This window comes from Kribbella lupini, assembly GCF_039529595.1.
In the GTDB taxonomy this organism is placed as follows: Bacteria; Actinomycetota; Actinomycetes; order Propionibacteriales; family Kribbellaceae; genus Kribbella; species Kribbella lupini.
On the sequence record NZ_BAAANC010000002.1, the window covers coordinates 910,675 to 967,195 of the forward strand.

The 56,521-nt window shown below is 70.6% G+C and carries 54 protein-coding genes (2 of these 54 running past the window's edge); 32 read left to right on the top strand and 22 right to left on the bottom strand.

Going from position 1 to position 56,521, the window contains the following annotated elements:
* Positions 1-808, bottom strand: partial view of a DNA-3-methyladenine glycosylase family protein gene (locus ABD235_RS17555; protein WP_344175257.1) — the 5' portion only. The gene continues 155 nt to the left of window position 1, outside the view; 808 of the gene's 963 nt are visible here — the first part of the coding sequence; it begins with the start codon at positions 806-808; its stop codon lies off the left edge, out of view.
* Between the two features lie 49 nt (positions 809-857).
* Between ABD235_RS17555 and ABD235_RS17560 the strand changes: the two genes are divergently transcribed.
* Entirely contained in the window at positions 858-1,310 is a 453-nt protein-coding gene (locus ABD235_RS17560; protein ID WP_344175259.1) for a hypothetical protein, read from the top strand.
* Here the strand turns inward: ABD235_RS17560 and otsB are convergent.
* Genes otsB through napA form a run of 3 tightly spaced genes read right to left on the bottom strand, consistent with a single transcriptional unit; the run spans position 1,307 to position 3,045 of the window.
* On the bottom strand, positions 1,307-2,143 hold the full coding sequence (gene otsB, locus ABD235_RS17565; RefSeq protein ID WP_344175260.1) for a trehalose-phosphatase: 837 nt from the start codon (positions 2,141-2,143) through the stop codon (positions 1,307-1,309). The genes ABD235_RS17560 and otsB overlap by 4 nt on opposite strands.
* A complete protein-coding gene (locus ABD235_RS17570; protein WP_344175261.1) occupies positions 2,140-2,730 on the bottom strand; it encodes a LytR C-terminal domain-containing protein in 591 nt (196 codons plus the stop codon). The genes otsB and ABD235_RS17570 overlap by 4 nt, the downstream gene beginning before the upstream one ends.
* 3 nt (positions 2,731-2,733) lie before the next feature.
* On the bottom strand, positions 2,734-3,045 hold the full coding sequence (napA, locus tag ABD235_RS17575; RefSeq protein WP_344175262.1) for a nucleoid-associated protein NapA: 312 nt from the start codon (positions 3,043-3,045) through the stop codon (positions 2,734-2,736).
* A gap of 189 nt (positions 3,046-3,234) precedes the next feature.
* Here napA and ABD235_RS17580 point away from each other — a divergent pair, with 189 nt between their 5' ends.
* The 11 genes from ABD235_RS17580 (at position 3,235) to ABD235_RS17630 (ending at position 15,943) form a co-directional block, all read left to right on the top strand.
* The gene (locus ABD235_RS17580; RefSeq protein ID WP_344175263.1) at positions 3,235-4,668 is read left to right on the top strand and encodes an amidase; all 1,434 of its coding nucleotides are present in this window, start codon (positions 3,235-3,237) and stop codon (positions 4,666-4,668) included.
* Positions 4,659-5,657, top strand: a complete 999-nt coding sequence (locus tag ABD235_RS17585; protein WP_344175264.1) for a Gfo/Idh/MocA family protein — start codon at positions 4,659-4,661, stop codon at positions 5,655-5,657. Before ABD235_RS17580 ends, ABD235_RS17585 begins: the two co-directional genes overlap by 10 nt.
* Before the next feature lie 6 nt (positions 5,658-5,663).
* On the top strand, positions 5,664-7,061 hold the full coding sequence (locus ABD235_RS17590; RefSeq protein ID WP_344175265.1) for an alpha,alpha-trehalose-phosphate synthase (UDP-forming): 1,398 nt from the start codon (positions 5,664-5,666) through the stop codon (positions 7,059-7,061).
* Entirely contained in the window at positions 7,048-8,481 is a 1,434-nt protein-coding gene (locus tag ABD235_RS17595; protein WP_344175266.1) for an FGGY family carbohydrate kinase, read from the top strand. Before ABD235_RS17590 ends, ABD235_RS17595 begins: the two co-directional genes overlap by 14 nt.
* Positions 8,482-8,567: 86 nt before the next feature.
* Positions 8,568-9,452: an aminoglycoside phosphotransferase family protein gene (locus tag ABD235_RS17600; RefSeq protein WP_344175267.1), complete on the top strand. Its 885-nt coding sequence runs from the start codon at positions 8,568-8,570 to the stop codon at positions 9,450-9,452.
* Positions 9,449-9,775: a hypothetical protein gene (locus ABD235_RS17605; RefSeq protein WP_344175268.1), complete on the top strand. Its 327-nt coding sequence runs from the start codon at positions 9,449-9,451 to the stop codon at positions 9,773-9,775. Before ABD235_RS17600 ends, ABD235_RS17605 begins: the two co-directional genes overlap by 4 nt.
* Before the next feature lie 96 nt (positions 9,776-9,871).
* Positions 9,872-11,155: a sensor histidine kinase gene (locus ABD235_RS17610; RefSeq protein WP_344175269.1), complete on the top strand. Its 1,284-nt coding sequence runs from the start codon at positions 9,872-9,874 to the stop codon at positions 11,153-11,155.
* Entirely contained in the window at positions 11,058-11,738 is a 681-nt protein-coding gene (locus ABD235_RS17615) for a response regulator transcription factor (protein ID WP_344175270.1), read from the top strand. The genes ABD235_RS17610 and ABD235_RS17615 overlap by 98 nt, the downstream gene beginning before the upstream one ends.
* A gap of 81 nt (positions 11,739-11,819) precedes the next feature.
* On the top strand, positions 11,820-14,021 hold the full coding sequence (locus tag ABD235_RS17620; protein ID WP_344175271.1) for an MMPL family transporter: 2,202 nt from the start codon (positions 11,820-11,822) through the stop codon (positions 14,019-14,021).
* A gap of 56 nt (positions 14,022-14,077) precedes the next feature.
* Positions 14,078-14,500, top strand: coding sequence for an aspartate 1-decarboxylase (gene panD, locus ABD235_RS17625; protein WP_344178677.1), 423 nt, complete (start codon positions 14,078-14,080; stop codon positions 14,498-14,500).
* Positions 14,501-14,518: 18 nt separating this feature from the next.
* The gene (locus ABD235_RS17630; RefSeq protein ID WP_344175272.1) at positions 14,519-15,943 is read left to right on the top strand and encodes an aminopeptidase P family protein; all 1,425 of its coding nucleotides are present in this window, start codon (positions 14,519-14,521) and stop codon (positions 15,941-15,943) included.
* Positions 15,944-15,994: 51 nt separating this feature from the next.
* Here the strand turns inward: ABD235_RS17630 and ABD235_RS17635 are convergent, their stop codons facing one another.
* Complete coding sequence (locus ABD235_RS17635; protein ID WP_344175273.1) at positions 15,995-17,950, bottom strand: M13 family metallopeptidase; 1,956 nt, start codon at positions 17,948-17,950, stop codon at positions 15,995-15,997.
* Positions 17,951-18,140: 190 nt separating this feature from the next.
* On the opposite strand from ABD235_RS17635, the gene ABD235_RS17640 reads away from it, so the two are divergent.
* Complete coding sequence (locus ABD235_RS17640; RefSeq protein ID WP_344175274.1) at positions 18,141-19,094, top strand: SMP-30/gluconolactonase/LRE family protein; 954 nt, start codon at positions 18,141-18,143, stop codon at positions 19,092-19,094.
* On the opposite strand, the gene ABD235_RS17645 is transcribed toward ABD235_RS17640, so the two are convergent.
* Complete coding sequence (locus tag ABD235_RS17645) at positions 19,084-19,380, bottom strand: HU family DNA-binding protein (protein ID WP_344175275.1); 297 nt, start codon at positions 19,378-19,380, stop codon at positions 19,084-19,086. The two genes, ABD235_RS17640 and ABD235_RS17645, sit on opposite strands and share 11 nt — an antisense overlap.
* A 56-nt stretch (positions 19,381-19,436) precedes the next feature.
* Positions 19,437-20,246 carry a phytanoyl-CoA dioxygenase family protein gene (locus ABD235_RS17650; RefSeq protein ID WP_344175277.1) on the bottom strand — a complete coding sequence of 270 codons (810 nt, stop codon included), beginning with the start codon at positions 20,244-20,246 and terminating at the stop codon, positions 19,437-19,439.
* A gap of 72 nt (positions 20,247-20,318) precedes the next feature.
* On the opposite strand from ABD235_RS17650, the gene ABD235_RS17655 reads away from it, so the two are divergent.
* The 5 genes from ABD235_RS17655 (at position 20,319) to ABD235_RS17675 (ending at position 24,176) form a co-directional block, all read left to right on the top strand.
* Positions 20,319-21,149, top strand: a complete 831-nt coding sequence (locus ABD235_RS17655) for a helix-turn-helix domain-containing protein (protein ID WP_344175278.1) — start codon at positions 20,319-20,321, stop codon at positions 21,147-21,149.
* Positions 21,150-21,215: 66 nt separating this feature from the next.
* Positions 21,216-22,238: an LCP family protein gene (locus tag ABD235_RS17660; RefSeq protein WP_344175279.1), complete on the top strand. Its 1,023-nt coding sequence runs from the start codon at positions 21,216-21,218 to the stop codon at positions 22,236-22,238.
* A 17-nt stretch (positions 22,239-22,255) separates the two neighbouring features.
* Positions 22,256-22,768, top strand: a complete 513-nt coding sequence (locus tag ABD235_RS17665; protein WP_344175280.1) for a DUF1990 domain-containing protein — start codon at positions 22,256-22,258, stop codon at positions 22,766-22,768.
* Between the two features lie 59 nt (positions 22,769-22,827).
* A complete protein-coding gene (locus ABD235_RS17670; protein ID WP_344175282.1) occupies positions 22,828-23,271 on the top strand; it encodes a GNAT family N-acetyltransferase in 444 nt (147 codons plus the stop codon).
* 218 nt (positions 23,272-23,489) lie between these two features.
* Positions 23,490-24,176 (top strand): uracil-DNA glycosylase, encoded by a 687-nt coding sequence (locus tag ABD235_RS17675; RefSeq protein WP_344175284.1) that lies wholly within the window; start codon positions 23,490-23,492, stop codon positions 24,174-24,176.
* Here ABD235_RS17675 and ABD235_RS17680 read toward each other — a convergent pair.
* Complete coding sequence (locus tag ABD235_RS17680; protein WP_344175285.1) at positions 24,154-25,923, bottom strand: ABC transporter ATP-binding protein; 1,770 nt, start codon at positions 25,921-25,923, stop codon at positions 24,154-24,156. The two genes, ABD235_RS17675 and ABD235_RS17680, sit on opposite strands and share 23 nt — an antisense overlap.
* Positions 25,920-27,626 (bottom strand): ABC transporter transmembrane domain-containing protein, encoded by a 1,707-nt coding sequence (locus ABD235_RS17685; RefSeq protein WP_344175286.1) that lies wholly within the window; start codon positions 27,624-27,626, stop codon positions 25,920-25,922. The genes ABD235_RS17680 and ABD235_RS17685 overlap by 4 nt, the downstream gene beginning before the upstream one ends.
* Before the next feature lie 216 nt (positions 27,627-27,842).
* Here ABD235_RS17685 and ABD235_RS17690 point away from each other — a divergent pair, with 216 nt between their 5' ends.
* The 7 genes from ABD235_RS17690 to ABD235_RS17720 all read left to right on the top strand — a co-directional run bounded on the left by ABD235_RS17690 (position 27,843) and on the right by ABD235_RS17720 (position 36,067).
* Positions 27,843-29,042, top strand: a complete 1,200-nt coding sequence (locus ABD235_RS17690) for an ROK family transcriptional regulator (RefSeq protein WP_344175287.1) — start codon at positions 27,843-27,845, stop codon at positions 29,040-29,042.
* Between the two features lie 87 nt (positions 29,043-29,129).
* On the top strand, positions 29,130-30,470 hold the full coding sequence (locus ABD235_RS17695; RefSeq protein WP_344175288.1) for an ABC transporter substrate-binding protein: 1,341 nt from the start codon (positions 29,130-29,132) through the stop codon (positions 30,468-30,470).
* Complete coding sequence (locus ABD235_RS17700; protein WP_344175289.1) at positions 30,470-31,435, top strand: carbohydrate ABC transporter permease; 966 nt, start codon at positions 30,470-30,472, stop codon at positions 31,433-31,435. The genes ABD235_RS17695 and ABD235_RS17700 overlap by 1 nt, the downstream gene beginning before the upstream one ends.
* Before the next feature lie 22 nt (positions 31,436-31,457).
* Positions 31,458-32,348, top strand: a complete 891-nt coding sequence (locus ABD235_RS17705) for a carbohydrate ABC transporter permease (RefSeq protein WP_344175290.1) — start codon at positions 31,458-31,460, stop codon at positions 32,346-32,348.
* Entirely contained in the window at positions 32,345-33,598 is a 1,254-nt protein-coding gene (locus ABD235_RS17710) for a 6-phospho-beta-glucosidase (RefSeq protein ID WP_344175291.1), read from the top strand. The genes ABD235_RS17705 and ABD235_RS17710 overlap by 4 nt, the downstream gene beginning before the upstream one ends.
* Complete coding sequence (locus ABD235_RS17715; RefSeq protein ID WP_344175292.1) at positions 33,589-34,749, top strand: N-acetylglucosamine kinase; 1,161 nt, start codon at positions 33,589-33,591, stop codon at positions 34,747-34,749. The genes ABD235_RS17710 and ABD235_RS17715 overlap by 10 nt, the downstream gene beginning before the upstream one ends.
* 793 nt (positions 34,750-35,542) lie before the next feature.
* Positions 35,543-36,067 (top strand): hypothetical protein, encoded by a 525-nt coding sequence (locus ABD235_RS17720; RefSeq protein WP_344175293.1) that lies wholly within the window; start codon positions 35,543-35,545, stop codon positions 36,065-36,067.
* An 80-nt stretch (positions 36,068-36,147) separates the two neighbouring features.
* Here ABD235_RS17720 and ABD235_RS17725 read toward each other — a convergent pair whose 3' ends face one another.
* Complete coding sequence (locus ABD235_RS17725) at positions 36,148-37,059, bottom strand: mechanosensitive ion channel family protein (protein WP_344175294.1); 912 nt, start codon at positions 37,057-37,059, stop codon at positions 36,148-36,150.
* Between the two features lie 262 nt (positions 37,060-37,321).
* Between ABD235_RS17725 and ABD235_RS17730 the strand changes: the two genes are divergently transcribed.
* Positions 37,322-37,774, top strand: coding sequence for a GNAT family N-acetyltransferase (locus ABD235_RS17730; RefSeq protein WP_344175295.1), 453 nt, complete (start codon positions 37,322-37,324; stop codon positions 37,772-37,774).
* Between the two features lie 44 nt (positions 37,775-37,818).
* On the opposite strand, the gene ABD235_RS17735 is transcribed toward ABD235_RS17730, so the two are convergent.
* From ABD235_RS17735 to ABD235_RS17745, 3 genes are read right to left on the bottom strand one after another with little or no spacing between them, the layout of a single operon-like run.
* A complete protein-coding gene (locus ABD235_RS17735; RefSeq protein WP_344175296.1) occupies positions 37,819-38,703 on the bottom strand; it encodes a neutral zinc metallopeptidase in 885 nt (294 codons plus the stop codon).
* A complete protein-coding gene (locus ABD235_RS17740) occupies positions 38,703-40,220 on the bottom strand; it encodes a neutral zinc metallopeptidase (RefSeq protein ID WP_344175297.1) in 1,518 nt (505 codons plus the stop codon). The genes ABD235_RS17735 and ABD235_RS17740 overlap by 1 nt, the downstream gene beginning before the upstream one ends.
* 21 nt (positions 40,221-40,241) lie before the next feature.
* Positions 40,242-41,297 (bottom strand): neutral zinc metallopeptidase, encoded by a 1,056-nt coding sequence (locus tag ABD235_RS17745; RefSeq protein WP_344175298.1) that lies wholly within the window; start codon positions 41,295-41,297, stop codon positions 40,242-40,244.
* A gap of 618 nt (positions 41,298-41,915) precedes the next feature.
* On the opposite strand from ABD235_RS17745, the gene ABD235_RS17750 reads away from it, so the two are divergent.
* Entirely contained in the window at positions 41,916-42,683 is a 768-nt protein-coding gene (locus ABD235_RS17750; protein WP_344175300.1) for an SDR family NAD(P)-dependent oxidoreductase, read from the top strand.
* Here the strand turns inward: ABD235_RS17750 and ABD235_RS17755 are convergent.
* The gene (locus ABD235_RS17755; protein WP_344175301.1) at positions 42,645-43,457 is read right to left on the bottom strand and encodes a class I SAM-dependent methyltransferase; all 813 of its coding nucleotides are present in this window, start codon (positions 43,455-43,457) and stop codon (positions 42,645-42,647) included. The genes ABD235_RS17750 and ABD235_RS17755 overlap by 39 nt on opposite strands.
* Positions 43,458-43,483: 26 nt before the next feature.
* Positions 43,484-43,936 carry a GNAT family N-acetyltransferase gene (locus ABD235_RS17760; RefSeq protein ID WP_344175302.1) on the bottom strand — a complete coding sequence of 151 codons (453 nt, stop codon included), beginning with the start codon at positions 43,934-43,936 and terminating at the stop codon, positions 43,484-43,486.
* A gap of 106 nt (positions 43,937-44,042) precedes the next feature.
* Between ABD235_RS17760 and ABD235_RS17765 the strand changes: the two genes are divergently transcribed.
* Positions 44,043-44,777: an SAM-dependent methyltransferase gene (locus ABD235_RS17765; protein ID WP_344175303.1), complete on the top strand. Its 735-nt coding sequence runs from the start codon at positions 44,043-44,045 to the stop codon at positions 44,775-44,777.
* On the top strand, positions 44,774-45,196 hold the full coding sequence (locus tag ABD235_RS17770; RefSeq protein ID WP_344175304.1) for a hypothetical protein: 423 nt from the start codon (positions 44,774-44,776) through the stop codon (positions 45,194-45,196). The genes ABD235_RS17765 and ABD235_RS17770 overlap by 4 nt, the downstream gene beginning before the upstream one ends.
* Here the strand turns inward: ABD235_RS17770 and ABD235_RS17775 are convergent.
* From ABD235_RS17775 to ABD235_RS17785, 3 genes are read right to left on the bottom strand one after another with little or no spacing between them, the layout of a single operon-like run.
* Positions 45,193-45,891, bottom strand: a complete 699-nt coding sequence (locus tag ABD235_RS17775) for a class E sortase (RefSeq protein WP_344175305.1) — start codon at positions 45,889-45,891, stop codon at positions 45,193-45,195. The genes ABD235_RS17770 and ABD235_RS17775 overlap by 4 nt on opposite strands.
* Before the next feature lie 39 nt (positions 45,892-45,930).
* Positions 45,931-46,500 (bottom strand): MOSC domain-containing protein, encoded by a 570-nt coding sequence (locus ABD235_RS17780; protein ID WP_344175306.1) that lies wholly within the window; start codon positions 46,498-46,500, stop codon positions 45,931-45,933.
* Entirely contained in the window at positions 46,493-47,431 is a 939-nt protein-coding gene (locus ABD235_RS17785; RefSeq protein ID WP_344175307.1) for a LysR family transcriptional regulator, read from the bottom strand. The genes ABD235_RS17780 and ABD235_RS17785 overlap by 8 nt, the downstream gene beginning before the upstream one ends.
* A 108-nt stretch (positions 47,432-47,539) precedes the next feature.
* Between ABD235_RS17785 and ABD235_RS17790 the strand changes: the two genes are divergently transcribed.
* Positions 47,540-48,355 (top strand): alpha/beta fold hydrolase, encoded by an 816-nt coding sequence (locus ABD235_RS17790; protein WP_344175308.1) that lies wholly within the window; start codon positions 47,540-47,542, stop codon positions 48,353-48,355.
* Between the two features lie 324 nt (positions 48,356-48,679).
* Here ABD235_RS17790 and ABD235_RS17795 read toward each other — a convergent pair whose 3' ends face one another.
* Positions 48,680-49,480 (bottom strand): TrmH family RNA methyltransferase, encoded by an 801-nt coding sequence (locus ABD235_RS17795; protein WP_344175309.1) that lies wholly within the window; start codon positions 49,478-49,480, stop codon positions 48,680-48,682.
* A 104-nt stretch (positions 49,481-49,584) separates the two neighbouring features.
* Here ABD235_RS17795 and ABD235_RS17800 point away from each other — a divergent pair, with 104 nt between their 5' ends.
* Entirely contained in the window at positions 49,585-52,377 is a 2,793-nt protein-coding gene (locus tag ABD235_RS17800; protein WP_344175310.1) for an AfsR/SARP family transcriptional regulator, read from the top strand.
* Here the strand turns inward: ABD235_RS17800 and ABD235_RS17805 are convergent.
* Together ABD235_RS17805 and ABD235_RS17810 are read right to left on the bottom strand one after the other, a co-directional pair.
* A complete protein-coding gene (locus ABD235_RS17805; RefSeq protein ID WP_344175311.1) occupies positions 52,374-55,205 on the bottom strand; it encodes an AfsR/SARP family transcriptional regulator in 2,832 nt (943 codons plus the stop codon). The genes ABD235_RS17800 and ABD235_RS17805 overlap by 4 nt on opposite strands.
* A gap of 126 nt (positions 55,206-55,331) precedes the next feature.
* Positions 55,332-56,030 carry an alpha/beta hydrolase gene (locus tag ABD235_RS17810; RefSeq protein WP_344175312.1) on the bottom strand — a complete coding sequence of 233 codons (699 nt, stop codon included), beginning with the start codon at positions 56,028-56,030 and terminating at the stop codon, positions 55,332-55,334.
* Between the two features lie 112 nt (positions 56,031-56,142).
* Between ABD235_RS17810 and ABD235_RS17815 the strand changes: the two genes are divergently transcribed.
* Positions 56,143-56,424, top strand: a complete 282-nt coding sequence (locus ABD235_RS17815) for a hypothetical protein (protein ID WP_344175313.1) — start codon at positions 56,143-56,145, stop codon at positions 56,422-56,424.
* Here the strand turns inward: ABD235_RS17815 and ABD235_RS17820 are convergent.
* A protein-coding gene (locus tag ABD235_RS17820) for a DMT family transporter (RefSeq protein ID WP_344175314.1) crosses the window boundary here: on the bottom strand, positions 56,417-56,521 show its final stretch. The gene runs 780 nt beyond the window's last position; the window shows 105 of its 885 coding nt (coding positions 781-885); the start codon falls outside the window, past its right edge; the stop codon is at positions 56,417-56,419. The two genes, ABD235_RS17815 and ABD235_RS17820, sit on opposite strands and share 8 nt — an antisense overlap.

Genomic DNA, 56,521 nt, shown 5'->3' on the forward strand with positions numbered 1-56,521 from the left:
CCAGCTCTTCGCCGGTGAGGGCGTACGAGACGTTGCGGGAGACGTGGTAGTCGGCGAACGAGAAGGCGTCGGCGTCGCCGTGGGCGCGCTGGCGAACCTCGGCGGCGGTCCAGACGCCGACGCCGGGGAGAGACCGAAGACGGCGTTCGATCTCGGCCGAGTCGGTGAGCTCCAAGGTCCGTTCGAGGGCGCGAGCGCGGGTGGCGGCGGTGATGACCACGCGGGAGCGGCGGCCTTCGACGCCGGCGCGGAGCCACTGCCAGGACGGAATCAGGCGCCACTCCTCTGGCGAGGGCGGGACCATCATCACGCGTCCGTCAGGGGCGGCCGGGCCGGGCGCCGGTTCGCCGTACTCGCGGAGCAGGAGACGCCAGGCACGGAAGGCTTCCTTGCCGGTGACGACCTGCTCGATGCCCGCCGCGGCCATCGCCTCGAAGACGGCCCGCGTCCGCGGTACGCGGAAGTGCGGGAACCTCCGCGCCGCGTCCACCAACGGCCGGTGCTCGGCCAGCGGCGTGAACCCGTCCCACGAGTCCGCCTCCCCCAGCAGCTCCGGTACGCCGTCCAGCGCCCACGAAGTGCCGGGGCCCCAAGCCTCGGCCTCGACCTCGGCCATCGCGGTGTACGGCGTCAGCCGCAGCAGCACCGGCCCGTCAGGAGTCCGCGTCGCCCGCCAGACGGTCCGCCGTCCGGGGTCCACGACATACGCCGGATCCCCCGGCCCCTTCCGCAACCCACCGATCACCTGGTGCGGATCCACCGGACGCCCGGGCCGCCAGCGTCGTACCACCGAACTCACGGCACCCATCCTGACGCATCCCGCCGACAAACCCCCGCCGAGCGGGCAATACTGGATCATGACCGCCGCGCAGAAGCTCAAGCTGGTGGTGAACTACGTCAACCTGTCGACCCTGGCCGGCTTCCTGATCGCCCTGATCGGACGCGCGAAGCTCAGCCGCGGCCCGCGCGGCCTGTACTACGCCAACGGCTACCGGCTCGGTTTCCCGGTCGCCGGCGCGTTCACCGTCGGCAACGTCCTCCTCACCAAGAACGACCGCGCCTACCTCGACGCCCGTCCGGTCCTGGTCAGGCACGAGGAACGCCACTCCTGGCAGTACTTCTGCCTGATCGGCCTGCCGATGCTTCCCCTGTACGTCGTCGCCGTCGCGTGGTCCTGGGCCCGCACCGGCTGCCCTGCCTCCCGCAACCCGTTCGAACGCCTGGCGGGTCTCAAGGACGGCAACTACACCGAGCACCCGCCCCAGCCGTTCGGCCGGACCCTGCAGCAAACCTTCAGCCGGAAGCGCTAGCCGCGCGCGGCGATCGCGTCCGACAACGCGGTCAGCACGGTGACGACCCCGGCCGAGTCGTCGACCACGATGTCCGCGGCCTCGACGAGCTCGGCGGCACCCGACGACCGAGCAGCAACCAGTACGGCGAACAGCCCGTCCGCCCGCGCCTCGCTCAGAGCCCGGAAGGCCGCGAGATCGCCCAGGTCGTCACCCGCGTACAGCACCGACCGGGCGCCGGTGGACTCCACCAGCCGGCGAATCGCCACGCCCTTGTCGATCCCCGGCGGCCGCAGCTCGAGCACCAGGTTGCCCGGCTCCAGCCGCAGCTCGACCGACTCGGCCAGCTCGGTCAACGGCTGCCGCAGAGCCTCGAGCGCACCGGCCGGATCAGCCAGCCGCCGGGTGTGAACGGCGAGCGAGCTCTCCTTGTCCTCCACGAACGCGTCAGCCCACCCGGCCGCGGCCAGCACGGCCGGCAACTGCTCCCGCGCGACCGCAACCCCAGCAGGCACCGGGTCGCTGGTCACGGCACCAGTGGCGGCCTCCCAGCGCTCCAGGCCGTAGTGCCCGAGCACCACCAGCTGTCCGAGCCCAGCATGTCCCGTGACCCCCGACAGCTCCGTCGCCACGAGCGCCGGACGCCCGGTGACGATGGCGACCTGCCCGACCGACCGCGCCAGCCGGGCCAACGCGTCCAGCGCGCCGTCGGCGGCGCGCGACCGCGACGGGTCCTCGACCAGCGGCGACAGCGTGCCGTCGAAGTCCGACGCGATCACCGCTCCGGCCGGATCGGCGACGATCGCTTCCCAGCCCTCCCGCCCGGCTGTGGTCGCCAGTACGGGAGTGCTCATCCGGAGTATTCCGAGGTGAGGATGACGGTGAGCCGGTCCTTCTTCATGTTGTCCAGCGCGTCCTTGATCCGCGGGATGCCGAGGTCCTGCGCGAGCTGCGCGGCCTCGGCCTGCATGCCGGCCGGGTAGTACACGGTGCTGGTGACGATCTTGCCGTGCCAGTTGTCGGCGCCGGTGACGGTCCAGCCGGCCTGGTGCGCGCGGCCGCCGACCGACTGGGCCAGGCCCTTGCGGCCGGTGTTGTTGTAGATCTCCACCGCGGGCCGCTCCGACGGCGGTACGGCGACCGTCGGCGTCGGCACGACGGTCGGCGCGCTCGTCGGCGCCGAGGTCGGCGCCACCGGAGCCGTCGGCTCGGGCGTCGGAGCCTCGGTCGGCGCGGGCGTCGGCTCCGAGCTGATCACGGCCGTCGGCGTCGTACTCGGCGTCACCGACGGCGTGGCCGCCGCCGGCTTGCCCTCGTCCGCGGCGCTGTCGTTGCTGCCGCGGGTGCCGAACAGCACCAGCAGCCCTCCGACGATCGCGACGACGGCCAGCACCGCCACGAGGGAGGAGAGAACCTGTCCCCGTTCGTCCTTGCGGGTCAAAACCTAGACCTCGATACCCAGTCGACGAGCGGAACGAGCGCGCTGCCGGGCGGCGCGCAACCGGCGCAGCCGCTTGACCAGCAGCGGGTCGTGGGCGAGGGCCTCCGGCCGGTCGATCAGCGCGTTGAGGACCTGGTAGTACCGGGTGGCCGACATCTGGAACTGGTCGCGGATCGCCTGCTCCTTGGCCCCGGCGTACTTCCACCAGTGCCGTTCGAAGCCGAGGATGGCGCCGTCCCGCTCCGAGAGCCCGGCAGCGGCCGGCTGCGCCGGGCCGGCGTCCGGGCCGTTGGAGCTCGCGTTCGCGCTGTCCATCTGCTGGTACTCCCGTGCGGTCGGTGATCGTCCGTCCGCGCTCCACTCTACGGGCTGAACAACAGCCGTGTCATTCACCCGGCAGCGATCCGGCCGTGTCGTTTCCGGCCCGTTCCGGGACCTCCCGGCCGATCGTCCCCGCCCGGCGAGCCCCGTCCGGGCCGACTCAACTCTGGCAGGATCTTGGACGTGAGCTCACCTCGACAGGGCTCCGGTGGCGTTGTGCCGGACCCTCGACCCGCCCTCGCATCGGTCGAAGAGCTGCAGGCCAGGATCCAGGAGGTCGACTCCGTGGTCCGTGCGGTCTGTACGCCGAACCCCGCTGCGGCGTCCGACGCGGCCCGCCTGGACACGGAGCGTGACGACGGGCGCACACGCGGTCCGCTGCACGGCGTACCGGTCCTGGTGAAGGACAACATCGACACCGCCGACCTGGCCACCACCGCCGGGTCGCTGGCGCTGGCCGACCAGCCGCCTCCGCCGGACGACGCGTTGCTCGTCCGACGCCTGCGTGAGGCCGGATGTGTGATCCTCGGCAAGACCAACCTCAGCGAGTGGGCGAACTTCCGCGGCTACGGCTCGTCGTCCGGCTGGAGCGCGTACGGCGGCCTGACGCGCAACCCGTACGCCCTGAACCGGTCCGCCGGCGGATCGTCCAGCGGCTCGGGCGCGGCGGTCGCCGCGGGCCTGGCCGACTTCGCGATCGGTACCGAGACCAACGGCTCGATCGTCTGCCCGGCCGCCCTGAACGGCGTCGTCGGCCTGAAGCCGACCGTCGGCCTGGTGCCGCAGCAGGGCATCATCCCGATCTCCCACTCCCAGGACACCGCCGGACCGATGACCCGCACGGTCGCGCAGTCCGCTGCCCTGCTGACCGTGCTCACCGGTGGCGGCACCGATTACCTGGAGGCCTGCCGCGGCACGGACCTCAGCGACGTACGGATCGGCGTACTGCGGGGATCGCTGTGGGGCTACTCGACCGGGCTCGACCAGGTCACCGAGAAGGCGCTGGAGACGTTCAGCCGCTGCGGCGCGACCTTGGTCGACCACCTGTCGCTGCGGGCGCTCGGTGACGACGACCAGCTGCAGGTCCCGCTGCACGAGCTGAAGGTCGGCCTGGCCAAGTACCTGGCGACCCGCAAGGAGGGTGCGCCGCGGACGCTGGCCGAGCTGATCGCGTTCAACCGCGAGCACCCGGACGAGGAGCTGCCCTGGTTCGGCCAGGAGCTGTTCGAGCGGGCCGAGGAGACCGGCGGCCTGGACTCGCCGATCTACGTCGCCGCCCGGTTGTCCGCACTGCGGACCGGTCGTGACGGGATCGACACGTTGCTGCGGGACAATCAGCTCGACGCCCTGGTCAGCCCCGCGTACTCGCCGGCCTGGACGATCGACCTGGTCAACGGCGACCACGTGCTCGGCAGTTCCTCCCAGCACGCCGCGCTGGCCGGCTACCCGTTGCTCTCGGTGCCGTCCGGGACGGTGGCCGGACTGCCGGTCGGCATCGTGCTCGGTGGCACCGCCGGGAGTGACGCCACCCTCATTCGCTTGGCCCACGCCTTCGAGACCGCGAGAATCGAGACCGACGGCCCGTTCCCGACCCCGGAGTTCAGACAGTGGGTATAGACCAGGTCCGTTGGGGTGTCGTTGCTACTGGCAACATCTCGACGCAGTTCACCGCCGATCTCGCCGAGCTCGACGACGCGGTCGCGACCGCTGTCGCGTCCCGTTCCCTGGACAGCGCCAACGCGTTCGCCGACACCCACGGCATCGAGCACCGGTACGACGACTACCGGCAACTGATCGACTCCGGGACCGTGGACGTCCTCTACATCGGCACGCCGCACCCGCAGCACTACGCGGTCGCCCGGGCCGCGCTGCAGGCCGGTGTCGCCGTCCTGTGCGAGAAGCCGGTGACGCTGACCGCGCGGCAGGCCAAGGACCTGGTGACGGTTGCCCGTGACCACAACACCTTGTTCGCCGAAGCGATGTGGATGCGCACCAACCCGGTCGTCCAAGCGATGTTCGCCGACCTGGCCAAGGGCGTGATCGGCGAGCCGATGGAAGCCCTGGCCGACTTCGGTTTCCACAAGCCGCAGCTGCCCGCGCGGCTGCTCGACCCCGCGCTCGGCGGCGGCGCGCTGATGGACGGCGGCATCTACCCGATGACGTTCGTGCACATGGCGCTCGGCCGCCCCGACGAGATCAAGGCGGTCGGTTCGCTGAACTCCGACGGCGTCGACCTGAACGTCGCGATGGCCTGGCGGTACGACTCCGGCGCGGTCGCGGGCCTGACCTGCGGCCTGCGCTCGCAGAACCCGTGGACCGCCTCGGTGAGTGGCCCCGAGGGCAGCTTGCTGCTGCCGAGCCGGTTCCACCACCCCGACCACTACGTGCGCAGTACAGCGGCCGGCCAGGAGCGGGTCGACGTACCGACGCATGGACGTGGGTACCACTACGAAGCAGCCGAGGTGATGCGCGCCCTGCGTGCCGGACAGATCGAGTGTCCGGCCCTGCCGCACGCCGCAACGATCGAGATCCTCGAACTGCTCGACGAGACACGCCGACAGATCGGGGTCACGTACCCCGGCGACGACGAATACCTGGGTGGATAACAGCAGATGCCGAGCGGACGCAGTTCCTTCGTGGTGGTGGCCAACCGGTTGCCGGTCGACCGGGTCGAGATGCCCGACGGCAGTACGGCGTGGCGGCGCAGCCCAGGAGGACTGGTCACCGCCCTCGCACCGGTGATGCAGCGCCACCACGGGGCGTGGGTCGGCTGGACCGGCGGCAAGGACGAGAAGGTCGACCCGTTCGACACCGACGGGATGCACCTGGTCCCGGTCACGCTGTCGGCCGAGGACGTCGAGCTGTACTACGAGGGCTTCTCGAACGCGACGCTCTGGCCGCTGTACCACGACGTGATCGTGCCGCCGGAGTTCCACCGGGAGTGGTGGGAGGCCTACGTCGCGGTGAACCGGCGGTTCGCCGAGGCGGCCGCCGACGTCGCCGACGACAACGCCGTGGTCTGGGTGCACGACTACCAGCTGCAGCTGGTCCCGGCGATGCTGCGCCGGCTGCGTCCCGACGTCCGGATCGGGTTCTTCCTGCACATCCCGTTCCCGCCGACCGAGCTGTTCGCGCAGATGCCGTGGCGCCGGCAGATCCTGGACGGCCTGATGGGCGCCGACCTGGTCGGCTTCCAGCGACCGGGCGCGGCATCGAACTTCGCCCGCCTGGCCCGCAACCGGATGGGCCTGCGGACCCGCGGCGACCGGATCCACCTGCCCGACGACCGGATCGTCCGGGCCAAGGCGTTCCCGATCTCGATCGACGTCGGCGAGCTGGAGCAGATCGCCCGCCAGCCGGAGACCGAGGCCCGCGCGGCGGAGATGCGCAAGGAGGTCGGCAACCCGGCCCACATCCTGCTCGGCGTCGACCGGCTCGACTACACCAAGGGCATCCGGCAACGACTGCGCGCGTTCGGTGAGCTGCTGGACGAGAAGCGCGTCTCGGTCGACGACGCGGTGTTCATCCAGGTGGCGACGCCGTCGCGGGAACGCGTCGAGCAGTACCGGGTGCTGCGTGACGAGATCGAGCTGCTGGTCGGCCGGATCAACGGCGAGCACGGCCGGATCGGCACGCCCGCGATCAACTACCTGCACACGTCGTACTCGCGGACCGAGATGGCCGCGCTGTTCCGGGCCGCCGACGTCGCCGTGGTGACGCCGCTGCGGGACGGGATGAACCTGGTCGCCAAGGAGTACGTCGCCTGCCGGTACGACGACACCGGCGCGCTGGTGCTGAGCGAGTTCGCCGGCGCGGCCGACGAGTTCCGGCAGGCGTTCCTGGTCAACCCGCACGACATCAACGGCATGAAGGACACCATCGTCGACGCGATGAACACCGACGACCGCCAGCTCGGCCGCCGGATGAAGGCGATGCGCAAGCACCTGGCCGCGCACGACGTGAACGTGTGGGCCGCGTCGTTCCTCGAGGCACTGCATGCCGCCGACTGACCATGTCCTGGCCCTTGACCTGGGCACCTCATCCGCAAGAGCACTCGTCCTGTCAGCTGCTGACGCCTCGCCGGTGCCCGGCGCCCTGGCGCGGCACAAGATCACGCCGACGTACGCGACCGGCGGTTCGGCGACCATCGACCTGCACGAGTACGTCGAGGGCCTGCTCGGCTGCCTCGACGAGCTGCAGCAGAACGGCCACCTCGACGGCATCACCGCGATCGTGCTCTCCTCGCAGTGGCACTCGATCGTTGCCCTCGACAACCACGGCGCGGCGCTGACCCCGCTGATCACCTGGGCCGACACCCGCTCGGTCCAGCCCCGGCTCGACCCCGCGTTCGACGAGCACGCCTTCCACGCCCGCACCGGCTCCTGGCTGCACCGCCTGTACTGGCCGCGCCGCATCCCCTGGTTGCTGTCCGAGGTGCAGGCCGCGTCCTTCGCCGGCCTGCCCGACCTCGTCCTCGAACGCCTCACCGGCGAGCGCGTCACGTCGGTCTCGATTGCCTCCGGCACCGGTTCGCTCGACCTGGCCACCGGCGAGTACGACGCCGAGGCGCTCGCGATCGCCGGGGTGACCCCCGACCGCCTGCCGACGATCGTGCCGAGCGGCTGGACCGGCGTACTGGCCGGCACGTACGCGCGCCGCTGGCCCGGGCTGGTCGGCGTACCGATCCATCCGCCGACCGGCGACGGCGCGGCCTCCAACGTCGGGACCGGCGGGTACGACGAGTCGACCGCGGCCGTCACCGTCGGCACGTCGGCCGCCGTACGGGTCGTGCACCCGATCGACCAGGCGCCCGAGCTGCCGTGGGAGCTCTGGCGCTACCGCGTCGACGACAAGCGCGCGGTGACCGGCATGGCCTTCTCCGCCGCCGGGAACCTGCACGCCTGGCTCACCACCGTGCTGCAACTCGACGAGGCGCACCAGGAACCGACCGACGTCGAGATCGGCTCGTCCCGCGTCATCGCGATCCCGTTCCAGGCCGGCACCCGCCCACCCGAGACGGTCCCCGGCGGCTCCGGCGTCTACTTCGGCCTGTCCTTCGACGACGACGCCGCCGACCTGCTCGCGGCGTCCCTGCAAGGCGCTTCGCTGGAGATCGACCGGGGCCTCCGCATGCTCGACACCCTGTTCGGCCGCAAGCTCGAGGTCGTCCTCGGCGGCGGCGGAATCGATGCCTCCGCCTGGTGGCGCCGCTGCCTCACCGCAACCTTCGCCCGCCCCACCGACGTCTGCGCCGAAGCCGAAGTAGGCGCCCGTGGCGCCGCGGCCGTAGCCCTAGGCCTCTCCCCGATCCCCGGCGGCGAACACCTCGAGCCCTCAGCCCCCGACGTCGAACGAATCGAACACCTCCGCCCGCGCTACACCATCCTCCGAGACCTGGCCGTCCAGGCGGCGCAAGCGCTGCAGCGCTGACCCGCCGTACCGAAAAGGGTTTCCGTGTGGGGGCGGTCGGGTGATGAGGTGGGTCGGTGACTGTGCGACCGAGAACTCTTGCCTGGGTGGCGGATCAGCTTGCCGACGGTGAACGGGTCGTTCGGGTCGAGGTGCTGGTCGGGGGGATCACTGCCGAGATGCGGCGGCTGAGTGTTGCCGGGCCGAACGGTGAGACCCGTGCGCTGGTCCTGCGTTCGTACGTCGACGTGATCGACGCCGAGGACGCGTTGACCCGCGAGGCCGCCGCGTTGTCGATGCTTACGGCAACCACCGTGATCGGTCCCGAGCTGGTCGGTGTCGATCCCGTCGGGGCCGAGTGCGAGTACCCGTCGCTGCTGATGACGCATCTGCCTGGCCGACCGGTTCTCGATGACGCGGGAGTGGAGGCCCGGATTCCGCTGCTCGCGCGTCAGCTCGTGGCCATCCATGCCCTCCGGCCTGTCGAGCGGCCGCCCAAGTACACGACCCTGACGACTGCCGACACCGTGATCACTCCGCCCGGTGCCGACCGGCGGGTGTGGGCGGCCGCGATCGATGTCATCCGTGGGCCGGTGCCGTCGTACGAAGGGCGCTATCTGCACCGCGACTTCCAGCCCGGCAACGTGCTGTTCGACGGGAAGAACCAGCTCACCGGTGTGGTCGACTGGGCGAGTCCGAGCTGGGGTCCGGCCGACCTGGACGTCGCGCACTGCGCCGTGAACCTCGCCCTGCTGCACGGCCCTTCCCTGGGCCTGGACTTCGTCGCCGCCTACGAGGCCGCCGGCGGCACGCTGGCGCCGAGTCCGGCCGACCGCTACTACTGGCTCGTCCGCGACCCCCTCGCCTGCTCCGAGGACATCCACCTCACCGCCGCGGCCTGGCGCGCGGCAGGCAGACTCGACCTGACCACCACGGCCGCCGAGCAACGTCTCGACGCCTACCTCACCGCCCTTCAGGAGCTCTCCCCATGACCAGCCTCCAGGCGATGCTCGACGCCGACATCGTCACCGTCGCCGCCGAAGCGTTCGCACCGACCTTCACCGGCGTCGGGCTCGCCGGCGAGACCGCCTCGGGCAAGGTCGCCAAGCACCTGCGCCGCCAGTTCGGCAGTCCCCGCTGGAGCGATCCGAACGGACCTGTGTACGACGCGGTCGCGCTCCAGACGATCCTGCTGTGGGAACGAGCCTGCGTCGCCGGCCGCGTCCACAGCGGACAACTGAAGCTGCTGCCCCGTGGCGTCGCCCTGCAAGCAGCCCCCGACCCGACCACCGCGCTCCGCGAGTTCCTCGCCTGACCCCGATCTCCTTCCAGGCGTACTGCGTTCGCAGTACCCACCGCGTACCGCCCGTGGACGACGCGGCGGCGAAGCCCGCACCCGTACTGTGAGGACATGGGTGTGCCCGCGCGCTGGTACGCCGGATTGAAGCTGCATCCGGTGGCGTGCGACTGCGCCATCGCGCTCGTCCTGCTGGTCATCAACCTGGCCCAGCCCGGCGCCGCCCACGGTCAGCGGCAGATCGACCTGACCTTCGGCCGGGTGGTGATCATCGTGATCGCCTGCGCGGCGCTGGTGTTCCGGCGCCGGGCGCCGCTCATCGTGCTCGCGATCACGACGGCGGCCGCGGTCGCGTACGCGGTGACCACCGAGGTGAAGAGCGCGATCGCGCTGGCGATGGCCTGCGCGATCTACACGGTCGTGATGCAGAAGGACCGGCGGACCCGTTCGATCGCCGTCGTCGCCACGGTCGTCATCATGGTCGGCACCACCACGCTCTTCACCGACGGCGGCGTGCTGGAGAACCTGCCCGTCGCCGTCCTGGTGCTGTTCGCCGGCGCTCTCGCCGAAGCCGTCCGCTATCGCCAGGCGTACCAGGCGGAGCTGGAGGACCGGGTCCGGCGGGCCGAGCAGTCCCGTGAGGAAGAGGCCGAACGCCGGGTGATCGACGAGCGGCTGCGGATCGCGCACGAGCTGCACGACGTGATCGCCCACCACATCGCGCTGATGAACGTCCAGGCCGGCGTCGCGTCGCACCTGCTCCGCGACCAGCCCGACGAGGCCGACCGCGCGCTCGCGCTGGTGCGCGAGGGAGGCCGGACAGTACTGCGTGAGCTCACCGTGCTGCTCGGTGTGCTCCGCCGCTCGGGCGACGGCACCCTGCCGACAGCGCCGACGCCGACGTTGCAGGAGATCGGCACGCTGATCGACTCGTTCACCGCCGCCGGGCTGGTGGTCGACTGGCAGCCACCCGCTGCCGGACCGCTGCCGGACGTGATCGAGCTGACGGCGTACCGGATTCTGCAGGAATCCCTGACCAACGTGGTCAAGCACGCGTCCGGCGCCGTCGTCCAGATCCGCTTCGAGCAGCAGCGCGGCTCGCTCACGATCGAGATCACCGACGACGGCGGCCACCCCGGTACGCCGTACCGGACCGCCGCGGTGCCGGTCGGTGCCGGGCACGGACTGCTCGGGATGCGGGAGCGGGTGACCGCGGTCGGCGGCGACCTGACCGTCGGGCCGGTGCCGCACGGCGGGTTCCGGGTGCGTGCCGTTCTGCCGCTGGAGACTGGAGACACAGGTGACGATCCGGGTACTGCTGGCCGACGACCAGACGCTGATCCGCAGCGGCTTCCGGGTGCTGGTGAACTCAGCGCCCGGCCTGGAGGTCGTCGCTGAGGCCGCGAACGGCCGGCAGGCGGTCGAGCTGGCCCGCAGCGAGCGGGCCGACGTGATCCTGATGGACGTCCGGATGCCCGGGACGGACGGACTGGCCGCGACCCGGCAGATCACCGCGGACGACTCGCTGGCCGGGGTGAAGGTGCTCATCCTGACCACGTTCGAGGTCGACGAGTACGTCTTCGAGGCGATCCGGGCGGGCGCCAGCGGGTTCCTCGGCAAGAGCGTGGAACCGGACGAGCTGATCAGCGCGATCCGGGTCGTCGCGGGCGGCGACGCGCTGCTGTCGCCGAAAGCGGTGCGCGGCCTGATGAACCGGTTCCTGGCGCAGCCCGAGATCGGCACGTCGACGGACGCCGAGGAGCTGGCGGTGCTGACCGATCGCGAGCGCGAGGTCGTCGGTCTGGTCGCGCTCGGCCTGTCCAACGACGAGATCGCCGACCGGCTGGTGCTGTCGCCGCTGACCGCCAAGACGCACGTGAACCGGGCGATGGTGAAGCTCGACGCCCGGGACCGGGCGCAACTCGTGGTGATCGCGTACCGGACCGGCCTGGTCCGCGCCGGCGTACAGCAGCCGCAGTAGCCCGTACGACGACCGCAGTACGGCGGGAAGCCCGCACTGGGCGGACGCGGACTACCGGGTCCCGCCGCAACGATCGTGAGCATGGCTACCTACCTCTACCGGCTCGGCCGGTTCGCGTTCCGGCGGCGCAGGACGGTCGTGTTCGTCTGGCTCGGGCTGCTCCTGGCCGGCATCGCCGGCGCCGCGACGCTGTCCGGTCCGGTCAGCGACGGCTTCTCGATCCCGGGGACCGAGTCGCAGCGGGCCGTCGACCTGCTCGACGAGCGGTTCCCGCAGGCCGGTGCCGACAGCGGCGTCGCGCGGATCGTCTTCCAGGCGCCGCCGGGTGAGCAGCTCGCCGCACCGGACAACACCGCCGCCGTGAAAGGCGTGCTCGACCGGCTCAGGACCGGCCCGCAGGTCGCGGAGGTCTCGGACCCGTACGCCGCCCGGGCAATCTCGGCCGACGGCCGCACCGGCTACGCCCAGGTCTCGTACGACGTCACCGGCCAGGAGGTGACGACGGAGTCCCGGGAGGCCGTGGCCGCCGCGGTCGAGCCGGCCAGGGCGGCAGGCCTGACCGTCGAGTACGGCGGGGACGCGATGATGGAGCAGGGCGAGCAGAGCCTGGCCGAGGTGATCGGCGTCGGCGTGGCCTCCGTGGTGCTGCTGATCACCTTCGGCTCGCTGGTCGCCGCCGGCCTTCCGTTGCTGTCGGCAATCATCGGGGTGGGGATCGGGATCGCCGCGATCACGATCGCGACCGGTTTCGCCGACATCGGCTCCGGGACGCCGATCCTCGCGATGATGATCGGGCTCGCGGTCTCGATCGACTACGCCCTGTTCATCATGTCCCGCTACCGGCACGAGCTGAGTACCGGCCTGGAGCCGGAGGAGGCGGTCGGCCGAGCGGTCGGGACCGCCGGATCGGCGGTGGTCTTCGCCGGGCTGACCGTCGTCATCGCCCTCGGTGGCCTGTTCGTGGTGAACGTCCCGTTCCTCACCCAGATGGGACTCGCGGCCGCCTTCACCGTCGTGATCGCCGTGGCGATCGCGCTGACGCTGCTGCCCGCGCTGCTCGGGATGGCCGGGCGACGGGTGCTGGGTGGTCGGATCCCCGGTCTGCGCGGCGGCGATCCCGAGGGCTCCGGCGGAAAACCGACGGTCGGACGCCGCTGGGCCGGCTTCGTCACCCGCCGTCCGGTCGCCGTGCTGCTGACGGCCGTGATCGGCCTGGGAGCGCTCGCGATCCCGGCGGCCTCCCTCGAGCTTGGACTGCCCGACGACAGCACCGCCGCGCCGGACTCGACGCAGCGCAAGGCGTACCAACTGCTGTCCGACGGCTTCGGCCCCGGCTTCAACGGCCCGCTCCTGATGGTGGTCGACGTGGCCGGTGCCGCTGACCCGCAGGCCGCCGCGGCGAGTACGGCGACCGCCGTACGGGCGTTGCCGGATGTCGCGGTGGTGACACCCGCGACCTTCAATCCGGCTGGTGACACCGCTCTGCTGACCGTGATTCCCACCAGCGGCCCGAGCACGACGGAGACCACGGACCTCGTCGAGGCGATTCGCGACCTGCCCGAGGCAGCCGGGGCCGAGGTGTCGGTCACCGGTGTCACCGCGATGAACATCGACATCTCCAACCAGCTGAACGACGCGTTGCTGCCCTACCTGTCCTTGATCGTCGGGCTGGCCTTCCTGTTGCTGCTGCTCGTGTTCCGCTCGCTGCTGATCCCGCTGAAGGCGACACTGGGCTTCCTGCTGACGGTGGCGGCCACCTTCGGCGCCGTGGTCGCGGTGTTCCAGTGGGGCTGGCTGGCCGGCCTGTTCGGCATCGAGGGACAGACCGGGCCGATCATCAGCATGCTGCCGGTGTTCCTGGTCGGGATCGTGTTCGGGCTCGCGATGGACTACCAGGTCTTCCTGGTCACCCGGATGCGGGAGGAGCACGTGCGCGGCGCGGCTCCGCGCGCGGCCGTCGTGGACGGTTTCGGTCACAGCGCCCGGGTGGTGACGGCCGCGGCGGTGATTATGATCGCGGTGTTCACCGGCTTCATCCTGTCCACCGAGACGCTGGTCCAGCAGATCGGCTTCGGTCTGGCCTTCGCGGTGGCCGTCGACGCCTTCGTGGTCCGGATGACGATCGTGCCCGCCGTCCTGGCGCTGCTCGGCCGCTCGGCCTGGTGGTTGCCGCGCCGGCTGGACCGGTTGCTGCCGGACGTGGACGTCGAAGGCGAGAAGCTGCGCCGCCGGTTCGAGCCCGCGGTCGGCTCCGAGCGGGAGCCTGAACTCGTCCACCGCTGAGCGCAGGGTGACGGTGACCACTGACACTCCACCGGGTGGCCTGGATGATGAGCGCCATGCTGCGCGAGATGATGAAGTCGAAGGTGCACCGGGCCACCGTCACCCAGGCCGACCTGGACTACGTCGGGTCCTGCACGCTGGACGCGACGCTGATGGACGCGGCGAACCTGCTGCCCGGCGAGAAGGTCGACATCGTCGACATCACCAACGGCCACCGGCTCTCGACGTACCTGATCGAGGGCCCGCGCGACTCCGGGGTGGTCGGGATCAACGGCGCGGCGGCGCACCTGATCCATCCCGGTGACCTGGTCATCCTGATCGCCTACGGCCAGTTCGAGAACGAGGAGGCGAAGGCGTTCACGCCGAGCGTAGTCTTCGTGGACGGGCGGAACGCGATCACCCGCGTCGGCTCCGACCCCGCCGAGGCGCTGCCGGACAGTGGCACGCTCCGCGGTGACCACCTGTACACCCAGCGCTGAGACGAGGAATGGTCGACGATGACCGAGACGACCGAGAAGGCCCCGAAGACGGCCAGCCACGACAACGAGCCGAAGGACAAGCTGCGCTCCTTCATGAACTCCGGCTGGGGTGACATCGAGCGCACCGACGCCAGCCTGCGCGACGTCGCGGCCTGGACCGAGAAGCGCCGCGCCGCCCTGTCGCAGGCCTTTCCCGGCGAGCGTCTGGTGATCCCCGCCGGCACCTACAAGGTCCGCTCGAACGACACCGACTTCGTCTTCCGCCCGCACACCGACTACGTCTGGCTGGCCGGCGACCAGACCTCGGACGCCGTCCTGGTGCTCGAGCCGAACGGCAGCGGCCACGACTCGGTGCTCTACTTCCGGCCGCGCTCGGAGCGCAGCCAGGGCGAGGAGTTCTGGCGCGACCGGATGTACGGCGAGCTGTGGGCCGGTCGCCGTCCGTCGCTGACCGAGACGGCCAAGGAGTTCGGCCTGGAGACCCGGCACGTCGACGAGCTCGCCGGCGCGCTGAAGAGCGACGTACCGACCCGCGTACGGCGGGGCGAGGACGCCTCGCTGGCGTCACTGCTCAGCGGCGTGAAGGTCGACGCCGACCGCGACCAGGAGCTGGCCGCGACGCTGTCCGAGCTGCGGCTGGTCAAGGACCCGTTCGAGATCGAGCAGCTGCGCGACGCCGTCGCGATCACGCACCGCGGCTTCTCCGACGTACTGGCCGAGATGGACCAGGTCCGCAAGTACGGCGAGCGCTGGATCGAGGGCACCTTCTGGCGCCGGGCCCGCGCGGAGGGCAACGACGTCGGCTACACGTCGATCGCCGCGGCCGGCTCGCACGCGACCACCCTGCACTGGATCGAGAACGACGGCCCGGTGAACGACGGCACGCTGATGCTGCTCGACATGGGCGTGGAGAACCGCAGCCTCTACACCGCCGACATCACCCGCACGCTGCCGGTGAACGGCGAGTTCACCCCGCGTCAGCGCGAGCTGTACCAGCTCGTCCTGGACGCGCAGAACGCCGGCATCGCGGCGCTGCGTCCGGGGGTCGCGTTCGGCTCCGGGCACAAGGCGGCGATCGAGGTGCTGGTCCGCGGTCTGGACGCGATGGAGCTGCTGCCGGTCTCGGCCGACGAGGCGCTCGACCCGGACAGCGGCATCTACCAGCGCTACACGCTGCACGGTGTCAGCCACATGCTCGGCCTCGACGTGCACGACTGCGCCGCGGCCCGCACCGAGCAGTACCGCGGCGACCTGAAGACCGGCTACGTGCTGACCGTCGAGCCCGGCCTGTACTTCCAGGCCGAGGACCTGACCGTGCCGGAGGACCTGCGCGGCATCGGCATCCGGATCGAGGACGACATCCTGATCACCGACGAGGGCACCGAGAACCTCTCGGCCGCGATGCCGAGGGAGATCGACGCGATCCAGAACTGGATGAGCTGACCCCACGCGAAAGCGCCGGTCCCCGCTGGGGGACCGGCGCTTTCGTCGTACTCACCAGATCTTGACGCGGTCTTCCTCCGGCAGCCACATCTGGTCGCCGGGGGCGGTGCCGAAGGTGGTGTGGAACGCGTCGATGTTCCGCACCACCGCGTTGCAGCGGAACTCCGGCGGCGAGTGCGGGTCGATCGCCAGCCGCCGGACCACCTCGGCCGGCCGGGTCTTGGTCGACCACGCCTTGCCCCAGGCGACGAAGAACCGCTCGGCCCCGGTCAGCCCGTCCACCACCGGCGGCTCTTCGCCGTTCAGGGAGATCTCGTACGCCGTGTAGGCGATCGACAGCCCGCCCAGGTCGCCGATGTTCTCGCCGAGCGTGAGCTTGCCGTTCACCTTCTGGCCGTCACCGCCGGTCGGCGACAGTTCTTCGTACTGCGCGACGAGCGCGTTGGCGCGGACCTCGAAGGCGGCCCGGTCGGCGTCGGTCCACCAGTCGCTGATGTTGCCGTCGCCGTCGTACTTGGAGCCCTGGTCGTCGAAACCGTGGCCGATCTCGTGCCCGATCACGGCCCCGATCGCGCCGTAGTTCAGCGCGTCGTCGGAGTCCAGCCCGAAGAACGGCGGGCGCAGGATCGCGGCCGGGAAGACGATCTCGTTGGCGCGCGGGTTGTAGTACGCGTTCACGGTCTGCGGCGTCATCTGCCACTCGTCGGGATCGACCGGCGTGCCCAGCTTGGCCAGGTCGCGGGCGGTCTCGACGGCGACCGAACGGCGGACGTTGCCGACCAGGTCACCGGCGACGATCTCCAGCGCGCTGTAGTCGCGCCACTTGTCCGGGTACCCGATCTTCGGCGTGAACCGGCCGAGCTTGTCCAGCGCCCGCTTGCGGGTCTCCGGGCTCATCCAGTCCAGCGCCTCGATCCGGCGCCGGTACGCCTCGACCAGGTTCGCGACCAGGTCGACCATCCGGGCCTTCGCGGCCGGCGGGAAGTACTCCGCGACGTACAGCTGAGCGACCGCCTCACCGAGCGCCGACTCGACCACGCCGAGCCCGCGCTTCCACCGCTCCCGCAGCTCCGGCGCGCCGGTCAGCGTCCGGCCGTAGAACTCGAAGTTCTCCTTGACGAACGCCGAGCTGAGCAGCGGCGCCGCGGCGTGCACGATCCGCCAGCTGAGCCACTCCTTCCAGTGGTCCAGCTCGATCTCCTGCAGCGCCTCCGCGGCGACGGTCAGGTAGTCCGGCTGCTGCACGACGATCGTGTCGAAGGCGTTCTCCGGTACGCCGGCCGTCGCCATCCACGCCGACCAGTCGAAGCCGGGCGTCAGCGCCTCCAGCTCGGAACGGCTGACCTTGTTGTACGTCGCGGTGACGTCGCGGGTCTTCACCCGGTCCCAGTGGCCGGCCGCGAGCCGGGTCTCCAGCGCGAGCACCCGCTCGGCCGCGCCCTCGGGGTCGGCGAGGCCGGCCAGCTCGAGCATCCGCGCCACGTGCGCGATGTACGCCGTCCGCTGCTCGGCGAACGAGTCCTCGCGGTAGTACGACTCGTCGGGCAGGCTGATGCCGCCCTGCAGCACGTACACGACGTACTGGTCGGACTGCTTGGCGTCGATGTCCACGCCGTACCGGAAGACGCCGCCGACGCCCTGCAGTTCCAGCGTGCCGAGCGCCGCGACCAGGTCCGCACGGTCCGTGAGGCCGGCCGCCAGCGCGAGCTGGTCCGCGATCGGGTCGGCGCCGAGCCGCTCGACGGTCTCCTCGTCCAGGAAGCTGCCGTACAGATCCGCGATCTTGCGGGCCTCGCTGCCCTTGGGGTGCCCGGCGGTCAGGGTCTGCTCGACCAGCCCGCGGACGCTCTGCTCGGCGTCGTCGGCCAGCGCGTGGAAGGCGCCGTAGATCGCCTTGTCGGCGGGGATCTCGTGCGCGTCCAGCCACGGGCCGTTCGCGTACAGGTACAGGTCGTCCTGCGGCCGGACGGTTCCGGACAGCCCCGAAATGTCGATCCCTGAGGTCATCGAACTCCCCTGCGTGCGCGGCCCGCGGATCCTGGTCCGGCGACCTGTTGACGTGTCTGTGCCTGCGACATTACCCAATCGCGGTGAACCCTTGCGCCCTTTGTTTCGTTGTCTACCGTCGAGAGCACATCGTCGGCTTCCGGGGGCGATCGAGTCGGCGCGTTGTCACCGACCAGGAGGTCATCAGCTCATGTCCGGCCCGCTGTCCCGCCGCGCCTTCGTCGCCGCGGTCTCCGTCTCCGCACTGCTGCTCACCACCGCCGGGACCGCCACCGCGGTACCGACCGGCACGACTCACGCCGCCAGTACGGCGTACCCGAAGCACTTCGACCTGCCGAACGGCTTCCAGCCCGAGGGCATCGCGATCGACCGCGGAAAGGCGTACTTCGGCTCGCGCGTCGACGGCGACATCTACGCGGCCGACCTCCGCACCGGCAAGGGCCGGGTGATCAGCCAGGGCCCGGGGACCGCGTCGCTCGGGATGAAGGTCGACGAGCGCGGTCGCCTGTTCGTGGCCGGGGCCGCCGGCGGCAACGGCCGCGTGATCGACACCCGGACCGGCAAGGTGCTCGCGAGCTACACGTTCACCACCGCAACGCCGACGTTCGTCAACGACGTGATCCTCGGGCGGGACGCGGCGTACTTCACCGACTCGCGGCAGCCGGTGCTCTACAAGGTCCCGATCGGCCGGCACGGCAAGCTCGGCGCGGCGCAGACCATCCCGCTGAGCGGCGACTACGTGCACGACACGGTCAACCTCAACGCCAACGGCATCGAGCTGACGCCGGACCGCCGGTCGCTGATCATCGTCCAGTCCGGGACCGGCTTCCTGTTCAAGGTCGACCCGCGCACCGGCGTGACCCGGCGGATCGACCTCGGCAGCACACTGATGACGGCCGGCGACGGCCTGCTCCGCTCCGGGGACACCCTGTACGTCGTACAGAACCGGCTGAACAAGATCGCCGTCCTGGACCTCAACCGCTCCGGGTCCCGAGGCCGGTTGGTCCGCGAGATCACCAGCCCGGACTTCGACGTCCCGACCACGGCGGCCTTCTTCGGGCCGCGGATCTACCTGCCGAACGCCCGGTTCAGCACTCCGCCGACGCCCGAGACGCCGTACTGGGTGACGGCGGTCAGCCGCTGATCGTGCGCAGGTCGCCGCGTGCGGCAGCCTTCAGCCGGCTGCCGCACGACAGCCGGACCGAGTAGCCGGCCGGGATCGACAGCGGTTCGCCGGTCTGCGGGTTGCGGCCGGTGCGCGGCGCGCGCATCACCCGCTCGATGCTGAGCAGGCCGGTCAGCGAGACCTTGTCGCCCTTGTGCACGGCCTCGGTGACCACGTCGCCCAGGGCGTCGAGGAACCGCTCGGCCTGGTTGCGCGGGATCCCCGCCTTGTCCGCCACCCCTGCCACCAACTCGTTTCGATTCACGGTCGAGACACTAACTAAAATGATTGTCGTTAGCAAGAGGCCTGCCGGAGGGTGGCTCAGAGCCAGTCACGGTCGTGCCAGTGCGCCTGCCACCGCCCATCCACGGGCAACTCCGCCGGCTGGTAGCGAATGTCGGTGGACAGCCGCATCCGGTCGTCCACGTTGTCCAGCGCCGCGTGGATCGTGTGCGCGGTGTGGATCACCACGTCGCCGGCCGCGTAGTCCGCGACCAGCCAGCGCGCGTCGTACTCCTCGGCCAGCGCGGGCAGGTCCGCGGTGATCGACGCCGCCGGTCGCTGCAGCCGGCCTTCGGCCTCCTCGCGCAGTACGCGGTGATGGCTGCCTTCCAGGTAGGTCAGGCCGCCGCGCTCGACCGGGCAGTCACCGAGCGGGATCCACGCGGACAGCACCTGGTCGGTGCCTTCGCGCAGGTAGACGAGGTCGTAATGGGCCTGCGTCGCCGTACCGATGCCGTTCTCGCCGGGTGCGGTGTGCCGGATGATCTTGCGCCGGTGCAGGAACGTCTCGGCGCCGAAGAACCAGCCGAACCAGTCCTTGATCGCGGCCTGCCGGCAGAAGGCGTCGTACTCGGGGCCCGGTACGACCTCGCCGAACAGCACCTTCCGGAGCGCGGCGCGGTCGACCTCCTGCGGCCGCCCGTCGCGGTCGGCCAGACCGGTCCGCTCGAAGTAGTACTCCCGAAATCCGTTGCTCACTTCGGGATCCAGCAGTCCTCGGAGCCACAGGTAGCCGTCACGCCACAGTCTCGCTCTGAGTGCCTCCCGATCACCTCGCTCCTCGGTGGGCACCGCCACCAGTCGTCCCAAGCGTCGCTCGTCCAGGCGGTATCCGTTGGAAGTCAGCACCTGTCCAGTTGACCTGGCTTTACCTTGGTAGTGAATGGACACAGCTGTGCTGCTTCTTGGACTCTTGTCCGTGTGGACGAATGGTCGTTCTACCTGACACCCAACGAGGCCCAGCGCCGACTTGGACTCTTCTGCCTCGGCGCCGGTGAGCAGACCCACCCCGCTCGCCCGTCCCCCGAACGCGCGCTCGGCTGCCACGCCGCCGTACTGGTCCGTCGTGGCCGGGGACACCTGCTGCACGGCCCCGACCGGCAACTGCACGAGATCAACGGCCCAGCGATCCTTTGGCTGTTCCCCGGCGTACTGCACGCCTACCGGCCGACCACGACCTGGCAGCAGTCCTGGGTCCTCTTCAGCGGTCCCGCCGCCGACGCCCTCGCCGACCTCGGCCATCTCGACGTCGACCAGCCCGTACGCCGGTACGCCGACCCGCGGCCGGTCGAACGCGCCTTCACCAAACTCCTGCGCACCGCCCGGTCCGGCGGTCCCGACGTCCACCTGCTCGCCGGCCTCTACGAGCTCGCCGGCCTGTCCGACCCGACCGTCGGAACTCTGGTCGACCGTCTCCGAGCGCTCGCGACCCGCCCGCTGTCGATTCCGGACTACGCCGCTGAGCTCGGTCTGACCGTTCCCGAGCTGCGCGACGCCGTCCGGTTGTCGACGGGGTCGACCCCGCAGGAAGTGATCCTGACCACGCGCCTCAACGCCGCGAAGGCGCTGCTGGCCGAGACCGACCTGCCGGTCGCGACGATCGCGCGCGACGTCGGGTACGACGACCCGGCGTACTTCAGCAGGCTGTTCGCGGCCCGGACCGGCCAGCCGCCGCGCACGTTCCGGCGAATTGGTTCGATCCAGGCGGCGAATTCCTCCTTTCGGCGGAGGCCCGGACCCGGCGCGGTCTGAAAGTCTGGGCGCAAACCGTTCGCTGGGGTGACGCGGGAGCACCGCCGCGCCGGATACGGTCGTGCCATGAGTCAACCGCAGCCCATCGACCCCCGCCTGGTCGGCCGCACGCCGGTCCGCCCCAAGAAGCGGCGCAGCCTGGTCGGCCGCCTGATCGGCCTGGTCATCCTGCTGTTCGTGCTGACCCTGATCGTCGTTCCGCTGTACGCGTGGAGCCGAATCGACAAGGTCGACGCGGCACCGGCCGGCAACCGCCCGGCCGACGCCGCCGGTACGACGTACCTGCTGGTCGGGTCCGACAGCCGCGAAGGCCTGAGCACCGAGGAGAAGAAGAAGCTGGGCACGGGCAGCGTCGGCGGCAACCGCACCGACACGATCATCCTGCTGCACGTCCCGGACTCCGGTCCGCCCGCGCTGATCAGCGTGCCGCGCGACAGCTGGGTGCCGATCCCGGGCCGCGGGAACGGCAAGATCAACACCGCGTTCGAGGGCAGCAAGGGCGGCCCGAAGCTGCTGACGCAGACCCTGGAGAACTACACCGGCCTGCGGATCGACCACTACGTCGAGATCGGCTTCGGCGGTTTCGCCTCGATCATCGACAGCGTCGGCGGTGTCGACGTGTGCGTGAAGAAGGCCATGAAGGACAAGGACGCCCACATCAACCTGAAGCCGGGCTGCCAGGAGCTGGACGGCACCACCGCGCTCGGGTACGTCCGGTCCCGCAAGGTCCCCGGCCTCGGCGACGACTTCGGCCGCGCCGAGCGGCAGCGCGAGGTGATCGGCCTGACCGCGAGCAACGCCCTGTCGTGGAAGACGTTCGTGAACCCGGTCCGCTACTACAAGATCGCCACCTCCGGCGCGGACGCGCTGACCGTCGACGACGACATGGGCCCGTTCGACGTGGTCAGCTTCGCCCTCGCGATGCGGAAGGTGACCACCGGCGGCGACGGAGTCTCGCTCGGTATGCCGGTGTCGAACCCGAACGCCACCCGCAGGGGGCAGAGCGTCGTCCTGCTGAACGAGACCAAGGTGAAGGCGCTCGTGAAGGCGCTGAAGGCCGGGCAGACCGCCGGCTTGAAGTCGAGCTGAGCGGGCACCGGACCACCATGACGACCTTGGACGACCTGGCCGCGCTGCGTTTCTCGTACGACGCGGTCGGGTCGACCCGTTTCGACGACACCCCGGAGGGCTACCACCGGATGGACCTCCGCACCCGGCTCGGCGAGGGTGACAAGCTCTTCCGCCGGGCCGGCGAGGTCGTCACCACCTGGCAGATGCACCGCGGCGCCGGTATGCGGATCAGCGCCACCGACACCCCCGCCACCATCGGCGCCAACTGCCTCGGCCGCCTCGGCCCGATCAAGATTCCCTGCCGGGTCGTCTGGACCGCCGACGACGACCAGCAGATCGGCTTCGCCTACGGCACCCTCCCCGGCCACCCCGAGTCCGGCGAGGAGTCCTTCCTGGTCACCAGCGAACCCGACGGCGTCTTCTTCACCCTCCGCGCCTACAGCCGCCCCGGCGCCTGGTACACCAAACTCGCCGGCCCCCTCGGCCGCACCACCCAGCAGTTCTACGCCCGCCGCTACACCAAGGCCCTGCAACACCTAGTGGCCTGAAGAACCTCCACCGAAGTGGACCTGTGGCCCACGCCCTACGGCTCCCTAGGCTCCGGACCATGATCCGCGCAGCCACTCCAGCCGACATCCCCCAACTGGTCGCCGCCTACGACTGGCTCTTCGCCCCACCCGGCACCAAGCCCGCTCACTGGGACCCCGCAGTCGCCGCCGACCGCCTCACGCGAGTCATCGCCGGCCCGAGCACCGCCGTACTGGCCGCCGCTGAGGACGACCAGGTCATCGCGTTCTGCACCCTGTACCTGGACATCGAATCAGTCCGCTTCGGCCAACGCTGCTGGCTCGAGGACCTGGCCGTCTCCCCCACCCAACGCTCCACCGGCGTAGGTACAGCACTCCTGAAGACCGCCCACCAGTGGGCCACCGACCACGGCGCCACCCACCTGGAACTCGACTCCGCCAACACCCGCACCGACGCCCACCGCTTCTACAACCGCCACCACCCGTCCCCACCATCCACCGTCTTCAGCTGGCCCCTGGCATAGCAAAGCCCCGCAAGCTCATACCCTGCGGGGCCGCCGACCTTTCTACCCGGTCGCCCCAACCCTCCGGTCGACCGACACGCGAACAGTGCGTGACATCCACCACCTTGCTCCCCGCTCCTCTCCCTCCCCGCTCCCTTCCGCGCACCTCTCCCCTCCTCCCCTCCTCTTCTCTCTCCGATTCCTCCACCCCCGCGGTGCGGAGCGGCCGGAGGACTGGGATGCTGTGGCGGGTGAGTTCCAAGTTGGGTGACCTGATCGCGGCGGACTGGGCCGAGGCCCTGGAGCCGGTGAGTGAGAACGTGGCGCGGATGGGGGAGTTCCTGCGCGCGGAGATCGCCGCGGGGCGGCCGTACCTGCCGGCCGGGGAGAACGTGCTGCGGGCGTTCCAGCGGCCGCTCGCGGACGTGAAGGTGCTGGTCGTCGGCCAGGATCCGTACCCGACGCCGGGGCACCCGGTCGGGTTGAGCTTCTCGGTCGCGCCGGACGTGCGGCCGGTGCCGCGCAGCCTGGCGAACATCTACCGCGAGCTGATGAGTGACGTCGGCGTCGACAAGCCGACCAACGGCGACCTGACGCCGTGGGCCGACCAGGGCGTGCTGATGCTCAACAGGGTGCTCACCGTGCAGCCGGGCAAGCCCGCGTCGCACCGCGGCAAGGGCTGGGAAGCCGTGACCGAGCAGGCGATCCACGCGCTGGTGAAGCGCGGCGGGCCGCTGGTCGCGATCCTGTGGGGACGCGACGCGCAGACGCTCAAGCCGATGCTCGGGGACACCCCGTACGTCGAGAGCGCACACCCGAGCCCGATGTCGGCCGACCGCGGGTTCTTCGGGTCCAAGCCGTTCAGCCGGGTGAACGCCCTGCTGGTCGAGCAGGGCGGTTCTCCTATCGACTGGCGCCTTCCGTAGTCGCTGTGCCAGTCCAGCTGTGCCAAAGCTGGGCGTAGCGCCCTCGGGACGCCAACAGCTCGGCGTGCGTCCCGGACTCCACCAGCTTGCCCTGGTCCATCACGACGATCCGGTCCGCCTGCTCGGCCTGCGTGAGCCGGTGCGCCACCACCAGCGTCGTACGGCCCTCAGTAGCTGCAGCACTCGCCCGTTCCAACTCGCGGGCACCAGCTGACCCGGCCTCGGCCGTCGCCTCATCCAGTACGGCGACCGCCGGGTCAGCGAGGACCAGCCGAGCCAGTGCGACCTGCTGCGACTGTGCACCGGTCAGCTGCTCGCCGTTCTCGCCCACGTGGGTGTCCAGCCCGTCCGGCAAGGCCCGCACCCACGCCAGCGCACCGACTCGCTCCAGCGCCGCCTCGACCTCGTCGACCGTGGCGTCAGCGCGAGCCAGCCGTACGTCGTCCACCAGCGGCCCGGAGAACACGTGGACCTCCTGGCTCAGCAGGGCGACGTACGAACGTGTCCGCGCCTCGCCGAGCTCCCGAATGTCCACTCCGCCGATCCGAACCACCCCACCGGTCGGCTCAAGCACCCCCGCGGCCACGGCCGCCAGCGTGGTCTTCCCGGCGCCACTAGCGCCGACCAGCGCGACCTGCTCCCCCGGCAGCAGCTTCAGCGATGCACCGTCGACGACGAGCGGCCCGTCGTACGAGTGCTGGACGTCGACCAGCTCCAGTGTCGCGTCGACCGGCTCCGCACCAGCCGGCGGCTCCGCAACCGCCGGGATCTCCACGACGCCGGCCAACCGTGCCAACCCGGCCGCAGCGGTCTGTACGGCGTCGAACTGCATCAGCAGCGCACCGATCGGGTTGAACAGCCGGTGGAAGTACAACGCGGCCGCGGTCACCGCGCCGACCGTCACCAGATCCCCACGCACCAAGAAGAATCCGGCGGTCAGGATCGCGGTCAGGCCGACGAACTCGGCGTGGTTGATCCGCGACGAGAAGAAGCTGAACAGCCGGAACACGTTCAGCGAGAGGTCCCGGGCGACGGCGGAGCGGTCGCGGATCCGTGCGAGCTGGGCGTCCTCGAGCCGGTACGCGCGGACCGTCGCGCTGCCGCGCAGCGAGGTGATGATCGCTTCCGAGCGTTCGCCGAGCGCCGCGCGTTCGCGGACGTAGTACGGCGCGGAGCGCGGCAGGTACCAGCGCAGCGCCCACAGGTACATCGGTAGCGAGAGCAGCCCGGCCACGCCGAGCCGCCAGTCGAGTGCGAACAGCCCGGCCGCCGTCAGCACGATCGTCAGCGTCGCCGACAGCAGCACCGGCCCGATCTCGGTCAACGCCGCCGCGACCGACGAGACGTCGTCACCGACGCGGGACAGCAGATCTCCGGTCCGTACCTTGTCCAGCACGGGCGCCGGCAACTGCAGCACCCGGTCCAGCACCTTTTCCCGCAGCCGCGCCAGCACCGTCTCGCCCACCCGCGCAACCAGCGTGACGCCGAGAGCGGTCAGCGCACCGGACACCAGGGCGCTCACCCCGATCAGCAGCACCACCCGTACGACGGCCGACCGGTCGGCGCCGCTGGCGATGTCGTCCACCAGCACGCCGAGCGCCCAGGGAGCAACCAGCCCGGCCGCACTCGCCACGGTGATCACCAGAGCAGCAACCAGCGACGTCCCACGCAACTGCCGAATCTCCCGCCAGAGAACGGACCAGGTAGCTCTGGGAGTAGCAACAGGCAGCAGTTCGGACTCACTCATCGGAGCACCGCCCCGGCGTACGCGGCATCGTCCGCCAACTCAGCATGGGTGCCCTCAGCAACAACCTCGCCGTCGGCGATCACCACCACTCGATGCATTTTCCCCAGCAACGCCGGACTGCTGGTCAGCACCAGCGTCCCCAACGAAGACACCCCACGCATCGACGCCAACCCCTCCGCCAGCACCTCCTCCGTCACCGCATCCACCGCCGTACTGGGGTCGTGCAGCACGAGCAACGGCGGTTCCGCCAGCAACGCCCGGGCCAGTCCGAGTCGCTGCCGCTGCCCACCCGACAACGTCCGGCCGCGATCAGACAGCGGATGATCCAGCCCATCAGCATGCGCATCGACAACGTCGACAGCCGCCGCGGCGGCAACCACCTCGCGCAGCCGCCTCTCGTCAGCAGCAGACCCAGCCAGCAGGTTGCTCCGCAGCGTTCCCTCGAACAGGTCCGTGTCGTGCTGCTCGACCAGCACCGACCGCCGCAGCAGGTCGATGTCCAGCTCCTCCATCGCCTGCCCGCCAACAGCAACAGCGCCCGAGTACTCCGGAGCCCGTCCGGAAACGACCGCCAGCAAGGCATCCGCGTCCCGCGGGTCGTAGCAGAGCACGCCGACCAGCTCACCCCTGCCAACGCTCAAGTCCATGCCGGACAACGTCTTGTGCCCCACCCCACGAAGCTCCAGCAGCGGCCGCTCGGGATCCACCGAGGCGACCGACCCGGTCACCATCAACGGCGGCGAGCTCAGCACCGACGCCAGCCGAGCCGCCGACGCACGAGACATCGCCAGCACCTGGCTGACGTACCCCAGCGTCGCCACCGGCTCCGCCACGAACTGCGCGAGCCCCACCACCGTGATCAGCTCGCCGACGCTGATCCGCCCGTTCAACGCGAACCACCCGGCCACACCAGCCACCGCCGCCAGCAGCAGCCCGCTGGCCGCAGTAGTCAGGCCGTCCTGCAACCCGTTGGTCGACGCAGCCTTCAGCGTGGCTTCCAGAGTGGCCTGACTCGACCGCCGGTACCGCTCAGCCGCGTTGTGCTGCGCACCGATCCCCCGCAGCGCTCGCAACCCGCTCACCAGGTCAGTAGCCAGCGCCGTCGTACTGGCGACCGACTCCTGCTGCGTGGAGGTCCGCCGGGTCAGCAGCGGCGACAGCGCCTGGATCCCCAGCACCAGCAGCGGTACGCCGACCAGCACTCCCAGCCCGAGCGGCACGTCGATCAGCAGCAGCACCACCGACGACACCACCAGCGCCGTCGTCGCCGCTGTACCAATAGCCAGCGCCCGCATGATCAGCGCCGCCCTCTCCGCGTCCGACGTGGCGATCGACAGCAGCTCACCCGCCCGCATCCCGGTCCGGTGACCACGCGGGTCCAGCACGCGCTGCGCCACCTCCAGCCGCAGTTGGTGCATCTCGTACTCCGCGGAGCGCACTCCCTGCCGCGCACCGGTCTTCCAGGCCGTCGACAGTACGGCGAACAGCCCCGCCATCATCAGCACGCACCACAGCAGCGGCTCCAGCCGGCCGGTCGACACCGCGCGATCGACGAAGATGCCGATCGTCACCGGGACGGCCGCCTCGGTCGCCTGGTGCAGCGACAACCAGAACACGCCGAGCGCCAGCCGCTTGCGATGCCGGCCGACCGCGCGGCGCAGCACCTGCCCGCCGGTGATCGTCTCCCCCACTTGGTACGCCACGAACAGCTCTCCCCCCAGGACCGGACCAGGTAAGCCCACCCTAACCTCCGACCCGCACGCACCAGATCGGCACGGTTCGGTCACCGGTCCGGCCAACTGATTGACACCGCCCGATCGGCCCCGTACGGTCTCGCGGTAATAGGAAACTTTCCTAACAGTTGGCGGGAATCGGCACGGCACCCGCATCAGACGGCCGAAGGAGGGCAGGGTTAGCGCATGGCCAGTACACCCGGCACTCCCCGCCTGCTCCGCGCGATGAACGACCGCGCCGCTCTCGACCTGCTGCTCGCCCAGGGACCGCTGTCCCGGACGACGCTCGGCAACCTGACCGGCCTGTCCAAGCCGACCGCCTCCCAGTTGCTGTCCCGCCTGGAGAACGTCGGCCTGGTCCGCCCGAGCGGCACCAGCGCCGGCCGGCCCGGCCCGAACGCCCAGCTCTACGAGATCAACGGCGGCATCGCGTACGTCGCCGGCCTGGACGTCACGCCGGCCCGGATCCGCTCGGCCGTCGCCGACCTGACCGGCAAGGTCGTGGGCCGGTACGAGCTGCCGACCCCCGGGCGCAGCGCCAAGGGCACCGTCGAACGGGTGGTCAAGGCGATCGAGGGCGCCCTCGGCGAAGCCGCGCTGACCAAGGACCGCCTGCACCGCGTCTCGATCGGCACGCCCGGCGGCTTCGACCCGACCACCGGCCGCCTGCGCTACGCGATGCATCTCCCGGGCTGGCACGCGCCGCACCTGCTCGAGGAGCTCGCGGCCGCGATCGCCGTACCGCTCGAGATCGAGAACGACGTGAACCTGGCCGCCGTCGCCGAGCAGCGCGTCGGCCACGCCGCCGGCAGCGACAACTTCGTCCTGCTCTGGGGCGAGGAGGGAATCGGCGCGGCCGTCGTCATCAACGGCCGGCTCGTCCGCGGCGCGACCGGCGGCGCGGGTGAGGTCGCCTTCCTGCCGCTGCCCGGGACGCCGCTGGTCCGCAACGTCGGCCGCAACAACGCCGGCGGCTTCCAGGAACTGGCCGGCGGCGAACCCGTCCTGGCCCTGGCCCGGTCGCACGGCCTCAAAGCCCGTACGCCGGAAGCCGCGATCGCCGCCGCCCTGGACACCCCGGGCGCGGGCGACGCCGTACTGGCCGAGTTCGCCCACCGGCTGGCCGTCGGTCTGGCCGCCGTCGTCGCCGTGGTCGACCCCGAACTGATCGTCCTGGCCGGTGGCGTGATCACCGCCGGCGGCGAACGACTCCGCGGCCTCGTCCAGGAGGAGCTGGCCGAGCTGGCCGTCCCCCGGCCGCGGCTGCTGATGACCGCCGTACCCAACGACCCGGTGCTGTCCGGGGCCCTGCAGTCAGCCCTGAGCATCACCCGCGACGAAGTCTTCGACACAGCCGGCCCGACGAGCGGGGGCGGCACCGACTAACCCCACCCGCACCTTCGACAACCCCCAACGGACAGGTCAGCGACCTGCTCCGGTGGATCCGTACGCGCCAGATCAGGGAGAAACGCCATGTCCCGTGTCCACAGGGCAACTCACCGGGCCGCGCTCGCCGCCGCCGCGGTCGCGCTGCTCGCCACCGCCTGCACCGGTACGTCGAGCGCGCCGCCGGCCAGCGACGACGCCACGCAGGAGACCACGATCACCTTCTGGCACGGCTGGTCCGCGCCCAGCGAGGCCGCCGCGATCGACGCCAACGTGAAGGCCTTCGAGGCCGCGCACCCCAACATCAAGGTCAAGGTCGTCGGCAACATCAACGACGACAAGATCAAGCAGGCGCTGCGGGCCGGCGGCCCGAACTCGCCGGACGTGGTCTCGTCGTTCACCACCGACAACGTCGGCACGTTCTGCCAGTCGAAGGTCTTCGCGGACCTGAAGCCGTTCCTGGAGAAGTCGAACGTCGACCTGGACAAGACCTTCCCGAAGGCGCTGCAGGACTACACCCAGTTCGAGGGCACCCGCTGCACGCTGCCGCTGCTGAACGACGCGTACGGCCTGTACTACAACAAGGACGCGTTCAAGGCGGCCGGCATCACGGCGCCGCCGAAGACGCTGTCGGAGTTCGACGCCGCGGCCAAGAAGCTGACCAAGGCCAAGGGCGACAGCTTCAGCCAGCTCGGCTTCATGCCGAACTTCCACGGCTACGAGTCGACCACCACGCACTTCGCCGCGCAGTGGAACCCGACGTACTTCACCGCCGACGGCAAGTCGAACCTGGCCGCCGACCCGGCCTTCGGCAAGATGCTGACCTGGCAGAAGAACCTGGTCGCCGAGCTCGGCGGCTTCGCCAAGCTGGAGAAGTACCGGGCCACCTTCGGTGACGAGTTCGGCGCCAAGAACCCCTTCCACACCGGCCAGGTCGCGATGGCGATCGACGGTGAGTGGCGGCTCGGGATGGCCAAGGAAGCCGGGACCAAGTTCGAGATCGGCGTCGCGCCGTTCCCGGTCCCGGACGACCAGGTCGACAGCTACGGCAAGGGCTACCTGTCCGGCACGGTCATCGGGATCGCCAGCACCAGCGAGAAGCAGAACGCGGCCTGGGAACTGGTCAAGTACATGACCACCGACACCGACGCCGTGGTCAACTTCGCCAACGCGATCCACAACGTGCCGTCCACGCTGGACGCGCTGAAGTCGCCCAAGCTGCAGGCCGACGACAACTTCAAGGTCTTCCTGGAGATCGCCCAGCACCCGAAGAGCAGCACCACGCCGGCCAGCCCGAACGGTGGCGCGTACCAGCTCACCCTGCAGGACTTCGGCTTCGCCTTCGAGGCCGGCAAGCAGACCGATCTGGCCGGCGGCCTGGCGAAGACCGACCAGCAGATCGACAAGGACCTCGCGCAGGCCAAGTGATGACGACCGCCTCCACCGTGCTGAAGCCGGCACCCGGGCTGCGGAGCAAGCAGCGCCGGGACCGGCTCCGCATCCTCGCCTTCCTGTCCCCCTGGCTGATCGGCGTCAGCGTCTTCTTCCTCTACCCGCTGATCTCGACCGTCTACTTCAGCTTCATGAAGTACGACGGGTTCACGCCGCCGACCTGGACCGGCCTGAAGAACTGGTCCTACGTCTTCAACGACTACCCGTTCTTCTGGCCGGCCCTGCGCAACACGCTGTGGCTCGTGATCGTGATGGTCACCCTGCGGGTCCTGTTCGGGCTCGGCATCGGGATGCTGATCACCAAGGTGAAGACCGGCGCCGGGTTCTTCCGGACCGCCTTCTACCTGCCGTACCTGGCTCCGCCGGTAGCCGCGACGATGGCGTTCGCGTTCCTGCTCAACCCGGGCACCGGTCCGGTGAACAACATCCTCGGCAGCATCGGGCTCCCTCAGCCGGGCTGGTTCAACGACCCGGCCTGGTCGAAGCCGGCGCTGACGCTGCTGGCGCTGTGGGGGATCGGCGACCTGATGGTGATCTTCATGGCCTCGCTGCTCGACGTACCGCAGGACCAGTACGAGGCGGCGTCGCTGGACGGCGCCGGGGCGTGGCAGAAGTTCCGCTTCGTCACGCTGCCGAACATCTCGCCGATCGTGCTGTTCGCGGTCGTCACCGGAATCATCCAGACCATGCAGTACTACACCCAGCCCCTGGTGGCCGGGAAGGTCGCGAGCGGCGTGATCGGTGGCTCAGGGCAACAGTTCCAGCCCGGCTACCCGGAGAACTCGACCCTGACGCTGCCGCAGCTGGTCTACAACCTCGGGTTCCAGCGGTTCGACACCGGTGGCGCGAGTGTGGTCGCGCTGGTGCTGTTCGCGCTCGCGATGGTGTTCACCGCCGTACTGATGCGCCGCCGCAGCGGCTTCCTGGGCACGGACGACTGAGGGGCGTGGCCGAACGATGACGATGACGACTTCCCCTTCCCTGACCGCCGCTTCGGTGCAGCTGACCGCGGCGGGACGCACAGCACGGCGTACCAGGTTCCTGAACTGGATCGCCGTGCATTCCCTGGCGATCGCGGCCGCGCTGTTCTTCCTGCTGCCGTTCGTGTTCGTGGCCCTGACCGCGCTGATGAGCGACCAGCAGGCGCTGACCCGCGACCTGTGGCCGGACGCCTGGCACTGGGAGAACCTGCGCACGGTGTGGGAGACCCCGGGCTTCCTGACCTGGTGGAAGAACACCCTCCTGTACGCCGGGCTGGGCACCGCGCTGACGCTGCTGTCCAGCATCCCCGTCGCCTACGCGCTGGCCCGCTTCAAGTTCCGCGGCCGCAACTTCGCGCTGATGCTGGTGATCGCGACGATGATGCTGCCGCCGCAGGTGGTGATCGTGCCGATGTACCTGTTCTGGGCCAAGCAGCTGCACCTGTCCGGGACGCTGTGGCCGCTGATCATCCCGATGGCGTTCACCGACGCCTTCTCGATCTTCCTGCTCCGGCAGTTCCTGCTGACTATCCCGAAGGACTACGTCGACGCCGCGAAGGTGGACGGCTGCGGCGAGTTCAAGGCGCTGGTCCGGATCGTGCTGCCGATGGCCCGGCCGGCCATCGCCGCGGTCGCGCTGTTCCAGTTCTTCTACTGCTGGAACGACTACTTCGGCCCGCAGATCTACGCGTCCGAGAACCCGGCGGCCTGGACCCTGAGCTACGGCCTGGAGTCCTTCAAGGGCGCCCACCACACCAACTGGAACCTCACCATGGCCGCCACCTTGCTGGTGATGGCACCGGTGATCATCTTGTTCTTCTTCGCCCAAAAGGCCTTCATCGAAGGCGTCACACTCACAGGGGTCAAAGGTTGAAACTCACAGTCGTAGGCGGCGGATCCACCTACACTCCCGAGCTGGTCGACGGGTTCGCCCGGCTGCGTGACTCGCTGCCGGTGGACGAACTCGTCCTGGTCGACCCGGCCGCGGACCGGCTCGAACTGGTCGGTGGTCTGGCCCAGCGGATCTTCGCCAAACAAGGACATCCCGGCAAGGTCACCACGACCAGCGACCTGGACGCGGGCATCGACGGCGCGGACGCCGTCCTGCTGCAGCTCCGGGTCGGCGGTCAGGCGGCCCGCAACCAGGACGAGACGTGGCCGCTCGAGTGCGGTTGCGTCGGTCAGGAGACGACCGGCGCGGGCGGGCTCGCGAAGGCTCTGCGAACCGTGCCTGTGGTGCTGGACATCGCCGAGCGCGTACGCCGTACGAACCCGGACGCGTGGATCGTCGACTTCACCAACCCGGTCGGCATCGTCACGCGCGCGCTGCTGTCCGAGGGGCACAAGGCCGTCGGGCTGTGCAACGTGGCCATCGGGTTCCAGCGGCGGTTCGCGCGGCTGCTCGGGGTGACGCCGGAGGAGGTCGCGCTGGATCACGTCGGGCTGAACCACCTGACGTGGGAGCGCGCCGTACGGGTCGACGGGGTTGATCACCTGCCGTCGTTGCTCGCCTCGCACGTGGGCGAGCTGGCAGCGGATCTGAAGCTGCCTGCGGAGCTGCTGCTGCAGCTGGGCGTCGTACCGTCGTACTACCTGCGCTACTTCTACGCGCACGACGAGGTCGTCCGCGAGCTGCTGGAGAAGCCGTCGCGGGCCGCCGAGGTCGCGGCGATCGAGAAGCAGCTGCTCGACCTGTACGCCGATCCCGCGCTGGACGAGAAGCCCGCCCTGCTGGAGCAGCGCGGTGGCGCGTACTACTCCGAGGCCGCGGTCGCGCTGGCGTCGTCGTTGCTGAACGACACGGGCGACGTCCAGGTCGTCAACACGCTGAACAACGGCGCGCTGCCGTTCCTGCCCGACGACGCCGTCATCGAGGTCCCGGCCACGGTCGGAGCCTCCGGTACGACGCCGCTGCCGATCTCACCCCTCGAGCCGCTGTACGCCGGGCTGGTCGCGAACGTCACGGCGTACGAGAATCTGGCTCTCGAAGCAGCTTTGAAGGGTGGTGCGGACCGCGTGTTCACCGCGTTGCTGGCGCACCCGCTGATCGGGCAGATCGAGTACGCCCGGGCACTCACCGACAAGCTGCTCGCCCACAACCGCGAGTACCTCCCGTGGGCGTGACCGTGGCGAACGAAGCCGAGGCCCTCCAGGCACCCCTGGTCCCTGGAGGAGTCCTCGCCTTCGACGCCGGCAACAGCAAGACGGACGTCGCCCTGGTAGCCCCCGACGGCACCGTCCTCGGCACCGCCCGAGGCGGCGGCTTCGAGCCCCACCTCGTGGGCGCCCAGGCAGCCGTCGACGGCCTCCTGCCCCTGGTCGCGACTGCGGCGCGCGCTGCCGGGCTGCCTTTCGGCGGCAGCCCGGGTCTGCTCGCCGGAGGCGGCAGAGCGGACGGCCTCGCCCTGGAGCCGGGCCTCACCACAGGCGCCGTCGCCGAAGGCGGCAGGCGCTTCGGGGCGGCAGGCTCCCCCTCCCACCCCCCTTTGGTGGAACAGATCTCCGCGTGCCTGGCGAACGCGGATCTCCCCATCGAGGAGGAGCGCCTGGCCGACGCCTTCCGCTCCTACGGCTGGGCCTCGCGGGTCCACGTCGCCAACGACACCTTCGCCCTCCTCCGCGCCGGCCTCGACGAGCCCCGCGGAGTGGCGGTCGTCTGCGGCGCCGGCATCAACTGCTGCGGCCTACTGCCGGACGGCCGCACCGCCCGCTTCCCCGCCGTCGGCCGCATCTCCGGCGACTGGGGCGGCGGCCAGCAACTCGCCGAAGAGGCGATTTGGGCAGCCGCCCGAGCCGACGACGGCCGCGGCCCGGCCACCGCCCTGATGACCGTCCTTCCCCAGCACTTCGGCGTCCACTCGATGCCCGAACTCATCGAGGCCATGCACCTGGGCGACATCCCCGCCGTACGCCGCCTGGAAGCCACCCCGATCCTCTTCCAGGTCGCCGCCGCCGGCGACCCCGTGGCCACCGCGGTAGTCCACCGCCAAGCCGAAGAAATCGTCACGATGGCCGTAGTAGCCCTACGCCGCCTGGACCTCCTCAACGAGCCCACCCCGGTGATCCTCGGCGGCGGAGTCCTCACCGCCAACCACCCCCTCCTCCTGGAGGAGATCACCACCCAACTAGCAGCAGCGGCTCCCCAAGCAATCCCCCAGATCGTCGAGGTCCCACCCGTAGTAGGCGCCATCCTCCTAGGCCTGGACCACACCGAGGCGGCCCCCGAAGCCCACACCACCATCCGCACGGCGTACAGGTCGAACGCCCCCGCCTGACCTCCCCGCCGCGGGCCCCGCCGTCCGCCACCAGGTGGGCGGGCGGCCAGGCGGGCGGCAGGCAAGCGGCGAGCGAGCGGGCGAGCCGGCGGGCAAGCAGGCAAGCGAGCAAGCGGGCTGGCGGGCGAGCGGGCTGGCGGGCCGGCGGCAGGCGGGCAGGCGGGCAGGCGGGCGAGCGGGCTGGCGGGCGAGCGAGCGGGCTGGCGAGCGGGCTGGCGGGCCGGCGGCAGGCGGGCAGGCGGGCAGGCGGGCTCTCTGGCTGGCTGGCGGGCCGGCGGCAGGCGGGCTGGCTGGCTGGCGGGCGGCAGGCGGGCTGGCTGGCGGGCCGGCGGCAGGCGGGCAGGCGGCAGGCGGGCTCTCTGGCTGGCTGGCGGGCTGGCGGGCTGGCGGGCGGCAGGCGGGCTGGCTGGCGGGCCGGCGGCAGGCGGGCAGGCGGGCAGGCGGGCTGGCTGGCGGGCCGGCGGCAGGCGGGCTGGCTGGCGGGCGGCAGGCGGGCTGGCTGGCTGGCTGGCGGGCTGGCGGGCTGGCTGGCTGGCTGGCGGGCTGGCGGGCTGGCTGGCGGGCTGGCGGGCTGGCGGGCTGGCGGGCGACCGCACACCCCCGAGCCAGGCTCTCTACGCTCTGTCGCCGCCGGCAGCGGCGAGAAGTTCCAACAACCTCACCCGGCGGAACCGCGGCGACCAACCACACGCCAGTCTCTCCACCCGAGAACTCCAGGCAAGGGCCGGCTCCACCGCGAGCCGGCTCGGCCCACCTACTGACAAGATTTTGATTGCGGTGTAATCATGTAAGCATGAGTACAGATGATGAGCGGGTAAGCGGCTGGCTGACCGGCCGCCTCCCGCAGGAGTGGTTCGAAGGCGCCCCGGAGGTGAGCCACGATCGGGACGAGATCCTGATCGTCGGCACCATCGCCGCGCCCGAGCAGGCCGGGGACGTCAGTCCGGCCGCACGGTCCGCCGCCGAAGAGGGCCGGATCAAGCAGTTCCGTGAGGACACCCGTGAGCGCCGCATCGAGATCGCCCGCGAGCTCGAGCACTCGACCCGCCGCAAGGTCGCCTGGGGCGTCCGCTGCGGTGAGACCCGTACGGTGTTCACCTCTCTGTCCGCCCCCGTGATGACCCGACTGCGCCAGCCCGAGCGCCAGGTCCTCGACACCCTCGTCGACGCCGGCGTGGCCCGCTCCCGCAGCGACGCCCTCGGCTGGTGCGTGAAGCTGGTCGCCCAGCACAGCGAGACCTGGCTCAAGGACCTCCGCGACGCGATGACCAAGGTCGAGGACGTCCGCCGCGCCGGTCCGGACGCGCAGCAGGCATGACAAACCGGGTGGGTGCGATCCGATCCGATCGCACCCACCCGGGTAACTCCTCCCGGTGGTGACCCCACCGGCAAGAGGGTCTAGCGCTGGCCGTCCGACCAGTTGCCGTTGTCACCGGTCCAGTTGCCGTTGGCACCCGTCGTACCGTTCGAGTAGCCGCCGGCCTGCGGTGCACCGTGGGTCGCCGGGTACTGCTGCTCACTCGGGTAGCCGGACTGATCAGTCTGGTAACCGTTCCCCTGACCGTTCTGGTACCCGTTCCCGTTCTGGTACGACGCGTCGGCACCGTTCTGGTACGACGTGTCCGCACCGCCCGCGGGACGGTTCGCGGCCATCGCCTGACCCCGGTCGAACAGCGTGCGCAGCGCCTCGCCGGCCATCTCGCGGCCCCCGAGGCCGAAAGCCAGACCCAGCGCGAGCGCCACACCACCGAGCACGATCAGCAGGGTGTTGCCGGTGAGCTGGACCGCGATGCCCAGCTGCGTCAGCGCGGCGAACGCGGCGTACACCAGGATCGCGTACCTGCCGACCTTGGCCAGCGTCTCGTTGCCGGTGGCACCGCGGATGATCGCGGCCAGGAAGTTCGCGAACAGCGCCGCCAGGCAGACGATCACGATCGCGGCGAAGATCCGCGGGATGTAGCCGAGCATCGAGCTCATGAAGTTCGAGATCTCCGGTACGCCGAGCGCGGAGGCGAACATCGTGAAGCTGATCAGGAACACGAACCAGAACACGACCTTGCCGAGCATCGCCGAAGCGGTCAGCCCCGTGCCGGACCGCTGCAGGACGCCGGACACGCCGGCCCGTTCCATCCACTGGTCGAACCCGACCTTGCCGAGCACCTTGCCGACCAGCTTGCCGAGCAGTTTCGCCACGAAGTACCCGACCGCCAGGATGACCAGGCCGCCGAGCAGGTTGGGAATGAATCCGAGAAGCTTGCCGAAGGCATCCTCGAAGGGTTGGGTGAAGTCGATTGCCAGTGGTGCGGTCATCGGACATCTTCCTTCCGGACTGAGCCCGCTCCCGCTGCCACGCGCACCGCCTCCACGCGACCCCGGCCACGGGCGGTGCAGTGGTGTCTCAACCACTCGTGCCCCCCTGCCTGCCCCGCAAACACCTTCTGGCTAACGCAATGTGATTGCATAAGGCAAGGACTGTGACGGCGGAGGATGCTGACCCGCTCAACTAACCGGTTCAGCCGCCGGGCCGACCCCGCAGCTGCCCGCGATGGTCGCGGCCTGAGAAACTCCTCGCATGACCACCGTCGAGATCCGCCGCGCCACCCTCGCCGACGTCCCCGCAATCGTCACCCTGATCGCCGACGACCAGCTCGGCAGCACCCGGGAGTCGCTCGACGACCTCACGCCGTACGCCGAAGCCTTCACCGCCCTCGACGCCGACCCGAACCAGCTCCTGATCGTTGCCGACCGCAACGGCGAGGTCGTCGGCACCTTCCAGCTCACCTTCATCCCCGGCCTCTCCCGCCGAGGCGCCACCCGAGCCCAGATCGAAGCCGTCCGCGTAGCCCCCTCCACCCGAGGCACCGGCCTCGGCACCACCCTCATCAACTGGGCCGTGGACGAATCCCGCCGCCGCGGCTGCTCCCTCGTCCAGCTCACGTCGGACAAGTCCCGCACCGACGCCCACCGCTTCTACACCAACCTAGGCTTCACCATGAGCCACGAGGGCTTCAAACTCGCCCTCTGACGGCTACGGGGTACGGAGTTAGTTGGCGCCAGACTTCGCGGTGGTCAGCTCACCTTGGCGGCGGGCGCCACGAACGTGTTGCAGGCTGACGGGCTGCCTGTCCGGTAGGCGCCCGCCGTCCAGGCTCTGCTGCTGGCGGATGATCCGTGCGTCCGATCGCCCGGATCATCCCCGCCGCCGAAGGACTGCTGGATCATCGCGTACCGCGCACCGGTCAGCCGTAGCGACTTCTTGTTCGCTCCGAGAAAGGCCGCGGCGAGGCACTCACCCTGCAACTCGTGCCGCCGGTTCTCCTGCAGCCGCGCCGCCCCCTCGGCGCGCCAGTACCGCTCCGCGTAGAAGGTACTGATGCCGACCAGGTTCTGCACGTGGTGCCCGTACTCGTGCGCCAGCAGGTGAATCACGGCCGCCTCGGCGTACGGGGAGTCGGCATCGTCGGTCAGGTAGGTGGACAGCCGGACGTAGATGATGGTATTCGTGCCGCAGTAGAAGCCGTACACGCCCTCATGCGCCGGGCCGCACGGAGACGCCTGCCCGGTCGAGTAGTCGACGAGGCCCGCCGGCGCGGTGAAGAGATTCGAAGATCGCTCGACCACCGGGCGCCATGCACGATTGAGGCAGTCGAGCACAATCCGCGCGAACCGGACCATCGCGGCCTTCGAGCTCATCGCGGACTTCGGCGTACCGCACCTGACCGCTGGGACCTTTCCCGCCCGGTAGAGCCCGTTCGCCAACAGGCCGAGCTCCTTGTCGACAGGTCGGGGCGCTGCGGTGATGAGAGGCGACGGGGCCGGTGTACTCGCCGGAGGTGAACTGGTCGACGTGACCGGCGCACCCTCGGCGACGGGCGCGGGAGCCGCCGTGCACCCTCCGGCAAGCAGGGTGGCGACCAGTACGGCGACGACGGCCAGGAAGTGCCGTCGGTACATCAGCTCACCTTCGCGGCGGGGGCCACGAAGGTGTTGCAGCTTGCGGGGTTGGCGGACTTGAAGGCGGGACCGCCCCAGACCCACTGGCTCTTGCGGGAGCCGTGGTCGCGGATCTTCTTCGGGTTGTACTCGTCGCCGGAGTGCTGGGTGTGGTACTCCCACATCGTCAGCCGTTCGCCGCTGAGGCCCAGAGCGGTCTTGTTGGCGCCGAGGAAGACCGCGCCGAGGCAGGTGGCCTGGAGCTCCAGCCGGCGGTTCTCCTCGAGCTTCGCCGCCGGGGTCGTGGCCCAGCCTTCGCGCGAGTGGGACGAGATCAGGATGTTCGTCAGCTGCTGGACGTGATGGCCGTACTCGTGCGCCAGGGTGTCCATCATGTCGACGCGCCCGAAGGTCGGGTTCTGGCGGAAGAGCTTCGCGTCGAGGTCGCCGCGCATGGTGATGGTCTCGCCGTCGCTGCAGTAGTAGGCGACATCGTCGGGCTCACCCGGGCACGCGCCCTGGCCGGTCGCCCACAGGACGAGCTTCGGCGGGCGGAACTCGTAGCCGGCCTTGCGGACGATCGGTGCCCACGCGCGGTTCAGGCAGGGCAGCAGGGCCTGGTAGTAGCGCAGTACGGCGACCTCGGTGCTCGGCTTGAGCTTCGGCTCCTGACAGTTGCCAGCAGCAACTTTCCCGGCGCGGTACAGGCCGTTCTGCTTCACCCGTACGGCGTCCGGAACCGGCGTGGCGGTCACCGTGACGGTCGGCTGCGGCAGCGTCAGCGGGGCCTCGGTCTGCTTGACCGACGGGTTGGCGAGCGGGTTCGCGACGGTGTCGAAGGTGTCCATCGCGCGGTAGCCGAGCACGGCCGCGCCGACCAGGGCGACGAGTCCGGCGACGGCGGCGCTGACCAGCACCGGCTTCGGCAGGCTGCGTCGCGGAGGCAGCGGCGGATCGGTGAACTGCGGCGCCTGCCGGGCCGACGGCGTGTTCCATCCGACCGGCCGGGCCCCACCACGCTGCCGCGTTCCGGTCAGCGGAGTCGAGGGAGCCCCCGCCAGCGGCGCCGGCGGCGGAGCGCCGTACCCACTCTGTCCAGGCTCGGTCGGCAACGGCGCGCCCTTGCGCTGAATCGGCTCCCCCGACGACAGCGGTTTGGCCTTCCCCAACTCCATCGGCTGCCCCCGCCGCACCGGCCGACGCCCAGCCTCCGTGGAGGCCCCACTCTCCCCCTTCCCAGCAGGCAGAAAGTGCCCCGGCGCCGGAGCACCGGTAACCCCAGCAGCGGACGAGCCGTCGCTCTCCGAGCCGGACGAGCCCTGGCCGGCGGACCTGGCATCCATCGGACCGGACGAGCCGACGGCTTCCGCGGTGACGGCGGCGGCCCGGGCAGAGGTGGTAGCGCCGGCCGCCATGGCGCTCGCGGAGGTTGCGAGCTCGGTCGTCTCGTCCTGCCGACCTGCCCCGGTGGAGCCGGTGCCGGGCGTACCGGCGTCAGGTGTTTCGGCGGCCGGCGTGGGCGGGTCGAGGTCGGTCATCGGGGTTCCAGTCTTCTCGCGTCAGCTGACCTTGGCGGGGGTCGCCGTGAAAGTGTTGCAGGCGGCCGGATCGCCGCTGGCGAAGCCCCGGGCCATCCACTGCTCAACGCTCTTGCGAGAGCCGTGGTCACGCACCTTGTCCTCGGTGAGCTCGTCGCCACTGTTCTTGCTGCGCCACTGGTACTGCTTCAGCAGGTCGCCGCGCAGCGGGAACGTCGCCTTCTCCGTCGTCAGGAAGACCGACGCCAGGCAAGCCGCCTGCAGCGCCTGTCGCCGGTCCAGCTCCAGGCGGGCCTTCTCGTTCGGCGCGGTGTCCTGCATCGATCCCGCCGCCTCGAAGATCCCGGTCAGGTGCTGGACGTGCAGCGCGTACATGTACCCGAGGTCGTAGGCCAGGTCGACCCGCGCCAGCGGCCGGTTGTCGGCGTAGTCCTCCGGCCAGTCCTCCCACTGCATCGCCAGCACGCCGCCGTCCGCCGGGCAGTACGTGTTCACCGCCTTGTCGTGAACGCCGCAGGCCGTCTCCTGGCCGTTGTCGAAGATGACCAGCTTCGGCGGGTTGAACTCGGCGCCGGTCGCCCGTACCACCGGCTCCCACGCCTTGTTCAGGCAGCTGAGCAGCGTCTCGTTGTACGCGCGAACGTTGTCCTTGGTCGTCGGCCGGTACGCCGGCTCCTTGCAGCCGACCGCCTTGAGCTTGCCGGTCGTGTAGAGCTTGCTCTGCCCGGTCAGTACGGCGTCCGGGACCGCCTCGGCCGGCTTGACCTGGACCGGCTCGTCGGTGCCGACGACCGACGGCTTGCCGATCGGGTTCGCGACGTAGTCGTCGTACGACGCCAGCAGCTTCAGCCCGCCGAACGCGACACCGCCGACCAGCACGATCACACCGAGGATGCCCCCGGCGACCAGCAGCTTCGACCGCTTCTTCGGCACGAACGGAATCGGCTCGGGCCGGTACCGCGCGTTGAACGCGGCGACCGCAGCGTCCCCCGGCGGAGGCGGCCCGATCCGCGACCCCTGCAACGGCGGCGGCCCAGCAGGAGCCTCAGCCCCCAACCGAGGCGTCGGCGCAGCCAACGGAGTCGTCCCCGCACCTGGCGTCCACCCCGTGCCCCCTGTGGGAGTGGGGAAAGAGGAGGGAGAGGGAGCCTGGCCGCCCGGAGCCCTCGCGCCTTCGGCGCTGGGCGCGGTGGTTGAGGCCGGCCCGCCCGGAACCGTCGCGCCTTCGGCGCTGGGCGCGGTGGTTGAGGCCGGCCCGCCCGGAACCGTCGCGCCTTCGGCGCTGGACGCAGTGGTTGACGCCTGCTCCACCGGGGCTCCGGCCGGCATCGTCCCGGCGGCCGGCGCGTGCTCTACGGCCAGCGGAGCGAAGCGCGCGGCCGAGGGCTGCGGTGGTGCGGCCGGTGGGGTCGTGGCGGCCTGGTCGCCGTCGCCGCCGGGCAGGAAGTGCCCAGGCTTGGGTGCTCCGTCATTCGCCATGCTGTCCTGCGTCTCCCCAGTTCGCGGCCGTGGAAGGCCGGCCCGCCCAAAAGTCGTACGGCGACCGGTTGCCACCCCCTGGCCCGAACCGCCGCATGATGTTACTGCGCGACACGCCCAACGGCGTACCGGATTGCAGCTATTGACATCGATCCGCGACCTCGCACGACCGTGTCCTACGCTGAGTCACCCGCCACCAACGTTACGGAGTACCGGATGAGCGTGCTGGACACTTTCGGGCTGGACGGCCGCCGGGTGCTGGTGACCGGTGGGAACCGCGGTCTCGGCCGGGCCTTCGCGCTCGCGCTGGCCGAGGCGGGTGCCGACGTCGCGATCGCCGGGCGCGACACCGAGCGCAACGACCGGGTCGTCGGTGAAATCGCCGAGCGCGGCCGCCGCGGTCTGGCCGTCACCGCCGACATCACCCGCCGCGAGGACGTCACCGCGATGGTCGAGCAGGTGACCGCCGAGCTGGGCGGTATCGACGTGCTGGTGAACAACGCCGGGATCGCCATCCACCGCCCGGCGCTCGAGGTCCCGGACGACGAGTGGCAGCAGGTCATCGACCTCAACCTGACCGCGTTGTGGAACACCAGTACGGCGGTCGCCCGCGGCATGATCGCCGCCGGCGGTGGCGTGATCGTCAACGTGGGCAGCATGTCGGCGCAGATCGTCAACCGCCCGCAGTGGCAGGCGTCGTACAACGCCTCGAAGGCCGCCGTCCATCACCTGACCCGCAGCCTGGCGGCCGAGTGGGCCCCGCACAACATCCGCGTCAACGCGATCGCGCCGGGCTACGTGAAGACCGACATGGCGCCGGTCGACCGGCCCGAGTTCCGCCAGAACTGGATCCTCGACGCACCTCAGCAACGCTACGCAACCCCTGATGAGATCGCCCCCTCCGTCGTCTACCTCGCCAGCCCGGCGAGCTCGTTCATGACCGGCTCAGTCCTCCTCATCGACGGCGGCTACTCCGTCTACTAGGCCGACAGCCAGGTAGTGCAGGCTGCTCGCCACCATCCAAGGGTCCACCTCCACGTACCGCGCCAACGTCACCGCGGCGGGCATCAGCCGATCGATCTCGTCGCCCACCGCGTTCTCCAGCGTGTGCGCGGCCGGCCCTTCCACACCGAACTCCGCGACCTCCACCAGCCCTGCCGCGGCGAACTCCTCGGTGAGTTCGCCGACACCATGAAAGTACGCGGTCGTGAAGCCGTTCGGGTCGTCGAAATGCAAGCCTGTGGACAACAGCCCGGTGAACACCGGCAGCTTGTCCTCGGTCAACCGCCCGTTGTTGCCCCACTCCAGCAGCCCGGCGTACCGACTGATGCCAACGGCAACAATCAGTCCGCCCGGGCGAGTGACCCGCCGTGCCTCGCGCAAGGCCTGCAGGCGATCAGCCGGCTCGACCAGGTGATACAGCGGCCCGAGCAGCAGCGTGACGTCCACGCTGTCATCAGCTTGGGCGAGCGCGCGAGCATCACCCACCGACGCCGCGAACCCCCCGCTCCGCAAGGCCAGCGCGACATGCTCCTCCAGTGGATCGACCAGCTCGACGTCGTACCCGTCGGCCGCAAGCCACCGTGCATGGACGCCGGTCGCTCCACCGACATCGAGCACCCGGGCGGGTGCCTTCGGCAGGTGGCGCCGGATGAGCTCCTGAGTCCGGAGGAACTCCAACTGCCCATGCCCACTGCGGGCCAGCCGGTCGTGCTCGACGTAGCGGTCACGGTAGAAGTGCTGAATGGTCGGATCCATCCACCCATGATGGTGAGGACCCGAGCTCAGGACACCTGGTTTTCAACCAGGTCGAGGGTCAGCTCGATGTCGCCGTACTCGTCTTCGCCGAGGTCGGCGAAGCCCGCGGCGCGCAAGGTGGCGAGGCTGGCGGCGTTCGTCGGCTCGACCCCGGCGTGGACGGACGTCGCACCCTGCTCGCGGGCCAGCTCGACCAGCAGCGCCACCATCTGGTGACCGAGGCCCTGGCCGCGGTGGTCCGGTGCGACGTAGTACGTGATCTCGGCCTCGCCGTCCAGGATCTCCAGGTCGACGAAGCCGATCGGCCCGGCGTCGTCGTGCACCAGCCGGCCGAAGCGCGTGGGGGCCTCCAGCAACGGCGCCCATCGGCGTACGGCGTCGCCGTAGAAGCCGCCGAACATCGCGCCGCCGACCGGGTCGGCCGCCAGCCAGGTCTCGACCTGGCGGAGCCCGTCGGCGTCCATCGCCTCCATCCGCATAGGACGACTCTGCCTGGACCGGGTGTTCCTCACAACCTCGAAGTCGATGGCGCGCAGCGCCTAATGTGGTTGCGCCCCGCTCGTCATGCCCGGTTGGGTTGGCCCCATGGACCTGCTGAACAAGCCGGAGTACCCGCTGTCCTCCAAGTACGACGCGGAGTGGGTGCTCGCCAACGACATGGGCCCGCACCCGCTCTGGCTGCTGGAGGACCTCGCCAAGGACCTCGAGCTGCAGCCGGGCATGCGCGTGCTCGACCTCGGGTCGGGCAAGGGTGCCACCAGCGTCTTCCTGGCCAAGGAGTACGGCGTCCAGGTGTGGGCCGCGGACCTGTGGATCGACCCGACCGAGGCGGCGGCCAACTTCACCGGGCTCGACATCACCGCGATCAAGGCGGAGGCGCATGCGCTGCCGTTCGCCCGCGGGTTCTTCGACGCGATCGTCTGCATCGACGCCTACGAGTACTTCGGTACGGCGGACGGCTACCTCGCCTACCTGACCGGCTTCCTGAAGCCCGGCGGGCAGCTCGGCGTCGCCACTCCGGCGCTGCGGCGGGAGGTCCGCGAGCTGGGGTACATCCCGGAGCACATCAAGAAGCTGGTCGGCTGGGAGGCGATCGCCTGGCACACCGCGGACTGGTGGCGGTTCCACTGGGAGATCACCGAACTGGTCGAGGTGACCTCGGCCCGGCTGCAGGAGTCCGGCTGGCAGGACTGGCTCACCTGGGCCCAGGCCGTCAGCGAGCACCGTGGCTCGCCGGACCCCGCTGTCGCGATGCTGGAGCAGGACAAGGGTGAGTACCTGACGTTCGCACTTCTCACCGCCCGTACTGTGGGGGCATGAGCTGGGCTATTTACGCGTTGCGAGGACCGGGTGGTGTCCGCCGGCTGGACGAGTTGCCGGAGGACTACGCGCCACCGTCGCTGGGGACCGCTGACGAGGTGGTCGAGATCGTCCGCGAGGTCGCACCCGGAGTCGATGCCAGCAAGCGGTCGTGGCTGGTGCTGCAGGGCGACGACCACGACGTCGAGCTGACCATCGGCAAGGGGGTCGACGTCCGCGACATCACCTTCTACCTGAACGACGGCGCCCGCTCGATCCCGCTAGTGATGGAGATCAGCCGCCGCCTCGGCGTGACCGCGTACGACACCGAGTCCGGCGACTTCCTCACCGAGGAGTCCCGGCCGCCGGTGCCGCCGCCGCTCACCGAGGACGAGATCAAGGCCAACAAGCCGAAGTGGTGGAAGTTCGGTCGCGCCTAGGCGGGCCGGGTCGCCACCAGGGTGCCGATCTTGTTGATGCGGTGCTCGGGGTTGCCCAGGGCGTCCTTCCAGTAGTTGCCTTGGGCATGGTCTTCCGGCGTGGCGCAGGTGCTGAGGGTGATCTTCGCCTGCGTCGCCGGCACGCCCGGGCGACCGGGGACGGCCGCGTTCTGCTGCGCCAGCTCCGCGGGCTTGCGGAACGAGATGGTCATCGTCCGGTCGATTACGTAGTCGTAGATCATGCCGTTGGCGGCGACCAGGACGTGGTCACCGTGCTTCAACTGGGGCACCCGGCCGAACGGGCGTCCGTGCGTGGTCCGGTGCGCGGTGACGATGAAGTTCCCGATCTCGCCCGGACCGACTCCGCCGCGTGCTCCTCGCGGTGAGGCCGCGACGCCACGGTTCTGGATGACGGTCCCGGGGCGGTCGTCCGCGGTGCCCGTGTACGGGACCACGCGGAGCGCCTTGTTCCCCAGCGCCGGCATCCGCAGCACCGACTGCGCCGTACGCCGTACCGTCGGCGTCGGCGTCGGCGTCGGCGAAGGGGCCGGCGTAGGCGTCAGCGAAGGCGTCGGATCGGCACTGCTGCCGCTCGGAGTAACAGGAGCAGCAGTCGACGGACCAGCAGCCGTCTCCTCCGAGCAGCCCACCAGTACGCCGGCCAGCAGCACCGCCCCCACCCAACGCCTCACCATCTCAGCAAGCTAACCCCACCCGCCGAAAGCCCGCCGAAATCAAAGCGTCAGCAGGGCCGGCCCGAGCCGCAGCTCCCCGTCGTCCAACGGCTCGCACCGCACCCCACCGTGCCCGCGCAACCCCTTGAACGCCCCCGGCGCCACCGCCACGTCCATCCACGCACACGGGTTCGCCGGCCGATGCGCCTGGAACCGCACCGCCCCCAGCCCGGAGTCGAGCGAGAACACCCGCCCCTCCACGCGACTCCCGTCCGCCAACCGCCGCGCGGCCAGCTCATCCACCGGGAACCCTCGAAGCACCACGTTCCGCCGCACCAGCTGTGGATCAGGCACCGCAATCCCCAACTCGTCGGCCAGAGTCTCCAAGGACTCGACGGCGAAGACCGTCACCGCCGCCTTCCGGTGTACCGCCTGGTTGAAGTACCGATCCCCCACCAGCCCCAGCCCGGCCCGCACGATCACCCGATCGACCACCCCATCGAGCGGATCAACCCGAGGCCCGTCCTGCGGCCGCCCCTCGAAGGCATGCACCGGCGACACCAGCAGCCCGACGATCTCGACCGGCACACGCGAGCCCACCAGGCCGCCCCGAGCCTCCACCTCACTCACCCGCCTCAGGCCGCGGCAGCCAGGCCCCCTCCGGCTGGTCCAGCCAGCCCTCCGCAGCCCCCAGCCGATCCACCCCGGCATGCAGCGCCACCAGTCCGGGATGCGCAGCCTCCCGCCGCCAGTACATCGCCCACGGGTACAGCGCCTCCGGCTCGACCACCGGCCGCACCACCGACCCAGGCACCCGTGGCTGCGTGCTCAGCGCCAGGATGGGCGCGTTCCGGTCCCGCAGGTGCTGGGCAACCTCATCAGCCCCCAGCACATGCGGATGCGCCCCGCCAGCCTGGTAACCCAGCGGCGACAGCAGCTGCAGTACGGCGTGCTCCCACCCGGCCGTCACGTGGTCACCAGCCCGGAAGCACACCCCCGCCGGACCCAGTTCAGCCACCGGTACGGCGTCCAGCTCGGCCAGCGGGTGCCCAATCGGCAGCAGCACGGTCAACGGCTCCCGCCGTACGTCGCGACGCTCCAACTCGCCGTACGAGCCAGTGAGCCGGCCGAACGTCACGTCGAGCCGCTCAGCCAGCAGGTGCGGCGCGGCGGACTCCCCGCCGCTGTGAAAGCGGGCGAAGAACTCCACCTCCGGAGCGATCCGGCGAGCCTCCGCCAGCACCAGCGAAGGAGTCAGCCCGGGCCCGACAACATCCACGGTCAGCGAGCGGGCCTCGCCACGCAACTCCAGCACGGTCGCGTCGTGCAGAGCGACCAGCTGCCGAGCCCGGTCGAGCAGCGTCCGCCCGGCGGGCGTCAGCGTCACCCGCCGGGTGGTCCGGTCCAGCAGCCGTACGCCGGCCCGCTCCTCCAGCCGCTGGATGTCCCGGCTGAGTGCCTGCTGGGCGACGTACAGCTTCTCGGCGGCCCGGCTGAAGTGCAGTTCCTCCGCGACCGCGACGAAGTAGCGCAGCAGTCGGATCTCCAGGTCGTCGGGCACGCGACCAGTTAACACACCTGGAGTGTTAATCGGCCAGGAACAGGTGTTGGAGTCCCACCGCCCTCCTCCGGCATGGTCGAGACCCAGAGACCAACCAGGGAGAATCCCATGCAGACCAACATCCTCGCCGTCCCCGGCGCCACGCTGTACTACGAGCTGCGCGGCCAAGGCAACGGCCCGCTCGTCGTCCTGGCCGGCGCACCGATGGACGCCCGATCCTTCGCCCCGCTGGCCGACCTGCTGGCCACCGACCACACCGTGCTCACCACCGACCCGCGGGCGATCAACCGCAGCCCGGTCGAGGACCGCGACCGGGACTCCACGCCCCAGCAGCGCGCCGACGACCTGTCCCGGCTGATCGCGCACGTCGACGCCGGGCCGGCGATCGCCTTCGGCTCCAGCGGCGGCGCCGTGTCAGTGCTCGCCCTGGCCGAGGCACACCCCGAGCAGCTCACCGCGGTGATCGCGCACGAGCCGCCGATCGTCGGCCTGCTGGACGATGCCGACCGCGTGCACGCCGAGACGGACGCGATGTGCGAGACCTACCTCAGCGGCGACGTGCTCGGCGCCTGGCGGATGTTCATGGACCAGGCGAACCTGCAGGTGCCGGACGAGGCGCTGGAGATGATGTTCGGCGGCGAGCGCGACGCCCAGTCGGTGGCGGACGAGCGGTTCTGGTTCGAGCACGAGCTGCGGCCGAGCACGCACTGGATGCCGGATCTGGCGGTCCTGCGCTCCCGGAAGGTGCTGATCGGGCTCGGCGAGGAGTCCGGCGGGCAGCTGTGCGACCGCACCTGCCACCGGCTCGGCCAGGAGCTCGGGGTCGCGCCGACGGTCTTCCCCGGCGACCACACCGGCTTCGCCGACCAGCCGGAGCCGTTCGCGAAGGTGCTGCACGACGTACTCCGGGACCTCCACGGCTAGGAGCCGGTGGAAGGCGCTTGCCTCGGCGCGCCTGTACGACGTACCGACGCCCAGGCGGTAACAGTGGGGTGATGACCAGAGGTGATCAGAAGCCCGAGTGCAAGCCGTGGTGCAGCCCCAAGCACTACCGGTTCTGCGGCGGCGCCTGCTGCCCGCACCTGCACCAGGTCACGCGGGACGGGAAAGACGCCGGCCGAGACCCGGCCCGCCCATCTGGCCGCACTCGCGCCGGCGTCTGAAGTTCACCGTCGTGACTGGTGCACCACGGAAGTGCCCACGTGGTCCGCACCGCATGCATGTGATCTAGACCACACCGTACGACGCTCAGCGGCGGTTCGCCACCTCGAAGGCCACCACAGCCGCCGCGACCGCGACATTCAGCGACTCGACGCCGTTGTGCAGCGGGATCCGCAGGTCGGTGTCGGTCCGGACGGAGATCCCGTGCGTCTCGCCACCGAGGACGAACACCGCCCGCGGCGCCAGCTCGGTGCGGAACAGCGACCGCTGCGACCGGGCCGACAGCCCGTAGATCTCGTACCCGGCCTCGCGGAAGGCGTCGACGGCGCCGGCGGCGGTCGGGGCGTTCACGATCGGGGCCTGGAACGCGACCCCGGCCGAGGCCTTGATCACCAGCGGCCCGACGTGCGGCGTCCCGGCCCGCGGCAGGACGACGCCGTCGAAGCCCGCGCCGGTGGCGGTCCGCAGGATCATCCCGACGTTGCCCGGGTTCGTCACGCCGTCCAGCAGGAAGACCTGGGTGGGACGGCGGCCCCGGTGGCGCAGGAAGTTCTGCAGCGGGGTCATCCGGGGAGCGTCGACGTCGGCGACCACGCCCTGGTCCTGCTTGCCGTTGCCGGCCAGCCACTTCACCCGGGTCGCGGTGGCCCGCTCGACCGGCGTACCGACCCGGCGGGCGGTGGCCAGGATCTCGTCCAGCGACTCGCCACCGGCGTTGTCGGCGATCACCACCTTGGCCACCGTCAGCGCGGGGTCGTTCAGGGCCTCGAGCACCGGCTTGCGGCCGAAGATCGTGATCCACTTGTCCCGCGGCGAGAGCTCCGCCCGGTCCTGCCCCTGCGAAGGCCTGGGCTGCCTAGGTGCTCCACCATCTGTCCGCCGACTCACCGAGCCACCTTATCCGCCGTACTCCGGACCGCAGCCAACCTCCGACCCGGCGCCCGGCATCTGTGCCCTCGTCAGGACGAGCTGTCTGGGGGATGGTGAGAGTGATGAGGTTTCACCTGCTCGGGCCGGTCGAGGCGGTGGTGGCGGAGCGCAACGTCGTACCGCCCGGCCGCGGACGGCTCGTGCTGGCCGCTCTCCTGCTGCGCGCGAACAGCACGGTGTCCCGCAACGAGCTGGTCGACGCCCTCTGGGAGTCCGACCTTCCGGCCAACCCGGACGCCGCGCTGCAGACCACGGTCTCCCGCCTGCGCACCGCACTGGACACCAGTCGCGACCAGATCACCACCGAGCCGCACGGCTACCGGATCACCATCGACCCGGCGCAGCTGGACCTCCTGCAGTTCCGAAGCGGAGTGGAGGAGGCCGTACAGGAGCAGGACGCGTCCACTCGGATCGGACTGCTTCGCAAGGCCCTGGCGCAGTGGCGCGGTGAGCCGCTCAGCGGTCTGCCGCCGTCAGCGCTGGTCCGCGACAACGCACCAGCACTGACCGAGGAGCGGCTCCGCGCGATCGAGCTGCTGGCGGCCGACCAGCTCGAGCTGGACCAGCACGCCGATATCGTGCCGCAGCTGACGTCGCTGGTGCGGCGGTACCCGGCGCGCGAGCGTCTCGCCGTACTGCTGATGCAGGCGCAGTTCCGGTCCGGCCACCAGGCGGAGGCTCTGCACGTCTACCACCGCATCCGGACCTACCTGGCCGACGAGCTCGGTGTCGATCCCGGTCCGGAGCTCCGCAGCCTGTACGACGAAGTGCTGAACAGCGGCGGTCCCAGAACCGTCCAGCGCCGCCGCGAGCACCACCGCCCGCGTCAACTCCCGACGGACATCACCCGCTTCACCGGGCGCACCGCGGACCTCGCCGTACTGGACACGCTGATCCCGGGCACCATCGATCCTCCGGTCGTCATCGTGGCGCTGGACGGTCCCGGTGGAGTCGGCAAGACCGCGCTGGCCGTGCACTGGGCGCACAGCGTCAAGCACCAGTTCCCGGACGGCCAGCTCTACCTGAACCTGCGCGGCCACGGTCCTGGCCGACCGCTCGAGTCCTCGATGGCGATCGAGACCGTACTGCGCTCGCTCGGCATCACCGACCAGCAGATCCCCACGGACCTCGACAGTCGATCCGCACTGCTCCGGACTGTTCTGGCCGGCAAGCGCATGCTCCTGCTGCTCGACAACGCGGCGGACGCGAGCCAAATCCGCCCGCTGCTCCCAGGCTCGGGCAGCCTCGTCCTGATCACCAGCAGGACCCAGCTGCGCGGCCTGGTCGTCCGCGAAGGCGCCCACCGCCTCACGCTCGACCAGCTACCCAGCAGCGAAGCGGCCGAGCTCCTGACCCGCATCATCGGCGACCGGGCCCGCCTGGCGCCTACTGCCATCGACGACCTCGTACGCCGGTGCAACGGCCTCCCGCTGGCTCTGGTGATCGCAGCGGAGCGAGCCACCAGGTCCCCCGACGCCCGGCTCGCCGACCTGGTCGCCGAACTCTCCGGCGAACGCGACCAGCTCGACTTCCTCGGCAGCGGCGACGACCCGAGCACCGACCTCCGCAGCGTCTTCTCCTGGTCGTACCACGCGCTCTCACCCGACGCGGCCCGGCTGCTCCGGCTGATCGCGACCTTCCCGGGCGCGGACATCGGCGTACCGGCCGCTGCCGCGCTGGCCGGTTTGCCGCAAGGCCAGACCGTTCGTCTGCTCGACCAGCTGGTCGACAGCAGTCAGCTGATGAACCGCAGACCCGGCCGGTACGAGCTGCACGACCTGATGCGCACGTACGCCGCTGAGCTGGCCGAGCAGCTCGACCCACCCGAGCTGCGGTCGGCCGCGCTCCACCGGCTGGTCGACAACTACCTGCAGACCGCCGTCGCCGCGCGGCCTTGGCTGCAGGCCGGTGAGCCCGCGATCACCTTCCCTGCTGGGCTCAGCGAGCCGGAGACGATCGAGGACGCCAGGTCGGCGCTGAACTGGCACGAGACCGAAGGCCGCAACCTGGTCGCCGTCGCGAAGCTCGCTCTCGAGCACGGCTTCGACGACCTCTGCTGGCGGTTCGCGTACGCGGCATGGATCGGACCGCATCGTGGCAACAACTGGCAGGACCTGCTGGAGATCCAGCAGGCCGGACTGCGTGCGGCAGAACGCGCCGGCGACCTGATCGGCCAGGCGCACGGTCACTCGGGCATCGGTGGTGCACACCGAGGCGCCGGACGACAGGAGGACGCCATCGCCGAGCAGTTGAAGGCCCTCGACCTCTTCCAGCAGCTAGGCGACCCGTCTGGTCAGGCCGCAACGCTTCGGAACCTGGCCGCGGTCTGCCTGGACGCCGGCCGCCTCACGGAAGCCCTGTCCTACGGCCGCTCCGCACAGGTCACCGACCAGGCCACCGGCCAACCCGGCAACACCGCCAAGTCCGCGTACCAGGTCGCGCTGACATTGATTGCCCTAGGCAAGTACGACGAGGCGGTGGTGGTCGGCACCGAGGCCTGCACGCTGTTCCGCGAGGTCGGGCAACGCCGGGCCGAGGCGGGCGCGCTGCACCTGCTCGCGACCGCCTGGGGGCACCTCGGCGATCACGAGTCGGCGATCGACGCGGCCCGGGCGGCGGTCGAGATCCGCGCCACGACAGGCGATCACGCGTTCCAGGCGACCGCGCTGGAGCAGCTCGGCGACCTGCTGCTGGCCACCGGTCGCCGGGCCGAGGCGGACCGCGCCTGGCTGGAGGCGCTCGGCATCCTCGACGACCTGGGCGACCCGGCGGCCGACGTACTGCGGTCGCGGCTCAGCGACCTGACCGTCGGCGGCAACCTCTGGCCGACGCCCGGACCGCTGAGGATCCGCTAGGTCAAGTGGTCCGAGAGTCGGTCTCGGACCTTGGCGGCGGCCGCGTCGTCCAGGCCGGCCAGCAGCTCGAGCGCCTGGGTCCAGGCGTCCCGTGCACCGGCCGGGTCGTCGGCGGAGATCAGGCTGTCGCCGAGGTTGATCAGCGTGGTCGCCTGGTTGACCTGGTCGCCCAGCTCGGCGAACGTCGCGATGGCGTGCCGGTACGCCCTCGCCGCCTTGGTGTGGTGGCCGAGCATGTGGTGCGCGTGGCCGACGCTGTCCCAGGTGTTCGCCTCGCCGTGCCGGTCTCCGACCTCGCCCCACAGCCGCAGGGACTCCAGACACAGCGTCAGGGCCTGGCCGTGGTCGCCGAGGTTGGAGTACGCGTTGCCGAGGTTGTTGATCGCCATCGCCCGGATCACCGGGTCCCCGGTCAGTTCCAGCGCCTGCCGGTACAGCCGGATCGCCTCGTGGGCGTCACCGCGGTCGGAGGCGAGCGTGGCCAGCGTGGCGTACCCGTTGGCGGCCCGATCGGTCTCGCCTTCCTCCTCGTACATGGAGATCGCCCGCACCAGGTGCGCGTGGGCCTCGTCGTACTGCTTGAGCCGGACGTGGCCGCGGCCCAGGCTGTTGTGGAACCGCGCCTGCAGCACCCGGTCGCCGAGCCGGTCGGCCGCAGCCAGTCCGGTCTCGTCGGAGGCCAGCGACTGCCGCCAGCGCCCGGTCCGGTAGAGGAACGTGTCCAGCACCCGGGCCAGCCGCCACACGTGCTCGTCGAAGCCCTCGTCCACCGCGAGGCTCATCGCCGACAGCAGTGGCTCGTGCTCGGTCGCGAACCAGCCGAACGCCTGCTCGTAGCTCGTGCTCTCCAGTACGACGACGCCCGGCTGCGGCTCGATCGGGTCGACCTGCGGCCGGTGCGGGTTGATCGTGAAGTCCGCGTTCTGGGCGCTGATCGCGTAGTGGTCGAGCAGCCGGTGGATCGCGGACCGGCGCTGGTCGGCGGGCAGGCCGGCCGCCAGCTCCGCGGCGTACAGGCGGACGAGGTCGTGGTACATGTACCGGCCGGGCTCACCCGCGAAGATAAGGTTCGCGGTCAGCAGCTCTCCGAGCAGCCGTCGTACCAACGGCAACGGCCGGCCGATCAGGCTCGCAGCCGCGGACTCGTCGCAGGACATGGCACGGTGCAGAGCCATCAGCTGGAACAGCTCGGCCGCCGGCTCCGACAACGCCTGCACCGACCAGGAGAAGACCGAGCGGACGTCGACGACCGCGTCGACGTCCATGAACGCGTCCAGCACACCCTGCTGGTCGCGCAGCTCGGCCAGCGCGGCAGACAGCGAGAAGTGGGGAGCGGTCGCGACCCGGGCGGCGACCACCGCAATTGCCAGCGGCAGACGTCCGCAGCGCTCCGCGATCTCGGCCAGCTCCGTGCTGTCCTGCGGGTGCGCCGGGCCGAGCCGCCGGTCGAGCAGGTGCAGGGCGTCCTGCGACGAGAGCACGTCCAGCTCGATCAGGTCCGCGCCGTCGTGCACGCTGAGGCTACGCAGCTGGTTGCGACTGGTCACGATGACCAGGCAGGTGCTGCCACCCGGTAGCAGCGGCCGGACCTGTTCCGCGTCGCGGACGTTGTCCAGCAGGATCAGCAGGCGCTTGCCGGCGACCAGACTGCGCAGGTACGCCGCTTGGCGGTCGACGTCGTCAGGCAGGTGCGACGCGCGGACACCGAGCGAGTCGAAGAGAGCCATCAGCGCCTCTTGCACGGTCAGCGTGGGCCGGGCTGGGTCGAAGCCGCGCAGGTTCAGGTAGATCTGGCCGTCCGGGAACCGGTCGGCGATCCGGTGCGCCCAGTGCAGCGCGAACGTCGTCTTGCCGACACCGGCCATGCCGGTCACGACCACCACGGACTGCATCTCGCCGGTGTCCTCGCAGCTCAGCAGGCCTTCCGCACGCTGCAGCTCGCCTTGTCGCCCGACGAATCCGCGCAGCCCGGCCGGCAGCTGCACCGGCCGTACGGCGCCCTCGATCTCGACCACCGGCTCCTCGGCCGCAGGCGCCGCCGCGACAACCACCGGGCGGCTGGGCACCAGCGTCGGATCACCTCGCAGGATGCGCTCGTGCAGTGCCCGCAGCGCCGGACCGGGATCGACACCCAGCTCCTCGGCCAGCAGTTCCTGGGTCTGCCGGTACACGGTCAGCGCGTCGGACTGGCGGCCATGCCGGTACAGAGCCAGCATCCGGAGCTCCCGGAAGCGCTCGTTCAGCGGGTGCTCGGTGGTCAGCTGGTCCAGCAGCACCTCGGCGTCGCCGTACGCGCCCGCCTCGACCTGGGCGACCGCCTTCGCCTCCAGTGCCGTCAGTCGCAGCTGGTCCAGGTGGACCCGCTGCGACTCCGCGAACTCCCCCGGTACGCCAGCCAGCGCGGAACCGCGCCAGAGGCCGAGTGCGTCGTCGAGCAGCAGCACGGCCTTGGCGTACTCGCCGGACCGGCTCGCCTCCTGCGCGGTGCTCAGACCTTCGCGAAAGGTGGCCACGTCCAGCGACCCCGGCCCGGTCGTCAGCAGGTACCCGTGGCCCACCGAGCCGATCACCGAACTACCCGCCTCGGACGCGTCGCCCAGCACCTTGCGCAGCCGGTAGATGTAGCTGCGGACGACGTGCTCGGCCGAGCTGGGCATGTCCTCGACCCAGAGCGCGTCGATGATCTCCGGCACCGACACCTGAGCGTTCTCCCGGAGCAGCAGCACCGCCAGGACGGCCCGCTGCTGAGGTGGTCCGAGCTTGAGTTCGCGGTCGCCCCTCCAGGCTCGGACGGGCCCCAGTACGGCGAACCTCAGGTGCCCTGACACCGTCCTCCACTCCACTCCGTCGACCCCGCGACTGCCAGTGTGCAACACCGCACGAAACGTGTAGCACTGCCCCGGCGCAGCACGTCAGCCTGCCAGCAGGTTGTCAACGCGACGCCGACGTCTTGTTCACGCCAGTCCGGCGACACAGCCCTCGCGGGCCTCGGCCTCCCGCACCACGTCGTGCACCAGCTCGGCCAGCTCGACCGGGGCCGAGTAGAAGAGCGCGGCTCCGCCGGGGACCGTCCGGACCGCCGTCGCGCGAGCGGTCGACCGGCGTACGAGCTCGTCGGGCATGCTCCGGTCGCTGCCGCCGAGCACCAGCGTCGACGGGATGTCCCGCCAAGCGGCCCGGGTCGGCACCTCGGTGAAGGCCCGGTGGCTGTGTGGGCGCAGCCGGGAGACGGCCCGGACCACCTCGTCCGGCGCCAGGTCGCCGTACAGCACCTGCGCCGCGTCCTCGGGCGGCATCACCAGCCGGCCGTCACCCAGCGGGACGGCGCAGCGCTTCTCCCCTTCCGCGAGCAGCGGCGACGCCGCGTAGACCAGGTGCACGACGTTCGCCGCACCGGCCAGCCCCTCACTGACCACGATCCCGCCGTACCCGTGGGCGAGCACGACCACCGGCCGGTCCAGCGCGTCGACCGTGACCCGCAGGGCGCGGGCGTCGGCGTACAGGCCCTGCTCGGCGTTGCCGGTGCTCGGCAGGTCCATCACCAACGTGTCCACACCGAGCATGCGCAGCTCGGGGCGTAGTTCCTCCCAGCACCAGGCACCGTGCCAGGCTCCGTGCACCAGCAGGACGGCTGGCTCGTGGGGCATCGTCATCTGTTCCACTCCGTGGCTCGATCCGGCGGCCAGCCTGCTCCGCGGGCGTACACGCCCGATAGACGACCAGACGTCTATCGGCTGTCTATTCGCGCCCGCGACCCTGGGAAGCGTGGAGACCGCCGACAACAACGAACTGCTCGAGGAACAGCGCCAACTGCTGCGCCTGATGGCCCAGGGCTTCCCGGACACCACGATCGCCCGACGGCTGTCGCTGGGCCCGCGAACTCTCGCCCGCCGGATCTCGGACCTGTACGCCGTACTGGGTGTCGAGACCCGTTTCCAGGCCGGTGCCGCCGCCGAGCGGCTCGGGCTGCTGACGCCGACCCGCCGAATGCCCCCGCAGCGGCACCTGACCCTCACGGGTGGCATCGCCCGGCAGAAGGTCAGCTGACCGCGACAGCCTCCTTCCGGGCCGACCGCCTCCTGGCTGGTCGGCCCAGGGCCACACCTGTCAGGACCAGTGCCAGACCAGCCACCTGCCCCAGGGT

Coding starts and splice junctions, on each gene's coding strand:
- ABD235_RS17560 (WP_344175259.1), top strand. CDS start 858: ATGACCGCCGCGCAGAAGCTCAAGCTGGTGGTGAACTACGTCAACCTG.
- otsB (WP_344175260.1), bottom strand. CDS start 2,143: ATGAGCACTCCCGTACTGGCGACCACAGCCGGGCGGGAGGGCTGGGAA.
- napA (WP_344175262.1), bottom strand. CDS start 3,045: ATGGACAGCGCGAACGCGAGCTCCAACGGCCCGGACGCCGGCCCGGCG.
- ABD235_RS17590 (WP_344175265.1), top strand. CDS start 5,664: ATGCCGAGCGGACGCAGTTCCTTCGTGGTGGTGGCCAACCGGTTGCCG.
- ABD235_RS17595 (WP_344175266.1), top strand. CDS start 7,048: ATGCCGCCGACTGACCATGTCCTGGCCCTTGACCTGGGCACCTCATCC.
- ABD235_RS17605 (WP_344175268.1), top strand. CDS start 9,449: ATGACCAGCCTCCAGGCGATGCTCGACGCCGACATCGTCACCGTCGCC.
- ABD235_RS17610 (WP_344175269.1), top strand. CDS start 9,872: ATGGGTGTGCCCGCGCGCTGGTACGCCGGATTGAAGCTGCATCCGGTG.
- ABD235_RS17620 (WP_344175271.1), top strand. CDS start 11,820: ATGGCTACCTACCTCTACCGGCTCGGCCGGTTCGCGTTCCGGCGGCGC.
- panD (WP_344178677.1), top strand. CDS start 14,078: ATGCTGCGCGAGATGATGAAGTCGAAGGTGCACCGGGCCACCGTCACC.
- ABD235_RS17630 (WP_344175272.1), top strand. CDS start 14,519: ATGACCGAGACGACCGAGAAGGCCCCGAAGACGGCCAGCCACGACAAC.
- ABD235_RS17635 (WP_344175273.1), bottom strand. CDS start 17,950: ATGACCTCAGGGATCGACATTTCGGGGCTGTCCGGAACCGTCCGGCCG.
- ABD235_RS17640 (WP_344175274.1), top strand. CDS start 18,141: ATGTCCGGCCCGCTGTCCCGCCGCGCCTTCGTCGCCGCGGTCTCCGTC.
- ABD235_RS17660 (WP_344175279.1), top strand. CDS start 21,216: ATGAGTCAACCGCAGCCCATCGACCCCCGCCTGGTCGGCCGCACGCCG.
- ABD235_RS17665 (WP_344175280.1), top strand. CDS start 22,256: ATGACGACCTTGGACGACCTGGCCGCGCTGCGTTTCTCGTACGACGCG.
- ABD235_RS17670 (WP_344175282.1), top strand. CDS start 22,828: ATGATCCGCGCAGCCACTCCAGCCGACATCCCCCAACTGGTCGCCGCC.
- ABD235_RS17675 (WP_344175284.1), top strand. CDS start 23,490: ATGCTGTGGCGGGTGAGTTCCAAGTTGGGTGACCTGATCGCGGCGGAC.
- ABD235_RS17680 (WP_344175285.1), bottom strand. CDS start 25,923: ATGAGTGAGTCCGAACTGCTGCCTGTTGCTACTCCCAGAGCTACCTGG.
- ABD235_RS17690 (WP_344175287.1), top strand. CDS start 27,843: ATGGCCAGTACACCCGGCACTCCCCGCCTGCTCCGCGCGATGAACGAC.
- ABD235_RS17695 (WP_344175288.1), top strand. CDS start 29,130: ATGTCCCGTGTCCACAGGGCAACTCACCGGGCCGCGCTCGCCGCCGCC.
- ABD235_RS17700 (WP_344175289.1), top strand. CDS start 30,470: ATGACGACCGCCTCCACCGTGCTGAAGCCGGCACCCGGGCTGCGGAGC.
- ABD235_RS17705 (WP_344175290.1), top strand. CDS start 31,458: ATGACGACTTCCCCTTCCCTGACCGCCGCTTCGGTGCAGCTGACCGCG.
- ABD235_RS17720 (WP_344175293.1), top strand. CDS start 35,543: ATGAGTACAGATGATGAGCGGGTAAGCGGCTGGCTGACCGGCCGCCTC.
- ABD235_RS17725 (WP_344175294.1), bottom strand. CDS start 37,059: ATGACCGCACCACTGGCAATCGACTTCACCCAACCCTTCGAGGATGCC.
- ABD235_RS17730 (WP_344175295.1), top strand. CDS start 37,322: ATGACCACCGTCGAGATCCGCCGCGCCACCCTCGCCGACGTCCCCGCA.
- ABD235_RS17735 (WP_344175296.1), bottom strand. CDS start 38,703: ATGTACCGACGGCACTTCCTGGCCGTCGTCGCCGTACTGGTCGCCACC.
- ABD235_RS17740 (WP_344175297.1), bottom strand. CDS start 40,220: ATGACCGACCTCGACCCGCCCACGCCGGCCGCCGAAACACCTGACGCC.
- ABD235_RS17750 (WP_344175300.1), top strand. CDS start 41,916: ATGAGCGTGCTGGACACTTTCGGGCTGGACGGCCGCCGGGTGCTGGTG.
- ABD235_RS17755 (WP_344175301.1), bottom strand. CDS start 43,457: ATGGATCCGACCATTCAGCACTTCTACCGTGACCGCTACGTCGAGCAC.
- ABD235_RS17760 (WP_344175302.1), bottom strand. CDS start 43,936: ATGCGGATGGAGGCGATGGACGCCGACGGGCTCCGCCAGGTCGAGACC.
- ABD235_RS17765 (WP_344175303.1), top strand. CDS start 44,043: ATGGACCTGCTGAACAAGCCGGAGTACCCGCTGTCCTCCAAGTACGAC.
- ABD235_RS17770 (WP_344175304.1), top strand. CDS start 44,774: ATGAGCTGGGCTATTTACGCGTTGCGAGGACCGGGTGGTGTCCGCCGG.
- ABD235_RS17775 (WP_344175305.1), bottom strand. CDS start 45,891: ATGGTGAGGCGTTGGGTGGGGGCGGTGCTGCTGGCCGGCGTACTGGTG.
- ABD235_RS17790 (WP_344175308.1), top strand. CDS start 47,540: ATGCAGACCAACATCCTCGCCGTCCCCGGCGCCACGCTGTACTACGAG.
- ABD235_RS17800 (WP_344175310.1), top strand. CDS start 49,585: ATGAGGTTTCACCTGCTCGGGCCGGTCGAGGCGGTGGTGGCGGAGCGC.
- ABD235_RS17810 (WP_344175312.1), bottom strand. CDS start 56,030: ATGACGATGCCCCACGAGCCAGCCGTCCTGCTGGTGCACGGAGCCTGG.